Genomic DNA, 57,671 nt, shown 5'->3' with positions numbered 1-57,671 from the left:
CCTGCTGCGCTACGACGCGTCTCAATATCTGGTTAGCGCACTCGATCTGCCTTTGAGCGGACAGATCCATGACGCTGACAACGGCAGCCCTTACGTGTCGGTTTCGCTGGTCCTTGATCCGGCTCTTCTCGCCGAGGTCGCATCGACGATGCCGGCGGTGCGTGACGCGGAATCACCAGGCAGCGGCATTGCGATCAATCCGATGACGCCCCCGCTGCGCGATACGCTGCTACGACTGCTGGCGTTGCTCGACACGCCGGCGGACATCCCGGTGCTCGCGCCGATGGCCGAACGCGAATTGCTCTATCGTCTCCTGCAAGGCCCGCAGGGGCGACTGTTGCGCCACATCGCCCGCCCGGAAGGCGCGATCGGCGGCATCCGCCGCGCGGTCGAATGGATTCGAGACCACGGCAATAGGCGGCTGCGGATCGAGGCGCTGTGCGAAGCCGCCGGCATGAGCCGCGCCAGCCTTCACCGCCACTTCGTTGCGCTGACGGGACTGAGCCCGATCCAGTATCAGAAGCAGCTACGCCTTCAGGAAGCACGTCAATTGCTGCTCGCTGGCGGCCGTAGTGCCTCCGATGTCGCCTATGCGGTCGGCTATGAAAGCGCCTCGCAATTCAGCCGCGAGTATCTGCGGCACTTCGGAGCTCCGCCTGTACGCGACGTGCGCAAGCTCAGGCAGTCGATCGACAATCAAATAATCAGTTAGACGGCCGTCAATTGGCTGGGAAGTTGTTCACACGAATCGGCCCAATCCTCTCTGGTCAAAGGTTTTGAGATGACCGTCGTGGGCCAACTTGGACGATATTCGACTCCCGTCAGCTAGAGGATAGGCGAAGAAGCGTTTGACCTCAGCTGCCCGAGTAGAGACGTGGCCGCATAGCGGGGGGGGGGCGGGACCGGCTACGCCCGGATCATGACCGCTTCCGTCTAGAACGACGACGGGCGCGTATTTGCTGAAATCATCACTCATCATCAGCGCACCAGAACAATAGCAACAAGCCTTAGCAGCTTTCTGATAAGCATCCTCGAAAGCCGGGTGCTGGCCAAGGTTGGTTTACGGTTTGCCCAATTTACCCGTGCCCTTGGCCGGTGATCAACAGCCTACAGATGCCAGCTTGACGTGCCCTTGGGTATCCACCCAAGCCGCTCTTTGCCTCCGGATGAGAACCGTCTCGGGACGACAACGAAGCGACGTCGCGTCCGCGCCAGAAGCTCGGCATGGTCGGAGCAAATGCTTCTATGGTCACCGCAATCGTTCATGCAACGCCGGCCCGCAGGACAACATGGCTTAACGGTTATATCGCTCTCGGTCTTCGGCCACAGGTCGGCGCTGTCGCAATCGGTTTCAATTGACGGGAGACGCAACAGGCTGCCAAAACTCACATGGAGCGAGGTTGTTTAAAGTCGATGCCGATGAGGTAGGCCACTGCGGTGTTGTCTGCAGTGAAATGTACCGATTCATCGAACCCTATATCGACGAGAGCATCAAACGCGCCAGCTTGCAACGGCCGATCTCCGATAGCGCACTGGGCTCGCTCCGTAAAAACGATGATTGAAACATCATGCTTGCCGGTGACGGTTTTGACGGTCGCCAAATCCAGACGTTTCATCACATGGGTCGCGTGATCGCGCAGCGTCATGATGTTGAGATCAGTTGTTTCCCCGCCATCATTGACGGCCTCGACAATAGCCTCTCCCAAGAAACTGAAAGGCGTCCCAAGCGCTACAAGTTTCGGGCTTGGGTTTCCGTCAACGATCAATTGTACGGTATTGCCTTTCAGCGCGACGATTGATCTGTCGATGCCAGGAAACACGGAGAAAGGGCCTGAACCCTTGATCGTGGCGAGGCTGACCCGCCACAGGAATTGCGCGCCATCCACAGTCGATGGTTCCAGCGCCACCTCATGGGTGACGCCGAGGCCATTTTTCCATGGCATTGTTTTGTGTTCCCTGGCGCGCAAAAGTCTCATTGTGCTGCCTCAGTTTCCAAGAATACCCGGCAAACGAAGGCCCTTTTCCTTGGCGCAATCCAGCGCGATGTCATAACCGGCATCGGCATGGCGCATGACGCCGGTTGCCGGGTCGTTCCACAGCACGCGCTCAAGACGTTTGGCAGCATCATCAGAGCCATCAGCGCAGATTACAACGCCGGAGTGCTGCGAAAAGCCCATGCCAACGCCACCGCCGTGGTGCAAGGAAACCCAAGTTGCACCGGAGGCCGTGTTGAGAAGGGCATTGAGCAGTGGCCAGTCAGACACGGCGTCCGAACCATCTTTCATGGCTTCGGTTTCGCGGTTTGGAGACGCGACCGAGCCGCTGTCGAGATGGTCACGGCCGATCACGACCGGCGCCTTCAACTCACCGTTTTTGACCATTTCGTTGAAGGCGAGAGCCAGGCGGTGTCGATCACCCAGACCAACCCAGCAAATACGCGCCGGCAGGCCCTGGAAGGCTATGCGTTCGCGTGCCATGTCCAGCCAATTGTGCAGGTGTTTGTTGTCTGGCAGCAGTTCCTTGACCTTGGCATCCGTCTTGTAGATGTCTTCCGGATCGCCGGAAAGAGCGGCCCAGCGGAAGGGGCCAATGCCACGGCAAAACAGCGGACGAATATAGGCCGGAACGAAGCCCGGGAAAGCAAAGGCGTTTTCGAGACCTTCCTCCTTGGCCATCTGGCGAATATTGTTGCCGTAGTCGAGTGTCGGAACGCCCATGTTCCAGAAATCCACCATGGCCTGAACCTGAACCTTCATGGAGGCGCGAGCCGCAGCTTCGACGGCTTTGGGGTCACTTTCCTGTTTTTCGCGCCATTCGGCGACGGTCCAACCGGATGGCAGATATCCATGAACCGGATCATGTGCCGAGGTCTGGTCCGTGACAACATCAGGGCGAATGCCGCGCTTCACGAGTTCCGGGAAGATATCAGCGGCATTGCCAACAAGACCCACGGACTTTGCTTCACCTGCCTTCGTCCACTGTTCGATCAGGGCCAGTGCTTCGTCCAGCGTGTGCGCTTTTGCGTCGACATAACGGGTGCGCAGGCGGAAATCGATGCGGGTTTCATCGCATTCGACGGCAAGGCAGCATGCGCCTGCCATGACAGCGGCGAGAGGCTGAGCACCACCCATGCCGCCAAGACCACCGGTCAGGATCCATTTGCCGGTCAGGTTGCCGTTGAAGTGCTGGCGACCCGCTTCAACAAAGGTTTCGTAGGTTCCCTGAACAATACCCTGCGTGCCGATGTAAATCCACGAACCGGCAGTCATCTGGCCGTACATGGCCAGACCCTTGCGGTCGAGTTCGTTGAAATGTTCCCAGGTTGCCCAATGTGGAACGAGGTTGGAATTGGCAATCAAGACACGTGGCGCATCCTTGTGGGTGCGGAAAACACCCACCGGCTTGCCAGACTGTACCATCAAGGTTTCGTCTTCGTTGAGGTCTTTTAATGTGGCGACGATACGGTCGAAATCTTCCCAGGTGCGGGCTGCACGGCCAATGCCACCGTAGACCACTAGCTCATGCGGACGCTCGGCTACATCGGGATCCAAGTTGTTCATCAGCATGCGCAGAGGCGCTTCCGTCATCCAGCTTTTGGCGTTCAGCTCAGTACCCTGCGGGGCGCGGATTTCGCGTTCGTTATGGCGTGGGTTTGTCATGTTTTATCCCCTTATCGTTTGCTGGCGAGCGCAAATTGCTCCATGCGCGTCAGAATGGTTTTGAGATGTGTGCGAAGCTGGCCGGCCTTGTTGTCGTCATAGGCAAAGGGCGGTGCTTCTGTGATGAGGTGGGTGGATTGCGCCAGTTCCATTTGAATGGCGTGTACTCCGGTCTGTGGCTGGCCGTAATGACGGGTTGTCCAACCGCCCTTGAAACGACCATTCAGGATGCTGGTGTAACCTTCGGCGTCTCCGGTCACCTCAACCGCGATCCTCTCAATGGCTGGATCACAGGTCTTGCCGAGATCGGTACCGATGTTGAAGTCCGGCAGCTTGCCCTCGAATAGAAACGGAATATGCGAGCGAATGGAGTGGCAGTCATAGAGAATGGCGATGCCGTGAATGGATTTTACCCGCTCGATTTCGGCCGCAAGCGCGGCATGATAGGGTGCGTGGAATGTCTGCAATCGGTACGCCATATCGGCTTCAGTTGGTTCACATCCGTCCTTCCAGATCGGTTTACCGTCAAAATCCGTGTCCGGAACAAGCCCGGTGGTGTTCTGGCCGGGGTAAAGGCTGGTGCCGGAGGGATCACGGTTTGCATCGATGACATAACGATGGAAGGTAGCGCGCACTGACGTCGCATCTTCCAGCAGATCGCGATAGAGGTCATGAATATGCCAATCGGTATCAGCCAGGATCTTGCCGTTGTCATTCAGACGGTCATGGATATCTGCCGGAACTTCGGTGCCGGTGTGTGGCAGACCGAGAATGATCGGTGAGGTCCCCTGGCGAAGCTCGAAAACCGGCATGTTTAAGCCTCCAGCTTCGGCAGAATACCGTCGGAAATCGCGGCGACCAATGCGCCGGATGCGACGAGGTCGGAGGCGTGCTTGAGATCCGGCGCCATGTAACGATCGTCCTCCAGAGAAGGGATGATGGCGCGAAGCACGTTGATTGCCTTTTGCAGTTCCGGGCTGGTTTTCAGCGGACCGCGAAGCTCGACGCCCTGGACAGCCGAAAGTGCCTCAATGCCGAGAATGGCGAAGAGATTTTCGGTCATGGGGAGAAGACGGCGCGCACCGTGGCATGCCATGGAAACATGGTCTTCCTGATTGGCAGAGGTCGGTGTGGAATCCACGGATGCCGGATGCGACATCTGTTTGTTTTCGCTCATCAGTGCTGCCGAGGTAACTTCAGCAATCATAAGGCCGGAGTTCAATCCGGGCTTTTTGGACAGGAAGGCGGGCAGGCCATAAGAAAGCGCTGGGTCCACCAGCAACGCGATGCGGCGCTGGGCAATGGCACCGATTTCGCAGATCGCCAGGGCCGTCTGATCGGCTGCGAAGGCAACGGGTTCTGCGTGGAAGTTACCGCCGGACACCACCGAATTGTCAGAGAGAACCAGCGGATTGTCGGTTACCGCATTGGCTTCGATTTCCAGTGTGCGGGCAACCTGTCGCAACAGGTCAAGGCACGCACCATCGACCTGCGGCTGGCAACGAATGCAATAAGGGTCCTGTACGCGTTCGTCGCCTTCGATGTGGCTGACGCGAATTTCTGAGCCTTCGAGCAGCTGACGCAGGGCAGCACCGGCATCGATTTGGCCCTTGTGGCCGCGCAAGGTGTGAATATCGGGATGGAAAGGCGCGGACGATCCCATCGCCGCGTCCGTCGACAATGCGCCAGTGACAAGCGCTACTTGTGCAGCGCGGTGAGCACGGAACAGGCCAGCCAGCGCGAGCGCAGTGGAGGTCTGTGTGCCATTGATCAGTGCCAGGCCTTCTTTCGCGGCCAGTACGACAGGTGTCAGACCTGCCTTTGACAAAGCCTGTGCTGCAGGAAGTGCATTGCCTTCATAGAAGGCTTCGCCTTCGCCCATCATTACGGCTGCCATATGCGCTAGGGGTGCCAAATCGCCGGAGGCTCCGACCGAACCCTTCTCGGGAATGACCGGAGTAACGCCTTTCTCCAGCATGTCTTCGATCAGGCGGATCAGGTCCAGCCTTACACCGGATGCACCACGGCCGAGTGAAATCAGTTTCAGCGCCATGATAAGGCGAACAACATTTTCCGGCAGTGGAGCGCCGACGCCGCAGCAGTGCGACAGGATCAGATTGCGCTGCAGGGTCGCGACATCGGCGGCATCGATCTTGATCGAGGCCAATTTTCCGAAGCCGGTGTTGATGCCATACACTGGTGCATTGCCAGCTGCGATTTCGGCGATGCGGTTTGCCGCTTTTTCGATGGCAGCATCAAAGCTGCGGTCGAGGACGACATTTTCATTTTGCCAGTAAATTCGGGCAAGATCGGCAAGCGGCACTGAGCCGGGATGAAGTGTAATGGTCATGAATGACCTCCCATAAATGAAGGCGAGAGAGCGCTGACATCGCCGGCGAATACGCGGGCATGCAGTGGATTGAACCCTATGCGGTAAACCAGTTCCGCGGGTTCGTTGATGTTCCAGATAGCAAGATCTGTGCGTTTGCCGGTCTCGATGGTGCCGATCTCGGCAAGGCGGCCAAGTGCGCGCGCAGCTTCGCGGGTGATGCCGGCAATGCACTCATTCACTGTCATGCCAAAGAGTGTGGCCGCCATGTTCATGGTCAGCAGCAACGAGGTCAGCGGAGAGGTGCCGGGATTGTTGTCTGTGGCCAAAGCGATTTTGGTGCCGTGTTTGCGGAACAGATCAACCGGCGGCTTGCGGGTTTCCCGGATGTAATAAAACGCGCCCGGCAACAGGACGGCAACCGTTCCAGCCTTTGCCATGGCAGCCGCGCCTGCATCGCTTGTATATTCGAGATGGTCGGCTGAAAGCGCACCGAATTCGGCGGCAAGGGCCGCTCCCGACAGATCGGAAAGCTGGTCTGCATGCAGCTTTACCGGCAGGCCAAGTTCCAATGCGCTGTTAAAAACCACACGCATTTCCTCAGGCGAAAAAGCGATGCCTTCACAAAAGCCGTCGACAGCATCTACCAGCCCTTCAGCATGGGCTTTGTGCAGAGCTGGCAGGACAACATCCTGAATGAAGTCGACGTTTCTGCCCTTGTATTCTGCCGGCGTAGCATGCGCGCCGAGGAAGGTCGTGTTGACCGAGACTTCGCGGGCTTTCGCCATCGTGCGGGCAACCCGCAACATCTTCAGTTCATCTTCGACTGTCAGGCCGTAGCCGGACTTGATCTCGACCGTGGTGACGCCTTCGGCCAGCAGTGTGTCCAGACGTGGAAGGCTCTGGGCAATCAGATCATCTTCACTTGCCAACCTTACCTGCGATACAGATGACACGATGCCGCCGCCAGCGCGGGCTATTTCTTCATAAGTTGCACCGTTCAGGCGCATCTCGAATTCGCGGGCGCGATTGCCAGCGTGCACCAGATGGGTATGGCAATCGATGAGGCCGGGCGAAATCCAGCGACCTTCGCAATCGATGGTGTGTGTTCCGGCCGGAGCGCTGATCTCTTCAATGGGTGCTACCTGAAGGATAACACCGTTCTCAATCAGGATCGCACCGTTTTCAATGATACCGAGATCGGAACGGTCGGATTGCATCGTCATCAGACGAGCATTTGTCAGAAGCGTTTTCATGGAAGTCTCTCCGGCTCAATGACCGATGTGTTGCCAATCACCGCAGACAGGGTTGCAACATCGGTATTCAGAGGGCGGTCGTCATGGTAGGCCGCAATATGCGTACGGATCAGCTCGTACACCTGGCCGGTCTTCACAGCCTTGGCAGCAAGCTTCGGCTGCACGTCATAGGCTTGTGCGGCGGCCAGCAGTTCGATTGCCAGCACGGTCTGCAGGTTTGAAACGATCGAAAGGGCCTTGTCCGCCGCCGGTGTCGCATGGGTGAGGATATCTTCCTGCAATGCAGAGGTGATCCCACCATCAAGACTTGCCGGGGCTGCAAGACGACGGTTTTCCGCAACCAGTGCTGCGGCCGTATATTGAATGATCATGTAGCCGGAGAACACGCCGCCTTCGGCCGCCAGAAAGGCAGGCAACCCGCTGACAAGCGGATTAACGAGGCGGTCGATCCGCCGCTCGGAGACCGCGGCCAGTTCAGCCGCTGCGGTTGCCAAACTGTCCATCGCCAGACCAAGTGCGGCACCCACAGCATGGGCCTGTGAATGGACCAGCGGGTTGTTGGCGCTGCCGGTGACGACTGGATTGTCGGTGACGCTTTCCAGTTCCTGATTGACGACAACGCCAGCGTTTACGAAGGCGTCTCTGACGGCTCCGTGTATTTGCGGCACGGCGCGCAGGCTCAACGGGTCTTGCGTACGGCTGCCAGCGGACTGCGCCAGAAGTTCACTTCCTGCCAGCCAGTGACGCAGTGTTTTGCCAACCTGCTGAAGTCCTTGCGACTTGCGCAAGGCAAGCGGCTCTGCTGCAAACGGATCGGACTGACTGCCAAGATTTTCATAGGTCATGGCGGCGCTGACATCCGCCCAGTCGAGCAGACCTTCCAGCCGCGACAAAGCAAGGCTGGCCAGACCGGTTGCGCAAGGCGTGCCGTTGACGAGGCTCAAGCCTTCTTTTGCCTGAAGTGTCAGGGTCGAAAGACCCGCCTGTTTCAGAGCCTCTGCTCCAGAGATGACGTTTCCTTCAAAAACGGCTGTGCCTTCACCAATCAGCACCGTTCCAATCGCGGCTGCATGGGTGAGGTATCCTACAGAACCGCCCAACGGAATGACCGGCAATATGTTGGCATTCAAAAGTGTGAGCAAAGCTTTGACGGTGTCTGGATGAATGCCGGAAAAGCCGTGCGCAAAATTGGCAATCTGTGCGGCCATAATGGCACGTGTCGGTGCCTGTCCTAGTGCTGGGCCAACACCACAGGAATGACTGAGCAGGATATTGCGTGACAATGCCTGCTGTTTGTCCCTGTCGATGATGACATCACACAATGCACCAACACCGGTGTTGATGCCGTATCCACGAATACCGCGCTCCACCAATGCATCGACAATGTCGCGTGCATTAGAAATTCGCTGCCATGCCGCTTGCGACAACTGCAGTTCGGCTCCATTGGCAATCGCACCGATGTTGCGCCAGGTCAGCGGGCCGTCGAGGATGATGGTCTCAGGCATGGGGTGTCACTCCCGCACGTCGTTGAACGAACCGTGCGACATAGTCATTGGCCGGATTGTTGAGAATCTCATGCGGCGTTCCGACCTGAACCAGCTTTCCATCCTTGAGAATGGCGATTTCGGCGCCAATGCGCAGCGCCTCATCCAGATCATGGGTAATAAAGATGATGGTCTTGGAGAGGTTCTTTTCCAGCTGCAGCAACTGATCCTGCATATCGCTGCGGATCAGCGGGTCGAGCGCAGAAAATGCCTCGTCCATCAGGATCACGTCGGTGTCTGCGGCAAGGGCTCGCGCCAGTCCGACACGTTGTTTCATGCCGCCAGACAGCTGATGCGGGAACTTGTTCTCGTAACCTGAGAGGCCAACCATCTCGATCCATTTCATGCCGATCGGATTGGCGTCTGCCTTGCTGAGGCCCCGCACGCGCTGGCCGTAGGTGACGTTCTGCAACACGGTGCGATGCGGCATCAAGCCGAAGTTCTGAAACACCATGCTGACGCGGCGTGTGCGGAATTCACGCAGGTCACGGGCGGAAAGATCGAGCACATTATTGCCGTCAAAAATGATCTCACCGCTGGTCGGTTCGATCAGCCTGTTGATGTGGCGAACAAGTGTTGATTTTCCTGAGCCGGAAAGCCCCATGATCACAAAAATCCGTCCGCCGCCGATCTTAAGGCTGATGTCGTTCAGGCCAACACTGCATCCTGTCCGCGAAAGGATTTCGGATTTTTCAACGCCTTCACGCGCCAGTGCCAACGCAGCCTTGGAGTTCCCGCCAAAAATCTTGAAAACGTTTTTGATTTCGATGTCAGTCATTGTGGCCGTCCTTTTGTCTGGATTGACCAAGGCTCTGGGTGATCCGGTCGAGCACGATGGCGAGAATGACGATACCAATGCCAGCTTCCAGACCCTTGCCGACGTCCAGTGTCTGGATGCCGTTGAGAACCTGTTCGCCAAGGCCGCGTGCACCGATCATCGAGGCGACGACAACCATGGAAAGCGCCATCATGATTGTCTGGTTCAGACCGGCCATGATGGTGGGGGTTGCCAGTGGAAGCTCCACACCGAACAGGATTTGTCGTGGGCTACCGCCAAAGGCTGTCGCAGCTTCAACCACTTCACTGTCAACCTGACGAATGCCGAGGTCGGTGAGGCGGATCAGTGGCGGAACCGCGTAAATGATGGTGGCGAGAACGGCGGGTACCTTGCCGAGACCAAACAGCATGATGGCCGGGATAAGATAAACGAAACTCGGCATGGTCTGCATGACGTCGAGAACAGGAAGGGTGATGCGCCGCATGATGCTGCTTTTGGCCAGCCAGATGCCCAGGGGCACGCCGATGGCAACCGAAATGACCGTTGAAATCAGCATCAGTGCCAGGGTCTGCATCGTCAGATCCCAGAGACCGAGAGCACCGACCACCATCAGCAATATTCCGACCATGGCGACCAGAGAAACCTTGCGGCTTGCAAACCAGGCAAGCGCCATGAAGGCAATCAGGACTGCCCACCATGGTAAACCGCGCAAAATCCATTCGAAGAATAGAATGGCTTGCAGGATGGTTTGTGAAATTGCTTTGAATACAAAGCCGTAATTCACAACAAGGTTTTGTACGAACTCGTTTATCGGCCCGCGAATGGAAATGTGTAAGGCATCAGGAAACATCGCTTAAGCCCTCGGTATGGGAGACGGAAGAAAAGAACAGGGGCAGGGAATGTGCAAGGTTGCGGCAAACGCTGTTGGTTCGCCGACCCCGCACATTCCCGTTCTGTTTAGTTGAGGGAGGCTTCGATCTTTGCCTTGGCTTCAGGTGAAACCCAACCACCCCATACGTCGCCCTTCGTCTTCAGGAAACGTGCCGCTGCAGCCGGAGCGTCAGCCTTTTCGTCGACCATATAGGCAAGGCTTGCATTGACTTCGTCCAGTGGGAAGGTTGCCTTTTCGAGGATGCTGACGATTTCAGGCGCTTCTTCCGCAAATGTGCTGTTGATACCGTAAGCGACTTCAACAGCCGGGAATGCACAACCGGCTTCACGCTTGCCGCTGGCGCTGGTCAGCTCTTTCCAGCATTCTGCATCATAGGTTGGCTCTTCCAGCTGAACGAGCTTGAACTTGCCCATGATTGCGGTCGGGTTCCAGTAGTAAAACAGGACTGGTTCGCCCTGAAGGTAAGCGGAGCTGATGCCTGCATCGAGTGCCGTGCCTGTGCCTGGGCGGAAGTTCACGTAGGTTTCACCCAGCTTGTAGGCTTCAAGCTTTGCGGTGTTGACGCCTTCACATGTCCAACCCGATGGGCAGTTCAGGAAACGACCCTTGGATGGTTCTTCCGGGTCCTTGAACAGTTCAACAATTTCGGGATTGGAAAGCTGGTCGACACTTTTCAGATCAGGCGCCTTGGCTTCGATGCCACGGCTTGCATCGCCCTTAACGAGATATTCTGGCACGAACCAGCCTTCGGATGCGCCGACAAATGTCTTGCCGATCGACTTGACCTTGCCAGCTGCAGAGGCTGCATTCCAGACGTCAGAACGGCCAATCCACTCTTCGGCGAAAATCTGCACATCGTTGTTTGCTGTTGCCTGTTCGAGCGTCACGGAGTTACCGGGAATGGAGTCGACCTTGCAGTCATAACCCTTTTCGAGAATGGTCTTCATCACCTCGGTAATGAACGAGCCGCTTTCCCAGTCAATACCCGCAAAGGTAACGGTTTTGCCGTCGCCGCAATAGGATGCCTGGGCCGAACCGACAGAACCGCCAAGGATCATGGCCGCGGCTGCAATTGTATATTTCAATTTGTCATTCAACATTATGTTCCCCTTTTTTGATGAATGTCAGTGACGTTAAAAATGCAGTCTAATGTTGCCGCTTGAGAGCAGCATGAAATGCGCGATCGATCTCCTCCTGACGGATGTGACGACCGTCCTGAACAACCCATTGTCCGGCAACCATGACGTCCCGAACGGCTTTTGACCCAAGGGCAAAAAGCCAGCGGTCCAGAATTTTTGTCGATGGCGCGGTGGCGATAAAGGCTTCAACCTCACTCAAAACCACCAGATCAGCAGACGCGCCGATGCTAAGCCCGTGCTTTGGTTGGCCCGCTGCCTGTGCGCCGCCTGCCAATGCGCCCTTGAACAGTGTCTCGCCAACAGACGTGCCGCTACCAGCTGTTATTCTGTTGCGTCTCTGGTCTCGCAACCTCTGGCCATATTCGAGCAGGCGCAGTTCTTCGCTGACGCTGGTGGCGACATGGCTGTCCGTTCCAATACCAAAACGGCCATTGGCACCAAGAAAATCGGTGGCGGGGAATATGCCGTCGCCCAAATTGGCTTCGGTTTCCGGGCAAAGACCGGCAACCGCGCCGCTGCCTGCAAGACGCGACGTCTCTTCCGCTGTCATGTGGGTCGCGTGAATGGCACACCAGCGTTCATCGACAGGCATTTCATCGAGCAGCCATTGCACCGGTCTGCGACCGCTCCACGCCAGGCAGTCGTCCACTTCCTTCTGCTGTTCGGCAACATGGATATGGATCGGGCCACCGGTTTGTTCGGCGCTGAGAATGGTGTGCATTTCATCCGGCGTGGCAGCGCGCAGGGAGTGAATTGCCAGCCCCAGATTGATCGCCGTGCCCGCTCGCTCTTTCTCCAGACGTTCAAGAAGCGTCAGAAAACGATCTACTGAATGAATGAAGGGGCGCTGACCATCGCCGGGAGCGGTGCCGCCAAAACCAGCATGGGCGTAAAAGACCGGAAGATGTGTGAGGCCAATGCCGGATTGCTTTGCAGCATTAAAAATGCGCAGCGACATTTCCGCCGGATCGTCATATGCTGTGCCATCTGCCTGATGGTGCAGGTAATGAAATTCTACGATGTGGCCGAAACCGCCTTTGAGAAGTTCACTATACAACTTTGCGGCAACAGCTTGCATGTCTTCCGGGGAAAGCTGGCCAACAAGCCGATACATAGCGTCACGCCATGTCCAGAAACTATCCTCGGATGAACTGGAAACTTCGGCAAGACCAGCCATGGCACGCTGAAAGGCGTGTGAATGTAGATTTGCAATTGCCGGCGCAACCGGGCCTTTTGCCTGCTCTTCAGCATTGGTTTGCGTGGTTTCAGCCTGAATGTCGGTTATTGTGCCATCATGGTCGATGGAAAGCGTGACATTGTTTGCCCAGCCGTCAGCCAGAAAAGCACGTTTGCAGAAAAGAGTTCTTGTCGATGCCATCGTCGCGCCTCAAGTTGTATATGGAACATTGCAGCTTTTCAGATGACAATCAAGCGGGATATTGAAATAATGGGCTTAAATTTCGGCTGCATATTTTGTATGCAGATGAGGACTGTAACAAGGATGCCATTGTATGCCGCAGGCTGAAGTCGAGGCTATCGTCAAGGATGCCAGCGCACGCGAGGCGCCGCTATACGAGCGTATGAAAGCCCAGATAAAGGCACGTATCGAATCGGGCGAGTGGCCGGTTAACTCGCGTATTCCTTCGGAAAATGAGCTGGTTGACGTTTTGGGTGTCAGTCGCATGACCGCCAACCGGGCGCTGCGGGAGTTGGCCAGTGAAGGCGTGATTGTGCGGGTTCAGGGGCGCGGATCGTTTGTTGCGCCGAAAAAGCGCAGTGCCAAATTTATGGGCGTTCGCAACATTGCCGATGAAATTGCCGAGCGGGGAGCAACACATCGCGCCGAATTGATTCTCGCGCAGAGAGAACCTTGTGGGCCGGAATTGGCTGAAGCACTGGAGATCAAGGTTGGAAATATCGCCTTCCACACCATCATCGCGCATCATGAAGATGATGTGCCGATCCAGATCGAGGACCGCTTCGTTAATCCCGATGTTGCACCTGACTATCTCGATCAGGATTTTACGGTAGTCACACCGAACGCTTTCCTGACGCGGGTCGCACCGATCATTCGCACGGAGCAATTCATCGAAGCGGTGTTGCCGCAGCCATGGGAATGCAAGCTTCTTTCGGTGGCGCGTTCAGAACCGTGCCTTCTGGTTCGTCGCCGGACATGGTCGGGAAATCAGGTGGCCTCGTCCGTGAGACTTCTTTACCCCGGCTCGCGGTATCGACTTCAAAGTTCTTTTTAAAATTTCTGGTTGAGCAAAGGTAGATCGGTCGGTCGGTTGGCTTTTCGAGAATCACCGAAGAGGCTGATCGGGTAGACGTTCACTGCCGCTGCTCACCCGATGGACTAGAAGTCATCTACTGAAAAGATGTTCTAAAATAATCGTATTTTTCAGGTCGCCATGGCTTGCGAAGCCGCGTCAACGATGAGATCAACCACTCCAGAAGAGAAAATATATCTCATAAACCGCGAAGTTATATCATGCCAAATCAGAAAAATTTCCCCGTTCCGCAAGCTCACTCCCGACGCCAGTTCCTGGGCCTATCCGCCACGGCGCTCGCCGCGGCTGGATTTGGGTTGACGTCTTCCGGGCTTTTCATTCCGTCTGCCGCACGGGCGCAGGACGCAGGCCCACGCAAGGGTGGCCATCTCGTCATAGCGATGCACTCCGCTTCGAGTTCCGATCACCTTGATCCGGCATCCTACACCATGGCCTATATGTATACCGTGGGCTTCCAGCTTTTTAATACGCTCTTGGAGCTTGGGCCGGATGGAAAACTGACGAGCGCTTTGGTAGAGACCTGGGAACCTGCTAATCCGGACGCTAGCAAATGGGTATTCCGTTTGCGGCGAGGCGTGACGTTCCACAATGGCAAGGAATTAACCGCCAAGGACGTCGTTTACTCACTCAATCATCATCGGGGTGAGGACACTAAGTCGGGTGGTAAGGGTGTGCTGCTGGCTGTAAGCGATATTGTGGCATCGGACACCTATGAGATTACAGTTACTCTGACAGCCGGCAATGTAGACTTCCCGTCTGCGTTTCTTGACTACCATCTGGGGATTGGCCCTGAGGGAGAGGATTTCGACAAGGGTATCGGGACCGGTGCATTTGTTCTTGAGGATTTCCAACCGGGTGTGCGCGCGCTGACGCGACGTAATCCGAACTACTGGCACCCGGACCGGGCCAACGTTGATTCCGTTGAAACAATTGCGATGGATGACGCAACCGCGCGCGCTGCCGCCCTGATGAGCGGTCAGGCACATATCATCAATGCCGTCGAGCCTCGTATTGTCAGCCGTTTGACAACCCGGCCAGACATCCAGATTCTTCGCACGCCTGAGAACTCGATGTATTGCTTCCCGATGCGCACAGACTCGGAGCTTCTTAAGAACAATGACCTCCGTCTTGCCCTGAAATATGCGATTGACCGAGAGGAGCTCCAGAAAAGCCTGCTCGTAGGCACAGGCGCGATTGGTAACGACCATCCTATTCCGTCTTGGAACCCGCTTTATTCAAAGGATGTGCCACAGCGTGCATATGATCCGGAGAAGGCGTCTTTCCATCTGAAAAAGTCCGGTTTCTCTGGCTCCATCCCGCTCAGCGTTTCTGATAATGGCTTCACCGGTTCAGCCGATGCTGCGCAACTGTATCAGGCTTCCGCCGCGAAGGCTGGCATTACGATCGATGTCGAGCGTGTGCCATCGGACGGTTACTGGGATGAGGTCTGGCTGAAAAAGCCATTTGTTGCATCCAATTGGTCCGTGAGGCCGACAGCCGACGCTATGCTTTCCATGCTGCTTCAGAGCGATGCGCCCTGGAATGAAACAGGTTGGAAGAACGAGACCTTCGATAAATTGCTGGCGACATCGCGCGTTGAGCTCGACGAGACAAAACGCAAGCAGATCTACCATGATATGCAGGTCCTGATCGTTGAAGAGGGTGGCGAGTTGATCCCTGTCTTCACCGACAATCTCGCCGCGGCAAACGGCAAGGTGAAGGGATATGTTTCCATTCCCGGTGGCGGCGACATGAGTGGCTATCGCCTTGCGGAAAAGGTCTGGCTCGAAGAATAAGCCTTATTTTCCTTCAAGACATGGAAATGGCAGCGATGACCATATAGACGGTTTATCGCTGCCATTTCGTTATAACTTGCAGGCGGAAAAAATGCCAAATCTTGCAAGACCTGACACCGGACTGTGATGACACAAAAGCCAATACAGACAGCGCAACGCGCTCAGATCGCCCAGTTTACATTGCGACAGGCTGCGGCGCGCATCTGGCAAAGCAGCGGATTGCTGTCGATGATTGTCCGCCGGCTACTTTTGGGGATTTTGCTGCTTTGGGCGACGTCTGTCGTAATATTTGCGGGAACGCAGATATTGCCCGGTGATGTCGCGACAGCAATGCTTGGTCAGCAAGCGACGCCGCAGGCGGTGGAGAGCATCCGTAAAGAGCTTGGCTTGGAGAGGCCTGCTATCCAGCGCTATAGCGAATGGCTGGGGAATGCTGTTCAGGGTGACCTCGGACGTAGCTATTCAAACAGACAGGATATCGCAAAAAGCATCGCGCCTCGCTTAAGCAATACGTTGTATCTGGCTTCTGTCTCTGCGCTGTTTGCCATTCCATTGGCGCTTATACTCGGCATCATTTCCGTACTGTATGCGGGGCGGGCTGTAGACAGAACGATTGCAGTGGCAACTCTTGGGACGATTTCGCTGCCAGAGTTTTTCGTCGCCTACATATTGATCGCTTATCTGGCGGTCTCGCTTGGGCTTTTGCCGTCGAGTGCCTTGGTGACATCATCGATGAGTGGCTGGCAACGGTTGGTTGCGGTATCGCTTCCCTGTATGACGCTGGTGATTGCTGTGACAGGGCACATGGCGAGAATGACACGTGCCTCTCTGATGGCTGTTATGTCTTCACCTTATATCGAGACTGCGCAGTTAAAAGGCTTGCCGCGGTGGCAAATTCTTTTGAAACATGCCTTGCCCAACGCCTTGTCGCCCGTGGTCAACGTCATTGCATTGAACCTGGCATATCTCGTCGTCGGTGTCGTCGTTGTCGAGGTTATTTTCGTTTATCCAGGCATGGGACAATACATGGTCGACCACGTCGCCAAACGTGACGTCCCCGTAGTGCAAGCATGCGGCCTTATCTTTGCTGCCGTTTATATCGGACTGAATATCATTGTCGATGTGATGGTCATGCTCACCAATCCAAGATTAAGGCATCCGCGATGAGACAAAGGACAACTTCACGTCTTCTCGCGGTCATCGGCTTTGGCGGCGTCGCATTCTTTCTTTTCATTGCGGTTTTCGCAAACGTCATTGCGCCGCATCCCATATCGGAAATTGTTGGCGGCGTATGGGAAGGCCCGTCGACGCAGGCTCTTCTTGGTACAGACAACATAGGTCGAGATCTTTTGTCCCGGGTTATCTGGGGAACCAGACTGACCTTATCCATCGCGGGGGCAGCAACCATTCTTGCGTTTGCATTCGGCGTGCCGTTGGGCTTCCTGGCCGCCCTCTCGGGTGGGTGGCGGGATCAGGTGTTATCGCGCACAAATGATCTGCTGATGGCGATACCGACGCTTATTTTCGCTCTGGTGGTTCTGGCTGTGTTGCCCAAGAATGTGTTTGTGTTGATCTCTGTAATGGCTGTGCTGGAGGCCACGCGCGTGTTCCGGGTCAGCCGCGCAATTGCCTCTGACCTTGTTGTGCTAGACTATGTAGAGATTGCGCGCCTGCGCGGTGAAAGCAAAGTGTGGATCATCTTTAACGAGATACTTCCCAACGCTATTTCTCCTTTGTTGGCAGAGTTGGGCCTACGTTTCGTCTTCGCCATCCTGTTCTTATCGACGCTGTCATTTCTCGGCCTTGGTGTTCAGCCCCCGGTGGCTGATTGGGGAAGTCTGGTCAAAGAAAACAAGGATGGTTTGATGTTCGGCGTGTTTGCGGCGCTCATCCCGGGCGCCACCATCGCGATATTGGCTATCAGCATCAACTTCATTGTTGACTGGATTGGGCAGCGCAAGCGCGGCGTAATGAGAGGCGTCAAAAAGGATGACTGAAATCGCGCTTGAAATTACCGATCTTGAAATCAGATCGGCTGAAGGCATTGTTGTCGACCGCATAGGTTTGCGTCTTCAGAAGGGGCGCGTTCTTGGCCTGATCGGTGAATCCGGTGCTGGCAAATCCACCATCGGTCTTGCGGCACTCGGCTATGTTCGAAATGGTCTTCATATCACCAGTGGGCATATTCTTCTCGACGGAAAAGACATTCTCGCTGCGGGAAAAGGACAAGAATTGCGCGGTTGCAAGGTCACATATGTGGCCCAATCGGCTGCTGCGGCCTTTAATCCTGCCCACAAACTGATCGACCAAGTCATTGAGGCCACCGTCTGGCACGGCGTGATGAAAAAGCCGGACGCACGCAAACGGGCCATCGAACTCTTCGCAATGCTGGGTCTTCCCGATCCCGATCGTTTTGGTGAACGATATCCCCATCAGGCATCCGGTGGTCAACTCCAGCGCGCAATGACTGCTATGGCCCTTTGCCCGAAACCCGACTTGATCGTCTTCGACGAGCCGACGACCGCCCTTGATGTCACGACACAGATTGAAGTGCTTATCGCCATAAAAAACGCGATTGCGACGACTGGAACGGCTGCGCTTTACATCTCCCATGACCTTGCTGTCGTTGCGCAAGTTGCAGACGAGATGATGGTTCTTCGTCATGGGCGCGTGGTTGAAGCGGGGCCAGCGGCGCACCTCCTTGAAGCACCTCAACAGGACTATACAAAACGACTATTGGGGGCCAGGCAGAACGAAACAGAGGAGCGATCATCAGCCACTGCTCTTCTTTCTGTGAAGAACGTATTTGCGGCCTATGACCCTTCAGTCCCTGTACTGAGTGATGTTTCTCTAGATGTCGAAAAAGGGCGTACAACGGCGATTGTCGGGGAATCGGGTTCGGGCAAGTCGACGCTTGCTCGGGTGGTCAGCGGCCTATTGAGTGCGGCGGGTGAGATTCATTTCGAAGGGGTTCAACTCGCATCTCGCGTTGATGACCGCCCGAAGGAAGTGTTACGCAACATACAGATGATCAGTCAGCTTCCAGATTTGGCACTTAATCCGAACCGGACAGTTGCTGATATCATTGGTCGGCCGCTTAAATTCTATTTTGGTATGCGGGGCAAAGAACGCCGCAAGGCTGTTGAAGAATTGCTCGAGCTTGTCGAGTTGTCACCAACTCTTCAGACCCGTTATCCGACAGACCTTTCGGGCGGACAAAAGCAGCGGGTTTGTATTGCTCGCGCTTTGGCTGCACGCCCCAAACTCATGCTGTGTGACGAACCAACCTCCGCACTTGATCCACTGGTGGCAGAGGGAATTCTCGATTTGCTGCGGCGTGTGCAGGCTGAAAACGGCACGTCATATCTGTTTGTAACCCATGATTTGGCAATTGTGCGCGCAATCGCCGATAAGGTCGCGGTGATGCATAAGGGACGGGTGGTCCGTTACGGACAGAAGGCAGATGTGCTGAGCCCGCCATTTGACGATTATACCGGCAAACTTCTCGCATCCGTTCCCCAAATGGCCACGGGGTGGCTCGATAGCGTCGTTGCTTCACGGCAGAGCCTCTAGAAATTTTGATACTGAAAGGGGCAATTCGCCATGAGCAAGAAGACAATTATTCTGGACGGAGGCATGGGTCGTGAGCTGGAACGTGTTGGCGCACCATTCCGGCAGCCGGAGTGGTCGGCACTGGCACTTATCGAAGGGCCTGAATATGTTCGTAAAGTCCATGACGAATATATTGAAGCCGGCGCGGACGTTATCACGACCAACAGCTATGCCGTTGTTCCTTTTCATATCGGCGAAGATCGCTTTGCCAAAGAGGGGCGTACGCTTGCCGCCCTTTCTGGCACGCTGGCGCGTGAAGCCGCCGATGCCGCGCCGCGCAGTGTGAGGGTTGCTGGTTCGTTACCACCTGTCTTTGGCTCCTACCAGCCTGAACTTTTTGATCCGGCGCGTGCCGGTGAGCTTCTCGGAGTACTGGTGGAGGCACTTGAGCCATCGGTGGACTTGTGGCTCACGGAAACGCAGAGCAGTCTTATCGAGGTAAAGGCGGCACATCAGGCCATTCGGCACACAGGCAAGCCGCTCTGGATTTCCTATACATTGCGCGACGATGTCTCTTCCGAAGAAATGGGAGATGCGCAGCTCAGGTCTGGCGAAACAGTTGCGGACGGCGCCCGCCTTGCCGCAGAACTCGGTGCGGAAGCACTTCTCTTCAACTGCGCCATGCCAGAGGTCATGGATGCTGCCATTGCGGCCGCAAGCAAGGTCTTTTCGGATCTGGGCAAGGACATCCCTGTCGGAGTTTACGCCAATGCGTTCCCGTCACAGCAGGGTGATGAAGAAGCAAACGCAACGGTGACAGAAGTTCGTGCTGATCTCGATCCAGAATCTTACGGCAAATGGGCGAAGCGTTGGGTCAATAACGGTGCCTCGATCATTGGCGGCTGCTGCGGCATCGGCACCAACCACATTCATGCTCTTTCAACACGGTATCTTTGCAATTAAAGCAAACGTATAACTGGAGGGCGGCCTATCTGGCCGCCCCTTATTCTCTTAAGACAAGATACGCGCAGCGGTCAGTGACAACGCCACGACGCCGTTGGCGATGCACCGTTCATCCGGCTGGTAATCCGAGTTGTGCAGCTTGTCATGGCGGCCCTCCTGAGACGCTCCGATGCCAAGCTGGAATGATGGTACCTTTTCCGCGACCAGAGCGAAGTCTTCGGAACCCAGGCTGGCTTGGCGCTTGAACATCACATCGCCGTATCGCTCGTGGATGGCGGCTGTTGTAGCCTCGATCAAAAATGGGTCCGACACCATCGATGGGACGCCGCGCACGTAATTGACCTCTGCTTTGACACGCATAGAGGCTTCCAACCCCGCGCATATACGGCGCACGGCCGCCTCAATGACATCCCGGGTGCCTGGATCCTGGCAGCGAACCGTCCCCATGATCATTACTGAATCTGGAATGATATTGTGGGTGTTGCCGCCATGAATAGCACCGACGGTCAAAACCGCGGTGTGCATGGGATCAACCTCACGCGAAACAATGGTCTGCAGCTGAAGTACAAGCTGAGCGGTAGCGACAATCGGGTCAACGGCATGATGAGGGCGTGCTGCATGGCCGGATTGTGCGTGCACTGTTATTTCAAACTCGTCAGACGAGCCATTGGCAATGCCTTCAACAAAACTGAAGGTGCCGGTTGGTTCATCCGGATGATTGTGGAAACCAAGGGCCAAGTCGACACCATCAAGGATGCCGTCGGCAATCATGGCACGCGCGCCACTTTCCTGCGTTTCTTCTGCCGGCTGGAACATCAGTTTTACATTGCCTGCAAGATGCGGCGCGATTGTTTTCAATACGCTGCCGATGCCAATCAAGGTTGCAGTATGCAGATCGTGGCCGCAGGCGTGCATCTTGCCGTCGTAGACGCTGGCAAAGGGTAGGCCGGTCTGCTCTTCAATCGGCAAGGCATCCATGTCCGCACGTATAACAAGGGTCTTGCCAGGGCGACCACCTTTGATAAATCCGACGACACCGGTTCGTCCCACGCCTGTTTGATGCTCGATGCCAAGGCGTTCAAGCTCTTGCGCCACGACGTCGGCCGTACGTGTAACGTCAAAGCCCGTTTCTGGATGTGCGTGGATATCCCGACGTATCTCGATCAACTGCGGCTCGATTTGGTCTGTGAGGTCCTGAACGACGGATACGAGGTCGTTAATCCGGGCAACATCAGGGGGCGAGACTTTCGTCATGGTCTTTCCAATCAGGCTATGGCGACGTTATCGACAACGTCGGTTTTGTAAGCCCTCGCCATATCAGGATTTTTTCTCTCTAGACAGAGTTTGGCGTGTAAGTTTCTCTTCAAAAATATTGCTGAGGGTTATGCGTTGAGGCGCGCTTTCGCGCGCCTCCATTATTGTCGTTCCATTTTTAGCCAAACATGCTCAGCGATTTTGTTGTCTCAGACGTGCTCTGGGGCTTGTCGTCCTGTTCTTCCGCATGTTTGTGCTGCACAAGTGCGCGGTTTCCGGTGAGCTTGCGAACAAGCACGTAGAAAACCGGTGTCATGAAGATACCGAAGAACGTCACGCCGATCATCCCCGAGAACACCGCAACGCCCATGGCAGCGCGCATCTCAGCACCTGCGCCAGTGGAGATGACCAGAGGCACCACGCCCATGATGAAGGCCAGCGATGTCATCAAAATAGGACGCAGGCGCAGACGGCTGGCTTCGATCGCCGCAGCAACCGGTTTTTTGCCCTCAAACTCAAGTTCCCGGGCAAATTCCACGATCAGGATCGCATTCTTTGCCGATAGTCCCACCAGAACGATTAATCCTATCTGGGTGAAGATGTTGTTGTCTCCACCAGTCAGCCAGACGCCTGTCAATGCAGCCAGTACACCCATGGGTACGATCATGATGATCGCCAGTGGAAGTGTCAGACTTTCATATTGTGCGGCCAGCACCAGATAGACCAACAAAAGTGCCAGCGGGAAGACGAGGAAACCGGAACTTCCTGCCAGGATTTGCTGGTAGGTGAGGTCAGTCCATTCGTAGTCAATGCCTGAAGGCAGTGTTTCAGCGGCAATACGTTCAATCGCGGCCTGTGCTTCACCAGATGAGAAGCCTGGGGCTGGACCACCATTGATATCGGCCGAGAGGAAGCCGTTATAACGGTTTGTACGTTCCGGACCGGTTGTGGCATCCACCTTCAGCAGCGCTGACAGGGGGATCATTTCGCCGCTTGCCGAGCGTACCTTCAGCTGGCCGATATCCTCGGACTGCGAGCGGAACTTGGCATCAGCCTGCACACGCACGCTGTAAGTACGGCCAAACGCGTTGAAGTCGTTGACGTAGAGTGAGCCCAGATAGATCTGCAGGGTTTCGAAAACGTCAGTGACTGAGACGCCAAGCTGTTCTGCCTTGGCACGGTCTAAGTCTGCGTAAAGCTGCGGCACATTGATCTGGTAGCTTGAGAACAAACCAGCCAGTTCCGGAGCCTGATAGGCCTTTGCAAGAAATGCCTTGTTAGCTTCATCAAGTGCCTGGTAACCGAAGCCGGCCCGGTCTTCGAGTTGCAGTTTGAAGCCACCTGTTGTGCCAAGGCCGTTGACCGGTGGTGGCGGGAACATGGCGATAAATGCATCCTGGATTGCTCCGAATTTCTGGTTGAGCGACATGGCGATCGCACCGCCGGAAAGATCGGCCGTCTTGCGCTCCTCAAACGGGCTCAAGGCAACAAACACTACGCCTGCATTCGAGCTGTTGGTAAAGCCGTTGATCGACAAGCCGGGGAAGGCAATAGCGTGTTCGACGCCTGGCTGTGCCAAGGCAATCTCACTCATGCGCTTGATGACGTCTTCGGTGCGGTCGAGGCTGGCAGCGTCAGGCAGCTGGGCAAAGCCAATCAGATACTGCTTGTCCTGTGCGGGCACGAAGCCACCGGGCACGGCATTGAAGATGCCGTAGGTTGCACCGGCCAGCGCCATGTAGACAAACATGACGACGCTCTTGCGTGACAGCAAGCCACCGACGCTGCGACCGTAACCATTGGACGCAGCACCAAAGCCACGGTTGAACAGGCGGAAGAATCCACCGAACACCTTGTCCATGCCACGTGTCAGCCAGTCTTTTGGAGCGTGGTGCCCCTTAAGCAGCAAGGCAGCCAGAGCTGGAGACAGTGTCAGAGAGTTGATAGCCGAGATAACCGTTGAAATAGCGATGGTCAGTGCGAACTGGCGATAGAACTGGCCAGAAAGACCGGAGATAAACGCCAGTGGCACAAACACGGCAACGAGAACCAGTGCAATCGCAATGATCGGACCGGAGACTTCCTTCATGGCGCGGTAGGTTGCCTCGCGTGGAGACAGCCCGTTTTCAATGTTGCGTTCGACGTTTTCGACCACAACGATGGCATCGTCCACCACAATGCCGATTGCTAGCACAAGCCCGAACAGACTGAGTGCGTTAATCGAGAAGCCAAAGACATACATGACCGCAAAAGTGCCGATGATTGAAACCGGAACGGCAATCAGCGGGATGATCGAGGCGCGCCATGTCTGCAGGAACAGGATGACGACAACCACCACAAGCGCAACGGCTTCCAGCAGCGTATCAATAACCTTGTCGATGGATGAGCGGACGAACTGTGTGGTGTCGTAGACGATTTCGTACTTCACGCCGTCAGGCATCGCCTTTTGCAGTTCTGTCATGGTGGCAGAAACGCTGTCGGAAATGGCAATGGCGTTGGAGCCTGGAGCCTGGAAAACCGGAATGGCAACGGCAGATTCACCGTCCAGCAATGAGCGCAGTGAATAGTCAGAAGCGCCGAGTTCAACGCGAGCAACATCCCGCAGACGGGTGATCGCACCGTTTGAGCCGCTCTTGACGATGATGTTGCCAAATTCTTCCGGCGTGCTCAGACGGCCCTGTGCATTGACATTGAGCTGCATGTCGATGCCAGACAGGTTGGGTGAAGCGCCGATAATACCAGCAGCAGCCTGTACGTTCTGTGAACGGATGGCATTGGTGATGTCGGCGGCGGCAAGACCATGTTCTGCTGCCTTTTGCGGGTCGAGCCAGATGCGCATGGAATAATCGCCCGCGCCGAAGATCTGTACCTGACCAACACCTTCGATGCGTGCCAGCCGGTCCTTGATGTTCAAAACGGCATAGTTGCGCAGGTACGTCAGGTCGTAACGATCACCTGGCGAAACCAGGTGGATCACCATCATCAGATCGGGAGAGCTTTTGACGGTTGTTACGCCAAGGCTGCGTACCTCTGAAGGCAAGCGGGGTTCAGCTTGCGAAACACGGTTCTGCACCAACTGTTGTGCCTTGTCGGGATCGGTGCCTAGCTTGAAGGTGACTGTCAGTGTCATCACGCCGTCAGACGTGGCCTGGCTGGACATGTACAGCATGTCTTCGACGCCGTTGATCTGTTCTTCAAGCGGTGTTGCCACCGTTTCGGCAATGACCTTGGGATTGGCGCCAGGGTAGGTGGCGCGCACGACGATCGATGGTGGCACGACTTCCGGATATTCGGAAATTGGCAGAGCGCGCATACCAAGCAGGCCCGCAACCACGATCAGTACCGACAGAACGGCGGCGAAGACCGGTCGATCGACAAAAAATCTGGAGATGTTCATAACAAAGTCCTCTCCGGTTAAATTCTGGATACAGAGAGCCGTTTCGGTGGCACCGGACCACCAAATGGCGAATTTTTGGGATGATTGGGTGAGGCGGGTCAGGCCCGCCTTTGCCCTTTGGTCATTGTGATGCTGCGACGGTCTCTTCGGCCTGTGGCGCAATGGTGGCGCCGGGGCGGATACGCTGCAGGCCATTCACGACGATCGTGTCACCGGCGGAAAGACCGCTTTCGATGATGCGTGCGCCTTCGGCTGCCCCACCCGGCTTGACCTGGCGGTAGCTGACCTTGTTTTCACCGTCGACAATGAAGACGAACTTCTTGTCCTGATCTGTTCCGATGGCGCGGTCGCTGATGACGATATGGTTTTCAGCCTTTGGCTGACCCATGCGAACACGAACGAACTGGCCGGGGATCAGGCGACCATCGGGATTGTCGAAGATGGCGCGCACACCAATCGTGCCACTGGCTGCATCGACCTGGTTATCAACGAGGTGCAGTGTACCCTTGATCGGTGTTCCTTCATCGGCGAGCGTACCGGCCTCGACAGGGATTTGTTCAAGCGCAGGGATTGCCGAGGCGGAAACAGGCAGTTGCGACAGCGCCTTTGCGACCATTTCTTCGCTGGCATTAAAGCTGGCGTAGATCGGATCGACTGACACCAGTGTGGTCAAGGCCGGTGCAGCAGAACCGGCAGCAACCAGGTTGCCAACGGTGATTTCAAGTTTGCCGACCTTGCCGGAAACCGGTGCGCGGATTTCAGTGTAACCAAGGTCAATTTGCGCTGTCGTCAATGCGGCACGGGCGGCGCGCAGTTGCGCTTCCGCTTCGGCGAATGCGCCCTGACGCTGGTCCATGTCACTTTGTGAAATGGTGCGATTATCCGACAGTCTGCGACCACGTTCGAGTTCCGTACGAGCCAGACCAATCTTTGCCTCGGCTGCTGCAACCTGTGCTTCGGCGCCCGCCAGAGTGGCCTGAAATGGTGCCGGATCGATTGTGAAGAGGGCATCGCCTGCCTTGACGAGGGCACCTTCACGGAAATGAACCGATTGGACCTGACCGGCGACGCGTGAGCGTATCTGCACACGTTCTACCGCTTCCAAACGTCCGGAAAATTCTTCCCAACGCATGACATCACGGCTTTGTACCGTCGCCACTGTCACTGGAATCGCAGGTCCTTCAGCAGGTGTCGAGGCCGCCGTTGCATTGGTCTGCGTGCTCATTTCAAAAAGTAAAGCTGCGGCTGCAACGGACACAGCAAGGCTTATGCCGGCACCCGTCAGGGCCCAGCGCTTGTTTTTCAGCGTCATGGGTTTCTCCTTGGCCCTGCGTCAGGGCCGATCAGTGATATGAAAATGGTGTTTTAATGTTTCAGTTCTGCAATAAAGTCGTTGAATTCGGTACAGACGGTTGGCAACCACTGACCTCCTCCTCCGCGATAAAGTTCCGTCCAGCCTTCGCCAGCGGGGAATACATGTTGTCTTACAAAAGTGCCCGCGTCACGCAGCCTGTCGGCATAATTGACGGTCTCATCACGTAGCGGGTCGTCCTCGGCAGTGAACACCAGCGCTGGCGCGACCTTGCTGAGCCGTGTGCATTGGCAAGGGGCAGCATAAGGATGGAAAAAGCCACATGCCTTTGCCAGATAGTGACTCCACCCGTCAGCCCAGCGTTGTCGCATCCCTATGCTGTCGGCATTGCGGAATGACGCTGTTGCCATCATCGGATCAATCATAGGAGAGAGCAGGATCTGTCCTGTCAGTTCTCCGGGCATGCGGTCGCGTGCCTTGAGCGCTAGTCCTGCGGCGACATTGCCGCCGGCCTCTTCACCAGCCACAAACAGCTGAGACTTTGCACCGCCATATTGTTTCCGGTGGTTGTAGAGACAGTTCAATGCCTCGAATGCGCAATCAATGGCCTGAGGAAATTCATTGTTCGACGGTGTAATATAATCCGCCTCGACAACGATAGCACCCGTTTCGGCCAAAGCTCTCGCGACAGGCAGTTCCGGACATTGGCCGCTCTGTTCCTGAAACGAACCGCCTCGCAGATACAGGATCAGGGGCGGCGTGCGTGAGACAGTCTCATTTTGATAAAGACGCACAGAGAGACAGGGGGTATCAGCCCCTCCGATCTCAATGTTTTTCCAATACGTCTTCATCGTGTTTTGTCCGGGTTGGGGCAGTGACTCGCTCGCCACTTGCCATAAATCATGAAATGCATATTATTGTTCGGATAAAATCGATCAAGCATGCATAATTGAAAACACTATTCCAAAAATCGGAACAATAGAGCGAAAATGAAAGGATGTCGGCGTGGATCAGTTGTCGGCGATGCGTGTATTTGTGCGAGTTGTTGAAACCGGCAACTTTTCCCGTGCTGCGGATTCGCTTAATATGCCGAAAACCACTGTCACGAACATGGTGCAGGGTTTGGAAGCGCATCTCCGTACAACGCTGTTGAACCGCACGACGCGACGGGTAATGCTGACGACGGATGGTGCCCTCTATTATGAACGCGCCATTCAGATCATCTCGGAAATTGACGAACTCGACGGCAGCCTTTCCAATGCGCAGGTCCAACCCTCCGGGCGGCTGCGCGTCGAAATGGCAGGGGCCTTTGCCGACCTTGTGGTTATTCCCAACGTCTGCTCCTTTCACGAGAAATACCCGCTGATCAAGTTGGATCTGGGTGTCGGCGACCGATTGGTGGACTACATCGCCGAAAACGTCGATTGCGCTTTGCGGGTCGGTACGCCGCGAGACCAGTCGCTGATCGCGCGCAAGGTTTCAGAACTGAGGTTGGCCTCTTACGTTGCACCACGCTATCTGGAAAAATTCGGATTGCCGCAGCACCCGCAAGAGCTTGAAGATAAACATTTTTGTATCGGCTATCTGAACGCGGTGTCCGGGCAGATCATGACCATGGATTTCGAAAAAGACGGCCAGAAACTTGATATTGCGCCCAACTACATCATGTCCGTCAATGACAGCAGAACCTATCTCAATGCCGCGGTTGCTGGAATGGGTGTGGCGCAGCTTGCACCCTTCATGGCCGATGAGGCCGTAAAGCGCGGTGAGCTTTTACCTGTCTTGTCCGATTGGGAACATGAAAGCTTGCCGATTTATATCGTCTATCCACAAACACGACATGTGACGAACAAGGTAAGGGTATTCGTCGACTGGCTGGCACGGCTGATGCACAATCTTGATGTGAGGACTTCAGCCTGATCGCCGTGTCTCAGGCACGCTCGCCATTTTCTGCATAAATGCGGGCATAAGCCGCGAGAATAAAACGTTCGGCCTGGAGAAGATATTTCTCAAGGCTTTCAGCTGCGGTGGCCGCGGCTCCGCGCTCCAATTGGCTAAGGATCGTCTGATTCTGGTCGATATAGGGTCCGTGCAGATACTCAGGATCACGCAGCAAGCCAAAGACCAGCCGCAGCTCCAGCGATATCTGGCCGTAAAATGCGGTCAGGCGCGGGCTGTCTGCCAATTGCACGATTGCTGAGTGAAAAGCGATGTCGGCGCTACCGACACCTAGCCATTCACCTGCTTCACGGTGGCGTTTTGCGGTTTCGACGGCTTCGCGCATGACTGAAACGCTGGGGTGGCGCGGATGGGCATGCGCCAATGCCGGGCACTCGATAAAACGTCTGACGCGGTAAATGTCGATAATTGTCGCCATGCTGGGTGTTGACACGAATACGCCGCGGTTGGCTTCGTACCGCAACAGGCCTTCTTTGGTCAGCAGTCTGAAAACCTCGCGCAGGGTGTTGCGCGACACCTGCAGCTCCTCGCCCAGTGCGATTTCCGAAAGATGGCTGCCGGGTGGCAGGGTGCCGGATACAACGCGTTCGCGTATGCGGGAAGCGGTGGTTTCCGCAAGTGTTTGCACCTGCTCTGTCGAGGCCGCCGTTGTGCTCACGGATTTCGCCTTCTTCATCTGCGTTCCCAACATGTTGGTATCTTTCTGCGCTTCAGGACAGGGTCGGCTATGACGCCAACTATATTGGTGAAGCGCGCGCAATCTATGCGCCGCGGTGCGAGGCTTCAAGCGAGATAAGTGCTATAGTGGCTTCCAAAACAAGAAAAAATAACCTGCAACACAAAATAAGTGCTTATTTTATGTGCATAATTTAATTTTTTGTAGGCTGATAATGAAAGATTGTTCAACAGTATAGACATGATTGTTGCCCTTTGCTAGGTTTTGCTGACGGTTGACCCCGCACATGGTCGGCTTTTTGCCATTCTCCGCTCTCGATGGGTTATTGATGCTGACATTCGATCTGAACAGCGATCTCGGTGAAAGTTTTGGTCCCTGGGCGATGGGAGATGACGTGGCGATGCTGGACATTGTCAGCAGCGCCAATGTCGCCTGCGGTTTCCATGCCGGTGATCCCGCTGGAATTCTGCGGACGTTGCAACAGGCGAAAGTCAAAGGCGTCGTGATCGGCGCTCACGTCGGTTACCGCGACCTCGCAGGTTTTGGTCGACGCAATATGGACCCAACAAGCGAAGAACTGGTTGGTGATGTCATTTATCAGATTGGTGCGTTGAAGGGCCTTGCGACCGCCGCTGGCGCCCGCGTCGATTATGTGAAGCCGCATGGGGCGCTCTATAATACGATTGCCTTTGATGAACGTCAGGCGGCTGATGTGATCAAGGCAATTCTCAGTGTTGATCCTGAACTTGTGTTGATGGCGCTTGCCGGCTCGCCCTTGATCGAGCAGGCGCGTGTCGCGGGCCTTCGCGTTGTCGCGGAAGCTTTTGCCGACCGTGCCTATACGGCCGATGGAAAGCTTGTGTCGCGCCGCGAAAAAGGTGCCGTCCTGCATGATCCTGACGTGGTTGCGCAACGCATGTTGCGACTGGTGCGTGAGGGTGTTGTTCAGTCCATCACTGGAACTGACGCACGGATCGAGGCGCAGTCGATTTGCGTGCATGGCGATAGCCCGGATGCAGTCTCGATGGCAGCCCGCCTGCGTGCCGTGTTTGCGGCAGAAGGCGTATCCATCCGGTCCTTCGTCGCGCAAGGGCGCCCGTGATATGACGCTCGCAGTCCCTTCTTCTGCTGTTGCCGTGCCGTCGTTACGGGTATTGCCGTTGCGCCCTGGTGCGTTGTTGTTGGAGTTGGTGGGGCTGGAAGAAACACTGTCGCTCTACGACGCCTTCCAGCAGTCACCTGTGGCAGGTGTTCTGGAAATCGTGCCGGCTGCGCGGACCCTGATGATCGCTTACGATCCACTCAGCCTCGATCAGGCCGAGTTGCTGCAAGCCGTTGCTGCACGGTTGGGCAAAAAGCGCAGTGTTGGAGTAACCGAAACCGTAGACATCCCCGTTCATTATGACGGCGAAGATATTGCCGATGTTGCCGAACTACTGGGATGTTCCACGTCCGAAGTTGTCAGGCGCCACACTGAAGCGGAGTATACGGTCGCCTTTACCGGTTTTGCGCCGGGTTTTGCCTATCTTTCCGCGCCGGGTGCAGAGCTTGCCGTTCCCCGTCGCAAGTCACCCCGCACAGTCGTGCCCGCTGGTTCCGTCGGCCTTGCCGGTGAATTCAGCGGTGTTTACCCCAAGGCTAGCCCTGGTGGCTGGCAGTTGATTGGTAGAACACCACTGGCGATGTTCGATCTTGCCCGTGACCCCGCAACGCTTTTGCGTCCTGGCCTGCGTGTTCGTTTCCACGACATTGCTCGCTCCAGCATGCACGCGGTTGAAAAGACAGCGGTTGTTGCGAAGCCTCGCGCAGGTGTTCCGTCCGATATCGGAAACGGTATCGAAATCTTGAGTTCCGGTCTGCCGGTTCTGATGCAAGATTTGGGGCGGGCCCATATGGCAGCGCAGGGCGTCAGCCTGTCCGGAGCACTTGATCACGGAAATTTCAAGCTCGCAAACCGCATCGTTGGCAATCGTCCCGGTACACCGGCACTGGAAATCGCACCGGCTGGATTTTCCTTCAAGGCGATTGGACGCGGTGTCGTGGCCTTTACGGGCGCACCGGCTGCTACGTCTGTGACCAGTGCCAACGGCGATGTTGCCAGCGTCGATTTCAATACGCCCATTGCGTTGGATGATGGCGACGTGGTTGCTCTTCAGTCTCCGCTAAGTGGTACGCGCTCTTATCTTGCCATGCGTGGCGGCTTTGTGGTTGAGCCTGTGCTGGGCAGTGTGGCAACCGATACCCTAGCGCAGATTGGTGCTGTGGCACTTGGTGCCGGTACACAGCTGGCCGTTAATTCTGAAAACGTAAAAAAACCTGTGCTGCCGGGTGAGCAACCTGCTTTTGCCATGCCGAAAGCCGACGAGATCGTGACGCTGGATATTTATCTGGGGCCACGCACTGACTGGTTTACCAATGAGGCGGTGGAAAGTTTCCTTTCGCAGAGCTGGCGGGTGACACCACAATCCAGCCGCGTCGGAATCCGTCTGTCGGGCGAACCGCTTGAGCGGCTAGACCGCAATGAATTGCCCAGCGAGGCAACACTGCGCGGTGCCTTGCAGGTGCCTGCCAGCGGGCAGCCGGTGCTTTTCCTGTCGGATCATCCCCTCACGGGCGGTTATCCCGTCATAGCCAATGTCGCGGCTCATCACCTTGATCTGGCAGGTCAGATACCTGTTGGCGCTCATATCCGTTTTAATGCCCTGAATGCTTTTACGCATATCGATTTCGTTGCGAGTGATCCCCAATGAAAAAAGTCCTGATTGCCAATCGCGGTGAAATTGCTGTTCGCGTCATTCGTGCCTGCAGGGATTACGGTCTTCGCTCGGTGGCTGTTTATGCCGATGCGGATGCTGATGCCTGTTTCGTCAAAAAAGCCGATGAAGCCTATGCGCTGAAAGGTGTGACGGCCGCCGAGACCTATCTCGATATCGCTAAGCTGATTGATGTCGCAAAGCGTAGCGGTGCCGATGCCGTACACCCGGGCTATGGTTTCCTCTCGGAGCGTTCCGAATTTGCCCGCGCAGTTATCGATGCGGGCCTGATCTGGATCGGCCCCGATCCTGAGGTCATCGACGTGCTTGGCGACAAGCTTTCGGCGCGCCGTATCGCACAAAGTGTGGGTGCGCCGCTGGTTGCCGGCAGTGATGGTGCAATTGAAACGGCGTCTGAGGCGCTTGCTTTTGCCAAACAACATGGCGTTCCAATTGCCATCAAGGCTGCCCATGGCGGCGGCGGACGCGGTCTGAAAATCGCTCGCAATCTGGACGAAGTTGAAGAACTGTTTGAGTCCGCGACGCGGGAGGCGCTGGCGGCGTTTGGCCGTGGTGAGTGTTTCATCGAACGCTTTCTGGACAAGCCGCGCCATATCGAGGCGCAAATTCTTGCCGATCGTAGCGGCAATGTGGTCGTCGTCGGCACACGCGATTGTTCGTTGCAGCGCCGGAACCAGAAGCTGGTCGAGGAAGCGCCTGCACCGTTCCTTTCCGATGTGCAACGTCAGGCCATCCATAACGCTGCCCGGGATATCTGTGCGGAGGCAGGTTACACCGGTGCCGGAACCGTGGAGTTCCTGCTGAGCGTCGACGGTGTCATTTCTTTCCTTGAGGTGAATACCCGCCTTCAGGTGGAACATCCGGTTACCGAAGAAACAACCGGAATTGATCTTGTCATCGAGCAGTTCCGCATTGCCGAAGGCAAAACGCTGTCGTTTACACAGACACCGGAACCACGTGGTCACGCCATCGAGTTCCGTATCAACGTGGAAGATCCAGGTCGTGGCTTCTTGCCATCAGCCGGTCATATCACCCGGTTTGAAGCGCCTGCCGGTCCCGGTGTCCGTCTGGACAGCGGCGTGAACAATGGATGCGATGTGCCGCCGATGTTCGATTCCCTTGTGGCGAAACTCATCGTCTGGGGCAGGGATCGTGAGCAGGCAATTCGGCGTGCCCGTCGCGCACTTGGTGAGTTCGTCATCGAAGGTGTGCCCTCGACCCTGCCGTTCCATCGTGCAGTCATGCAGGACAATGATTTTGCGGGCGCCGACTTTAAGGTTCATACTCGCTGGATCGAGACTGATTTCGCAGCTGTGCTTGAACAGGCTGCACGCCCGGCACAACAGGGCAAGGCGGCCCTGCTGCGCGGTGTTGCCGAGATTGACGGCAAGCATGTCGAGATTGGCCTGCCAGAGAGTTTCTTGCGACTTTTCGGGCAGGCTCACATGACACCGGCAGACGCCAAAACGGATGCTGCGGCAGATGAAAACGCATTGCGTGCGCCACTCGCCGGAATGCTTGCCCACTGGCGCATTGAAAACGGTGCAGAAGTCGAAAAAGGCCAGGTTGTTGCGATGATGGATGCCATGAAAATGGAAACGGCCATCTCTGCACATCGTTCTGGCGTCATCACGCTGCTCGCCGAAGCCGGTACATTCCAGCAGGCGGCAAATGTCATTGCGCGCATCGACCCGATTGAAACGGGTGCATCTTCCCATAACGCCGGACAGGCCAAGCCGGAGACAAAGGCATGACCAATTCCCCGAACGCTCAGCGACCGCTGCTTGCAGTCAACAACTTAAGTGTCAGCTTTGGTGGACGCCGGGTCGTGGACGACCTTTCATTCAAGGTGGAAGCGGGCCGCACGGTGGCTGTCGTGGGTGAGTCCGGCTCCGGAAAATCCGTAACCTCTTTGTCGACCATGCGATTGGCCGACATGATGGGTGCGAAGTTCGACACCGGCAGCATTCTGTTTGACGACAGGGATCTGCTGAAACTGACCCAGAAGGAAATGCGCTCCATCCGTGGCAAGGAAATTGCCATGATCTTCCAGGAGCCGATGACCTCCCTGAACCCGGTTTTCACCATCGGTGATCAGGTATGCGAAGTGCTGATTCTGCACGAAAAGATCGGCAAGGTTGAAGCACGCAAAAAAGCCCAGGAACTGCTGGAAATGGTGCGCCTGCCGGATGCCGGAGAGCTTCTGGACCGTTATCCGCACCAGCTGTCCGGTGGCATGCGCCAGCGTGTGATGATTGCCATTGCATTGGCCTGTCGTCCCCGGCTGTTGATCGCCGATGAACCAACGACGGCGCTAGACGTGACCATTCAGGCGCAAATCCTCAACATCATGCGAGACCTGCAGCAGAAGCTCGGCATGGGCATGATCTTCATTACCCACGACATGGGTGTTGTCGCCGAAATGGCAGACGATGTTGTTGTGATGTGGAAGGGCAAGAAGGTTGAAGAAGGCCCGGTCGCCGAGATTTTCGCCAACCCCAAGCACCCTTATACACGCTCCCTGCTGTCGGCTGTGCCACGTCTTGGTAGCATGACAGGGGAAGAGTTCCCGATCCGCAAGCCATTGACTGTGCTTGAGGACGGTGAACCAAAGACAGTTGGCGAGGAACGTGTTCAGAACACGGTTCGCCAAGAAGGTGAGCCTCTGCTGTCGGTGCGGGACCTGTTTGTACGTTTCGATATCAAAAAGAACTGGTACGGCAAGGTGACCCACCGCTGCAGTGCCGTTTCGAAAGTATCCTTTGATATCCGTCCGGGTGAAACACTGGCGCTTGTCGGTGAATCTGGCTCCGGGAAATCGACAATCGGACGTACGATCCAGCAGCTGCAAGCATCCCGTGCTGGCGAAATCTCGTTTGCCGGAAAACGCTACAGCGATATGTCGGCGGCCGAGCGTTTCTCCATGCGTCAGAAGGTGCAGTACATCTTTCAGGACCCGTTCGCCTCACTCGATCCACGCAAGACCGTGGGCTTTTCGATCGCCGAGCCGATCAATACCCATGGTTTGATCCTGGGCACCAAAGAGGTGCGTCGCCGGGTTGATGAGTTACTGGAGCGCGTCGGTCTCGATAGCTCATTCGCCAGCCGTTATCCGCACGAGTTTTCCGGCGGTCAGCGTCAGCGTGTCTGCATTGCCCGTGCACTGGCATCCGATCCGCAACTGATTATCGCCGATGAGGCGCTTTCGGCTCTCGATGTGTCCATTCAGGCGCAGATCATCAATCTGTTCATGGACCTTCAGGCAGAGCGCGGGTTGGCCTATCTGTTCATCAGCCATGACATGGCAGTGGTGGAGAAAATGAGCCACCGCGTTGCCGTGCTTTATCTCGGCCAGATCATGGAAATGGGTAGCCGCCAGCAAGTGTTTGAAACGCCTGCGCATGACTACACCCGCCGTCTCCTGTCGGCTGTGCCGGTTGCCGATCCGACGCGAGCCCGCAATACGGCGCTGCTGGAAGGCGAAATCCCAAGTCCTATCCGTGCTGTGGGCAACGAACCAAAAATTCTCGAACGTGAGGAAATAAACCCGGGTCACTTCGTAGCAAAAAGTGCCTGAAAATAGCGATTAATCGCGTATCACTAAAAGGAAGAGGTACATGAAAATAATCAAATGGGGAATAAGTGCTACTTTCATGGCGCTGGCTCTTGCTTCCGCACAGCCAGCCGCTGCCGCTGGGAAACTGACGGTTTCCTTGCAACAGGATCCGGGAAGCTGGGACCCGATCGACACCTTTCTGGTGGCGTGGGCTTCCGTTTCTACCAACATTTTCGATGGTCTGACTTACCGTGGTCCTGACCTTAAAGTTGTTCCGGGACTTGCTGAATCCTGGGAAGAGCTGAATGACGGCAAACTACTGCGCTTCAAGCTGCGCCAGAATGTCAAATTCCATAACGGTGAAGACTTCAATGCTGCTGCCGTCAAGTTCACCTTTGACCGTCTTCTGGGAGATGAAGGCGCCAAGGGTCCACAGCGTTCCAACTACACCGTTATCGAAAGCGTTGATGTTATCGACGACTACACGGTTGAGATGAAACTCAAGTCGCCGGACCCAGTGCTGCTGACCAAGCTGGCCGGTTATGGCGCGATGATCGTTCCGCCAAAATACATTCAGGAAAAGGGTGAAGACAATTTCAACGTCAACCCGGTCGGTACCGGCGCGTTCAAGTTCTCGTCCTATGCTCCGAAGGTTGATATCAAGCTGGAAGCCAACCCGGACTACTGGGGTGGTGCACCGAAGATCTCCGAGCTTGAGTACCGCTTTATCGCCGAGCCAGCCACAGCCGTTGCCGAACTTCAGGCCGGTCGTGTCGACATCGTTATTCCGCCAACCATTCCGATTGGCATGATCCCTGTCATCACCGGCGATTCCAAGCTGGAGATTGTCAGCGTTCCCGGCCCAACAGTAGATGCGCTGCGTTTCAACACCCGTGATGGCATCACTGCAGATCCGCGTGTTCGCAAGGCCATCATCATGGCTGTCGATCGTTCCACCATCGTCCAGTCCATTCTGGCTGGTCAGGCATCGGAGATCGCAAGCTTCCAGAGCGCTCTGTCCTTCGGTCATGATCCAGAACTGGAGCCGCTGCCTTACGATCCTGCCGGTGCAAAGAAGCTCCTTGCTGACGCTGGCGTCAAGGCTGGAACGCCTTTGCAGATCGACGTTCGCGGTGCAGATTCCACGATGAATGAAGTGGTACAGGTTATTGCCAGCTATCTTCAGCAGGTAGGCCTGAACGCAACCATCAAGCCTTACGAAACAAATGTGCTGGTCAACGACATCATCCCGCAGGGCAAAACCGGTGCGATGTTCCAGCAGAAGTGGGGCGGCTGGACATTCGACTTCGATAACACGGCCTATGCCATGTACCACTCGGGTGAAAAGTGGAACCCGTATGAAAAGGACGAGACGCTGGACAAGCTGCTGGAATCGCAGCGTCCGCTGACCGACCGTGCAGAGCGTGAAAAGATCCTTCGCGAAGTTGGCCAGTATGTTGCCGACAAGGCACTTGAACTGCCGCTCTACAACTCCAACGCCATCTTCGGCATCAACAAGCGCGTGAAGGGCTTTGTCGCTCCTCCTGACAACCGCTTGAAGCTGAACGAGGTAACCGTCGAGTAATCCGACGAAACGGCGCCGTCTGCCTGACGGGCGGCGCCTCTGACTTGCGAAGGGAAAAAACGTGGCCGGTTTCCTCATCAAACGATTGTTGCAGGCGCTTTTTGTCGTCATTGCCATTACGCTTCTTGTGTCTTTTGCCGTGCGCCTGACTGGCGACCCGGCCCTGATGATGTTTCAGGGCGGCGGCGGAAGCATGACGGAAGATGATCTGGCGCGTATACGTGAAGCACTGGGCACTGACCGGCCGTTCTTCGTGCAATATGTGAGCTTCCTTAAAGGGCTGGTCACATTCGACCTCGGACGCAGCTTTACCGGCGGCACCTCCGTTTCCCGTCTTGTTGGCGATGCGCTTCCGGCTACGTTGCTGCTCGCCTTTATCTCGATGTTCGTGTCGATCGCCCTTTCCATTCCGCTCGGCATCAAGGCTGCAACGTCGCGTGGCAAGGCTGCCGATCAGGCCATTCGCATCTTCTCGCTGATTGGTCTTTCCTTCCCGAATTTCTGGCTGGCGACTATGTTGGTGCTGTTGTTTGCCATAACGCTTGGCTGGTTGCCGCCAAGCGGCATGGTTGGCATGTCCAGCTACGTCATGCCCGCATTGACCATGGGCGTCATCCTGACCGCGACCAATGTTCGTCTTGTGCGCACAGCCATGCTGGACACGTTGCAGTCGCAATATGTGATGGTTGCCCGTGCCAAGGGCTTAAGTGAAAGCAAGGTGCTCTACAAACATGCGCTGCGCAATTGCGCCATTCCGCTCATTACCTATTTCGGCCTGCAGTTCGGCGGCCTCCTCGGCGGTATCGTGGTCATTGAACGTGTCTTCAACTGGCCGGGCCTGGGCACGCTTGCTTTTGATGCGGTCGCCGCGCGCGACTATCCTGTGCTGCAGGGTGTCATCACCGTTCTTTCCCTGCTGATTGTCGGCATTAACCTGCTGGTCGATATTGCCTATGGGCTGGTCGATCCGCGCATTCGCACGGAGTAATCGCTGATGGCTGCCAATTCCTCACGCGCTTCCCGCTTTGCAAGTCTTGAATTTGTGCTTGGCGCTTGCCTGACCGTTGTTATCTGCCTTGCAGTGCTATTTTCCGATTTCCTGTTCCCCGGCGGAGCAGAAAAGATCGATCTTATGGCCCGTCTGGCAAAGCCCTTTGCCAACGCTGCACATCCCTTTGGCACTGATCCACTTGGACGTGATGTGCTGGCGCGCGTTGTTGCAGGCGGTAAGATTTCGCTGCTTGTCGGCTTTTCGTCTGTTCTCGGTGCCGTCGTGTTTGGCGTCGTGGTCGGACTGGTTGCCGGTTATTACCGTGGCTTCTGGGACATGCTGGTCATGCGCTTTGCCGACCTGCAGCTTGCTATGCCGTTCATCCTGTTGGCGATCACCTTCATTGCCATCGTTGGTGGCAGCCTGACCAACACCATCATTCTGCTGATCGTATCGCAATGGGTGCAGTATGCCCGTCTGGTGCGTGGTTCGGTGCTGACATTGCGTGAGCGCGAATTCATTCTGTCGGCGCGCGCGATTGGTGTCAAAGACTGGCGCATCATCTTCCAGCATCTTCTGCCGAACCTGATTGGTCCGGTAATCGTGTTGATGACCTTGAACGTTGCCAACAATATTCTGCTGGAAAGCAGCCTGACATTCCTGGGCCTTGGCGTTGATCCGACAATCCCGAGCTGGGGTGGCATGCTGGCAGACGGCCGTACCTACCTGCAAACGGCCTGGTGGGTCAGCGTCTTCCCCGGTCTGGCCATTCTGTTGACCGTTCTTGGCCTAAACCTTCTGGGTGACTGGCTGCGTGACAGTCTCGACCCGACCGGCCGCACTTCGAGGTAAATTGCCATGACAATTCTATTCGACCGCCGTTTGACGCGCACGCTTGATACTTTGCTTGCAGACGCGTTGCCCGGAAGCACATTACAGGCCTGGACTTTCGATGACCGGGCGAGCCGCCGTACAGCTGAGCGCGCTTTTGCTGAAAAAGGTGTTACGGCGCGGCTGCGTAGCGCCTACAAGCCGCTTCTTTATGCTTTTTTGGAAGAGATTAATCTCGACGGCGTTGAAAGCATCGAGGTGTTTTATCCCGTGCATCCCAATGCACCGGAAAACAGGTTTCGTCTCGAGGCCTATCCCCTTGCAGAAATGGTCGGAGCGCGCGCGATAAGCTTCACCGCTCGCAAGGACGCGAACCTGCATTATGACGTTGTCCTGCAGCGAACGGGTCGGACAGAGACCATCAAGGTCTTTGCTCCCAATCGTGTGCATGTCGATGCGGCGGACGAAACCAATCTGTCTCCAACCGGCTGGGTGCAGCGTGACGACGAGCCAGGTGTGCGATTGGAAACCGATTATGAATCGCTGTTTGCCTCTGCAATCGATGCTGTTGCCACTTACGACTGGGGCATGGATGAGCCTTATTTCGAAGAGCTCAATATTCGTGTTGCATTTCCTGCCGACGATGAACGGATTGCGGTTGGCGACGAGGCGATAAGCCTGCGTGAAGCGCTGCACGAAGATTTCTACTTTTCGCTTCTGGAATTTTTCCAGAAAAAGTCCGGGCGACCCATTGGCGATCGCGGCTTGAAACCGGGCCAGATCGTGCCTGAGATCGTCAGGGACGGAAATGCCGTCTCGGTCTGCGTTTCTGTGCGCCCGCTGACGACCGGCTACCTTGATGGTGAGGTCCAGGATCTCGATACGGCGACACGCCCGCTAGCCACGCAGCAGATCGTTACCGCACTTTCCGAGGTGGGTGGCGACGCCTTCGAGGCGCGTTCCAGAGCAGGACGTGTGCTGCATGCCCGTTATGTCAATGGTACCGACGCTGCAGTGATGATCAGCGGTGGTCAACATCCTAATGAAACCACTGGCATTTGCGGCGCTGTCAGGGCCGCAAAACAGCTCGTGCAACGGCCGGGCGCACATTTTACGATTTCTCCGCTGGAGAACCCGGACGGTTACGCACTACACCAGCGACTTTGTGTCGATAACCCGCGCCATATGCATCATGCTGCCCGCTACACGGCACTTGGTGACGATCTCGAGTATCGTACCGAAGAAACCGCAGCTGGCCATCTCAACGAAAAGCAAATCCGCTTTGATGCGCAGCAATTGAGCGGCGCATTGCTGCACGTCAATCTGCACGGTTACCCCTCCCATGAATGGACGCGTCCGCTTTCGGGTTATGTGCCGCGCAATTTTGCGATGTGGACGTTGCCGAAGGGCTTTTTCCTAGTGGCGCGTTACCACGCCGGTTGGGAACCGCAGGCCGAACGTCTGCTGGACCGTGTCACACGGCACCTCAGTGCAATACCGGGCCTTCTGGCCTATAATGAGCGGCAGGTTGCGCTCTATGAAATTCATGCAGGAGAAACCGGTTTCCGTGTCATCAATGGTTTCCCGTGCCTGGCATCGGTTGATGATCGCCACACAGTGCCAATGACGCTGATTACCGAGTATCCCGATGAAACCATCTATGGTGATGACTTCATTGCCGGTCATACCGCGCAGATGGAAACGGTACTTTCGGCCTATGAGGCCTGGCAGGATATCGCCGCGACATCCTGAACAGCCACGACCGCTTTATAAAATAAGGGCGACCTCATACGACAAGATGAGGTCGCCCTTTCTTTTTTTGAGAGCGCTTGCTGCCGGTTTAAGCCGGGTGTTGCTGTACGCTTAGTCCGCCGTCGACGGTCAGGCATGTGGCATTCATGAACGGGCACTCGTCCGAAATCATGAACACCGCCGCCATGGCGATTTCTTCTGGCGTGGCGATGCGGCCCGTCGGGTGCAGTTTCATGGTTTCTGCCTTTGCGGCTTCCGGATCCGGGAAACTGTTCCAGTAGTCGATGACTTTCTGGGTCGAGACATAACCGGGTGCCAGCGCGTTGACGCGCACATTTTGCCCCGCATATTCAAGACCGAGCGACTTCGTCAGTCCAAGCAGCGCGTGCTTGGCCAGTGGGTACGGGAATGTGTGCGGAATAATGGTGAAGGCATGGGTCGAAGCTATGTTGAGGATAACGCCGCCACCTGTTGCGATCATATCTGGCAAAACTGCACGGCAGCAATTCCAGGCGCCCTTGAGATTGATATCAAAGCAACGCGCCCATTCTTCATCGGTGGTCGACAGCGGGTCGGAAAACACGTTGACGCCGGCATTGTTCACCAATGCGTTGAGTGTTCCAATTTCGTCCTTTGCATAGGCTACGGCCTCAGCCATTGCGACAGCATTGGAAATGTCGCCAGTGCGGTAGGCGATCTTGTTGCCGGACTGTTTCAAACGTTGTGCGGTTTCAGCCAGCAGATCGCCATCCAGATCAACCAGCAGCAGATCTGCACCCTCGCGCGCAAATGCTTCCGCAATAGCAAGGCCGATACCTTGGGCGGCACCCGTGATCATGATGCGTTTGCCGTTTAATCTGCTAGTCATTTGATGATTTCCTGAACTGGATGCTGAAACCCGACTGAAGTTTTTGGCCGCTTTCAAGGAGGACCAAACCTCCCAAATCAGCCAAATGATGACCATTGGGAAGATGTGTCATCGGCTCGAAACAAAAGAAGTCGCGGCGTTCGGTTGGTGTGTAAAACATAACGACGTCGTTGTTGGGCGTTGCCTCAAGGTCTGCGCTAATGCCGAGTTCCGGCCAGAAGATTTCAGCGCGGCCGTCCCATCCCGAAAACGCATTGTTGGTAAAACGGGCGGGCAGGGTGGTACCGTCAGCAAGACTGATATCCGCAGGAATAGCAGCGACCGGTCCCGGTAGATGCCCTTGGCGTTCTGTCCAGAAGGTCTGGATTGCCGCCTTTACCGTAACAGCTTCGGTGCGCGCAAAAAACGGATGAAAACCAAGGCCAAATGGCATTGGCTTGGCCGCATGGTTCTGCACTGACAGGTCCATTGTCAGGCGCCCTTGGGAGACCGAGATCTTTTGAAGTGCGACATAGTCATACGGCGTTATATCATTGGCGAAATGACGCAGCGACAGTTCTATCGTCTGTGAGTTGCTGACGACGATTGTCCAGTCTTCCAGCCAGCCATCGCCGTGCACATAGAGTGGATCGTTGCTGTTCGGCTGAAAGCAATAGACCTCATCTCCAACATTGAAGCTGTTGAATTCTACCCGATTGCCAAATGGCACGAGAGGAAAACATGCAGCCCGTCTGTCTGGTCCGCCAGCCGCCACAAAGACAGGTGTTCCTTCAAAAAAGGCGGCGCTTACGCTACCGCCCTTTGTTGAAACCCGTACGTCCAGCTGTCCGTCGTGGAGATGATGTCCCGTCTGGTCTGTCACTGGCGGCGACCGGCTGCAGAGGAGCGCAGATTGTCGAGCAACACGGCCAACAACAAGATCAGGCCACGCACCACATATTGGTAGAAGGCCTGAATGTTCAGGAGGTTCATGACGTTTTCGGCAATACCCATGATAAGGACACCAACGATAACGCCGCTAATCGCCGCACGACCACCTGCCAGGGACACGCCCCCGAGAACACAAGCCGAGATAACCGACAGTTCAAGGCCGGTTGCGGCATTGGGCTGACCGGAGGTAATTCTTGATGCAAGCAGTACACCGGCGACGGCGCAGACCAGACCCTGCAACATGAAAATCCAGACACGCATGTTGACGACGTTGACGCCGGCAAGACGCGAGGCTTCCGGGTTGCCGCCGATTGCCAGTGTGTTCTTGCCAAAAACCGTACGATTCAGCAGAAAGCCGAAGGCAATAAACATTGCCGCCATGACCCAGATCGGTGTGGGAATGCCCAGGAATTTGGACAATGCCAGCTGGTAAAAGCTCGGATCATTAATGCCCACGGCGCGACCATCCGACGCGATTAGCGCAAAACCACGGACGATCTGCATGGTCGCAAGCGTGGTGATCAGCGCATTGATGCGGAATTTCGCAATCACTAACCCATTGATGAGGCCAACGGCGCCACCGCAAAGCAGCGCGGCGATCAGTCCGAGGACGATGGAGCCGGTGGCGTTGGAGGCCATGACTGCCACCATGCCTGAAAAGGCAACAGTTGAGCCGACCGAGAGGTCAAAGTCACGTGAAGCCAGGCAGAACATCATGGTGCAGGCAACGATGCCGATCGTCACGACGGATTGCAGCAGACCGAGCATGTTGCGCTCGGTCAGGAAGTTCGGAACGGTCAACGACACGATCACGAAAGCGATGGCAAAAAGAACGACGAGCCCCTGTTCGCCGAGAAGGAGTTTTTTCAGAGAGGTCATCGTGCTTGTACCTGTTGAGTTGGAAGTTCGCTGGCGTTGGACACATCAGGCAGTGCCGCCGCCAATATGCGGTGTTCGTTGAAGTCTGGCCGTTCCACATCGACTGCGACACGACCTTCACACATCACTAGGATGCGGTCGGAAATGCCCATGATCTCCGGCAATTCACTGGAAATGACGACAATCGCCATGCCCTGAGCGGCCAGCTCATAGAGAATTTCATAAATTTCGGCCTTGGCGCCGACATCAATACCGCGCGTTGGTTCATCGATAATCAGTACTTTGACGCCCTGTTCGGAAAGCCAGCGTGCCAGGATGACCTTCTGCTGATTGCCGCCCGACAGGTTGATGATGTCCTGCTGGCGCGATGGGGTACGAACACGCAATTTTGCGATGAAGGTCTCGGCCAGTTCCGCTTCTTTTTTCGGCTTCAACACGCCAAATGGCGAGAAATGGCGTCGCGAGGAAATTGAAATGTTTTCCTCGATGTTGCGGCCCTGAATAATGCCGTCGAACTTGCGGTCTTCAGGGCAAAGAACAATGCCGGCCCGTATCGAGTGGGGAGGGCTGTCAGCCGCGACGGCTTGTCCGTCGACGGTGACTTTACCTTGTGAGCGGGTGTCTGCGCCGTAAACAAGGCGCGACATTTCACTGCGGCCGGCACCAATCAGACCGAAGAAACCAAGGATTTCTCCCTGACGCACGGAGAAACTGATCGGTATGGGTAACTTGTGGCCACTGAGATCTTTGACGTCAAGGCGAACCTCGCCTTTTGGACGGTCACGCCAGCCCCAGATGTTCTTGATTTCGCGACCAACCATCTCTGAAATGATCTGCTCGCGTGTGACATCTGCAATATGAGGGTGATGTGCGGCAAGTTTGCCGTCACGCAGCACCGTCATGCTGTCGCAGAGGCGGAAAATCTCATCCAGTCGATGGGACACGTAAAGGATGACGATGCCCTGAGATTTGAGCTTCTCAATCAGTGCAAACAGGATCTCGCTTTCACGGGACGAGAGCGATGAGGTGGGTTCATCGAGCGCTATGACGCGTGCATCCGCCATGATCGCCTTGGCAATCTCAACCATCTGGCGCGCGCCAATCGATAACGAAGCAACCTTGTCGGAGGGGTCGATATCGATGCCGATTTCGACGAGCTTCTGTTTGACGACGCTGATCATTTCACGGCGGTTGATAACACCAGCCTTGCCCGGAAACCGGCCAAGCCAGAGGTTTTCCGCCACTGTCAGCTCAGGAACGAGTTGCAGTTCCTGATGGATGACGATGACGCCAGCATCAAATGCATCACGCACCGATCGATAATTTTGAACGACACCATCGATAAGGATTTGCCCCTCATCAGCCGCCTGATCGCCCGACAGAATACGGATGAGGGTCGATTTTCCCGCTCCGTTTTCACCCATAAGGCCGTGCACGCAGCCCTTGCGCACGCCGAGAGAAATGTCAGCGAGCGCCTGCACGCCGGGATATCCTTTGGATATCGACCTGAATTCCAGAAAATCTTGCATAGTGCACTCCGACAGGAAATCCGGCCGCCTTAAGCGGCCGGTCATTGCTTTTCGGATCAGTGGTTATTCAATGCCGAGGTCGGCACGAACTGCCTCGTAGTTATCACGCAGTGCGACCTGACCAGCCGTCAGAATAAGCTTTTCCGGCTGTTTGTCGTTGGCAATCCACTCATACATATTGAGAGCGGTTTCATAACCGTGGCGCTTCGGAGAAATGATGACGGTACCGAAGAAACCGGTCGCGTCAGCCTTCTTGAACTCGTTGATGGCAGATTCTGCGCCGCCGATGCCAACACCGATCATGTTGTCAGCCGTAATGCCAACGCTTTCCGTCGCGCGGACCGCACCGAGGACGGCTTCGTCATTCAGGCCGACGGCGACCCACTTCTTGATCTTGGCGTTCTTGTTGAGAACGACGGTTGCTGCGTTGAGAGCGGCTTCCGTATCAGTTTTTGCCTGCGGCGCATCAAAGATGTTGGCCTCTGGGAAACCGGCAGCTTTCAGGGCGTCAAGCGCACCGTTTACGCGGTCAACTGCCGTTGGCAGCTGATCGTAGGAGACACGGATTGCGCCCACTTCGTTCATGTCCCAGCCACGCTTCTTGATTTCATCAACGATTGTCTGGCCAGCGGCCTCGCCGATTTTTGCGGCAGAAATGCCCATATGTGGCACATCTTCGATAGGGCTGCCATCTGCATTTACCAGGCGGTCATCAACCGTCATGATCTTGAGGTCGTTGGCTGCGGCCTTTGCAACGATGCCGGGGCCGAGCTTCACGTCGGGGGTGCAGATGATGAAGCCCTGCGCGCCCTGTGCGCCTAGGTTGTCGATGGCGGATTGTACCTTTTCACCATCTTCAGCGCCAATCTTGACAAGGGTAAAACCCTTTTCCTTGGCGGCGATGTCAGCGAATTTCCATTCGTCCTGAAACCATGGCTCTTCCGGCTGCTTGACGATAAAGCCGATCTTGACGTCGGCGGCGAATGCGGAGGTCGCGGCGAATACGGCGACAGTGCCAGCCAGAATGGCTGTTTTAACAAAGCCCATTGTCTCTCTCCCTAGGTGACTGCCTTTGCAGTGTTTGTTGTTTAGTTTCTTTCATCATATTCGTCAATTGCATTTGTATGATGAATAAAAAGTCAGTATATGACATATAGCGGTCGTGATATGCGACACGGCATCGCCATGTGAGTGAAACTGCGATAAGGATCGCGACATGTGGCGAAGCAAGCGGGAGGTTAAGAGTGGCGTTGCAAGAACGGCAGGAACAGGCTGTGCCAGCCAATGGTGCCGGGAGCGTCAAACGCCCTCGTGTCCAGAAAAATGTAACGCGAGCGATTGCGACTGATATCTTTGCCGATGTGTTTCCCGCAGGAAGCATGCTGCCCACAGAAAATGAGCTGTGCACGCAATATTCCGTCAGCCGGACAGTGATCCGGGAGTCTTTGAAGATTCTCGAATCCAAAGGCCTGGTACGTGGACGTTCCCGTATCGGCACGCAGGTCTGCGTCAAGGAAGACTGGAACATTCTCGATCAGCAGGTTCTGGAGTGGATCGGTCCGCGCATTTTTGAACTGGATCTTTTGCAATGCGTGCTCGATGCCCGCCGGGCAATCGAGCCGTTTGCTGCGGAACTTGCCGCGCAACGCGCCAACATGCAGGAGATTGCCGAGATAGAGCAGGCTTGGCAGCAGATGCGTGATTCTGAAGGCGATGTGGAAAAATTCACGCAGGCGGATGTTGCCTTCCATGCCGCTTTGCTCAAAGCCAGTCACAATCAGGTTTTCATGCAGCTCTCGAGCATTATCAGCGCCGCGCTGGAGTTTTCCCTGCACGCCTCCAACGAGGCGGTGGATACCCGGGTCGAGGCGCTGGATGTGCACTATCAGCTTGTTGAAGCGTTACGTTTGCGGGATGCGAATGCGGCACGGACATGCGCCAACCATATGCTCGAAATTGCAGCGCGCGATCTTGCAATCGCTGTGCGCAAACATCCCGATCACTGTCCCGTCTGATCGCGGATTTCCCTTCCGGATTTTATTGCTAGATGAGTGAAGCTTCATGAAAATTACGAAACTGACGACCTACATTGTCCCTCCGCGCTGGATGTTCCTGAAGATTGAAACGGATGAGGGAATTGTCGGGTGGGGTGAGCCGGTTGTCGAAGGCCGTGCGCTGACCGTTGAAGCAGCCGTGCATGAACTGGCAGATTATCTCGTTGGCAAGGATCCAATGATGATCGAAGACCACTGGCAGGTCATGTACCGCGGTGGTTTCTATCGTGGTGGCGCCATTCATATGAGTGCGCTTGCCGGTATCGATCAGGCGCTTTGGGACATCAAGGGCAAGGCGCTGGGCCAGCCCATACACGCTTTGCTGGGTGGACAGGTCCGTGATCGGATCAAGGTGTATTCCTGGATCGGCGGTGACCGGCCGAGCGATGTGGCCAACAATGCCCGTGATGTGGTTGCCCGTGGTTTCAAGGCAATCAAGCTCAATGGCTGCGAGGAAATGCAGATCGTTGATACCTGGGAAAAGGTTGAAAAGGCCGTTGAAACCATCGCGATCATTCGCGAGGCCGTAGGCCCGCATATCGGCATTGGCGTTGATTTCCATGGCCGTGTGCATCGGCCGATGGCCAAGGTCCTGGCCAAGGAATTGCAGCCCTATAACTTGCTTTTCATTGAAGAGCCGGTGCTGTCTGAAAACCGTGAAGCGCTGAAGGAAATCGCCAACCATTGCTCGACGCCGATTGCGCTTGGTGAACGTCTCTATTCACGTTGGGACTTCAAGTCTGTTCTGTCGGACGGCTATGTTGATATTTTACAGCCGGATCTATCCCATGCCGGCGGCATTACCGAGTGCCGCAAGATTGCAACCATGGCCGAAGCCTATGACGTGGCGCTTGCTCCGCATTGCCCGCTTGGTCCAATTGCTCTTGCTGCCTGCTTGCAGGTTGATGCCGTGAGCTACAATGCCTTCATTCAGGAACAGAGCCTCGGCATTCACTACAACAAGTCCAACGATATCCTTGATTACATCTCCAACAAGGACGTGTTCCAGTATGCCGATGGTTTTGTTGGCATTCCGCAGGGACCTGGCCTCGGTATTGAGGTTGATGAAGCCTATGTGATTGAGCGCGCCAAGGAAGGGCACCGCTGGCGCAACCCGGTCTGGCGCCATGAAGATGGCAGCGTCGCCGAGTGGTAATGCTGCGACAGGTGTGATGACCCAAGCACACAGAAACAAACGCCGTGACATATCCCTGTCACGGCGTTTTCTCGTTGTCTATTTACGGCCGTTATTTGCTGCGGCGGATACGCCTAGTCGACGCCACAATCGCCTTTTTAGATGCAGAAAACCGCGGAATTTTTCGACGGTTTTCCTCAACATCAGACTTGCGGCAGGATCAGATCATTCTGCTGCAAGCTGCTTAGGGCTCAGGCGCAGCGCTGCAGCGCGGCGGTGACCTTCAAGCTGTTCTGTCGCGCTCTGGCGAACAGCAGCAGGAGCAACCGCAGCAACGCCACGTTCATCAAGCCACTGGTGGGTGGCAATCTTCACGTAGGAGCCAACCCAAAGGCCTCCAGTATAACGACCCGCGGCCATGGTTGGCAGCGTGTGGTTGGTGCCGCAGCACTTGTCAGAGTATACAACGCTTGCAAGTTCACCGATGAAGATAGAGCCGTAGTTGCGCAGCTTTTTCGCTGTCGCCTTCGCGTCGCGCGTGTGAACCTGAAGGTGCTCAGTTGCGATGTAATCGGAATAGGCGATCATCGTTTCCTCGTCCTCTACGAGGGTAACTTCGCCGTAGTCCCTCCACGCGACGCCGGCCACAGCCGCCGTAGACAGTGTTTCGAGCTGCTTCTCGACTTCCTTTATAGTCTCTTCCGCGATCTCACGGCTGGTCGTTACGAGGCCAACACGCGTGCGCACATCGTGCTCGGCCTGGGCCAGCATATCGGTTGCAAGTGTTGCCGGGTTGGCAGTTTCATCGGCGACGATGAAGATTTCACTTGGACCCGCCAACTGGTCAATACCAACTTGGCCGAAGACCTGACGCTTGGCCTCGTTTACAAATGCATTGCCCGGACCGACGATTTTGTCGACGGCAGGAATGGTCTCGGTCCCGTAAGCCATTGCTGCAATAGCCTGTGCACCGCCCACGCGGAAGATACGATCTGCGCCAGCGAGGTGGCAGCCAGCGATCATTGCAGGATGCGCATTTGGCGGCAGGCAAGCAATAACCTGGTCACAACCAGCGACCTTCGCTGGGACAATCGTCATGACTGGTGCCGAAAGAAGCGGATAGCGTCCACCTGGCACATAGCAACCGACGATCTCAATCGGAATAACGCGGTGCCCCAAGTGCAGGCCCGGCAGGCTCTCGATTTCAAGCGGCAGAATCGTGCCGAGCTGAGCCTCTGCGAAGCGGCGGACGTTTGCAATGGCAAACTCGGTATCTTCGCGTGTCTGTGGGTCGAGATCAGCAACAGCCTTCTGCTTCTCTTCCTCTGTAACTTCAAATTTCGCGACGTCGGCTTTGTCGAAGGTGAGCGAGTATTCACGAACCGCTGCGTCGCCACGCTCGCGGACGTTCGCGATAATGTCCTTCACCGTTTTTTCGACGGGAGCCGTATCGGAGACAGCGTCTCGCGTAGGTTCTTTAATCTTGATAAATTTGCCTTCCAGCGCATTGAGACGCGACGTCATCGAAACCTCCTATGTGGGATGATTGACGTGAGCATCTTCCAAGGTGAGCTTTCCGGCAATTGCCCCTAAACCACTTGTTCATTATATTCACCACATTGAAGAGTGTTTGCCGGTGCTGGGTATCTCACCAGGGCTTGGGGTGTCATGGTCGTCCGCATACAGAACCAGAAGGGCCTGACTGATGCCTAAAATTGGGAGTAAGCTTCGAGAGCTCCGGCGCCGCCGAGACTTGGGAGTTAGGGAACTGGCAGCGCGCTCGGGCATATCGCATTCGACGATTTCCCTTATCGAGCGTGACCGGATGAGCCCGTCAATAGATACGCTTGGTGCGGTTCTGGATGCACTTGGTACGACACTTCCGGGTTTTTTCTCTGATCTCCAATCCAGTCTGCCGTATTCACCCTTCTACTCGTCCGCAGACCTCGTGGAGATTGGAAAGGTTGATACAATTTCATATCGCGTTATCGGACTGGACCATCCCAACCGGCAACTCCTGATGTTGCATGAGCGCTACGCGCCTGGTGCAGACACTGGCGAGGAATTCACTCACGCGGCCCAGGAAGCGGGAATGGTACTGTCGGGAATGGTTGAGATCACTGTGGGCAACGTTAAAAAGGTCCTGAAGCCTGGGGATGGATATTATTTTGATAGCAGGCTTCCCCATCGATTCCGCAATGTAGACGAAGGGCCTAGCGAAATCCTGAGCGCGATTACACCACCGACTTACTGATGTTCAAACCTACAGAAGGGTGGTGAGTATAGTGAACAAGGTGGTTAACCCCGCTTTTCAAAGTTTGGAAACGTGCTTTCCTATTGGCCGGTCGATAACACAAAGGGGAGCGTCCGATGAAAATCTTTAAAGCTACAATCATTGCATCCACCATCCTGATGGCAGGCAGTTTGAGTGCGCAGGCACGCGATCTGACAGTCGTGTCTTGGGGTGGAAACTTTCAGGATGCTCAGCGTAAAATCTTCTCCGAACCCTATGCAGCCGAAACTGGTAAGCCGGTTCTCGACGAAAGTTGGGATGGTGGCTACGGCGTTTTGCAGGCCAAGGTCAAGGCTGGCGTTCCCAACTGGGATGTCGTCGAAGTCGAGGCTGAAGAATTGGCGCTGGGTTGCGCCGACGGCATCTATGAAAAAATCGATTGGGAAAAACTTGGCGGTAAGGACGCCTACCTTCCTGCGGCGGTCAGTGACTGCGGCGTTGGCAACATCGTATGGTCGACTGGCCTTTCTTATGACGGAGAAAAGCTAAAGGAAGGCCCGAAGACTTGGGCAGACTTCTGGGATACGCAGAAGTTCCCTGGCAAGCGCGGCTTCCGTAAGGGTCCGAAATACGCCCTCGAGTTCGCTCTGATGGCAGATGGTGTACCTGCCAAAGAGGTCTACGACGTTCTCAGTGGTGAAGGTGGTGTTGATCGCGCATTTAAAAAGCTCGACGAATTGAAGGCCGACATCATTTGGTGGGATGCAGGCGCTCAGCCGCTGCAGCTCCTGTCGTCGGGACAAGTGGTCATGACCACGGCCTATAATGGCCGTATCAGCGGTATCAACCGCTCGGAAGGCAAGAAGTTCGGCTTTGTGTTCCCGGGTAGTATCTACGCCATCGACAGCTGGGTTATTTTGAAAGACAGCCCGAACAAGGACGCGGGCATGGATTTCATTAGCTATGCGAGCAAGGCTGAAAATCAGGCCAAGCTGCCCGAGTATATTGCTTATGGTCTGCCAAACCTGGGAGCGACCAAGTTGGTCCCTCAGCAGTTCCAAGAAGAACTTCCGACGACTGAAGCAAACATTAGTGACGCAATCCCGCTTGATGTAGACTTTTGGACCGACAACGCGGAGGAGCTGACGCAACGCTTCAACGCCTGGCTCGCGCAGTAAGCGCCAGCCTTTTCATGTCCTGATATCCGTTGCCTGGAAAAGGGCAGCGGACCTTCCCTCATCAGAGAGGAGGGAGGTTGCGTTATCCAATACGAGTATAGGTTATGATGAGCGACGCGTTTATAAATTTCGACAAAGTCAGCAAAGCGTTCGGCATCATGACTGTTGTTGATAATCTAGACTTGTCTATCGGCAAGGGTGAGTTCGTCAGCATGCTTGGGCCTTCCGGGTCTGGAAAGACGACGCTTCTCATGATGCTGGCAGGGTTTGAGAGCCCGACTAGCGGTTCGATCTCAGTTGCTGGTAAGCGCGTCGATTCCCTTCCTCCCCATAAGAGAAATATGGGTGTCGTTTTTCAGAACTATGCACTCTTCCCCCACATGACCGTTGCTGAGAATGTGGCGTTTCCGCTGAAAATGCGTGGTGCCTCCAGGAGTGAGATTGTTGAACGGGTGACAAAGGCGCTCGACATGGTTCAGCTTGGGGCGTTTCAGGAACGTAAGCCCATACAACTGTCCGGTGGGCAACAGCAGCGCGTTGCTTTGGCCCGCGCATTGGTTTTCGAACCAGAAGTCGTCTTAATGGATGAGCCATTGGGGGCTCTCGACAAAAAGCTTCGCGAGCAGATGCAAATGGACATTCGCGATCTTCATCACCGCTTGGGTCTCACCATTGTCTTCGTCACACATGACCAGACAGAAGCCCTGACAATGTCGGATCGTATCGCGATTTTCAATCATGGAAAAATTGAACAAATCGGAGGTCCGTCGGAAATATACGACAGGCCAAGAACTCAGTTCGTCGCTGAGTTTATTGGAGAAACAAATCTACTCTCTGGAAAGGTGACGTCTTCATCTAACGGCCTTCTTGACGTTTCGTTGGAAGGCAGTCAGCCGATAAGGATAGCTTCTACCGCAACGTATGAGCCTGGAAAACACGTTAAGGTATCGGTCCGCCCGGAACGGATTGAACTCGGCACGGTCGGTGAGGGCCAAAACGAGCTCAAGGTGAGAGTGACTGACATTGTCTACCACGGAGACCATCTTCAAGTGGAGGTCAATGCTGGTGGTCGGAGGCTTGTCGTCAAAGCCAATCGAAAGGCCGTGGCTCCAGAGATTGGGCAAGACATTGCTGCGTCGTTCAGCCCCGAACAATGTTGGATCGTCACATGACGCAAACATCGTGGCTCTCCAAACAAACCAAGTCGTTCGCTCTCATTGCGCCACTCGCAATTTTTCTAGTTTTCTTCTTCGTGGCGCCTCTCTTCACGATGATGAAGTCCGCTGTTTCTGATCCGGTCGCGTCAAATGCTCTTCCTACGGTTTCAGAGGCATTGGAAGGTTGGGATCGGTCATCGACACCGTCTTCAGAGGCACAAGCGGCGCTGGCCGCTGATATACGTAATATCAGTGATGATCAGTTATTCGGTGATCTCGTCCGTCGACTGAACAGTGCTAAGTCCGGTTTCCGCACTCTGATGACCAAGACACGTAACGCTGTTGCGGAGAACCAGACGGTCGCCGACCTTGTGTCCGTTGACACGCGGTGGAGCGACCCGGCGTTCTGGATCGCAGTTCAAGACGCGGCGAGCGCCTCCCTTACAGACAGAAACCTGCTGGCAGCTGTCGATCTGCAACGAGACGCCAGCGGCAACATTGCGAACGCTCCGGAGGGTACCTCGGCCAATCGCACTACGCTGATCCGTACATTGATCATGGCAGGCATCGTGACAATCTGCTGTATCGCTGTGGGCTTGCCGTTCGCGATGGTTGCTGCATCAACGACCGGGTGGAAACGCCAACTGCTTCTGGGAGCTGTACTTCTTCCACTCTGGACTTCATTGCTGGTGCGCACTGCCGCTTGGTACATTATTCTTCAGGACAACGGTCTCATCAACTTGACGCTTCAAACGCTTGGATTGACGAGCGGGCCTGTTCCTCTGATCTTCAACCGGCTCGGCGTCGTTATTGCGATGACTCATGTGCTCCTACCTTTCATGGTCCTACCAATTTTTAGCGTTCTTATCGGTATTCCCAAAAATCTTATGCCAGCGGCAGCCTCATTAGGCGCTTCACCTATCCGCGCATTCCTGTTGGTTTTACTTCCGCTCAGCCTTCGCGGTGTCGTATCAGGCGCGCTGCTCGTCTTCATGAGTGCTCTCGGCTATTACATCACGCCTGCGCTTATCGGTGGAGCGCAAGATCAGATGATAAGCTCGGTTATCGCCTATTATGCGACTGGTGCGGCAAACTGGGGGATGGCTGGCGCTCTCGGTATCGTTCTGTTGGCAGCAACGATGATCCTCTATATTGTGTACCTTCGTCTTTCCTCCGAGGAGGCGCGCACATGAAAACGCTTACCGCCAGCAAAGCCGTATTCGGATCGGCCGTAATTTTCTTCCTTATGGCACCGCTGTTCGCAATTCTTCCGCTCGCTTTTACAGACAGCATTTTTCTCAACTATCCCATCCCTGGGTTTTCATTCAGGTGGTTCCACGAGTTGTTCACGGCTGACGCGTGGCGTCGGTCCATAATCAACAGTCTTTTGATCGGAAGCGGAACGACTATTTTAGCGACCATCATGGGAACTGTTGCAGCTCTTGGATTGCGAGGAAAATCGGTTTCGCTGCTGTTTAGCTTCTTTCGGACGTTGTTCCTCCTGCCAATGGTTGTTCCGGCAGTCGTGCTTGGGGTGGGTATGCAATTGATGTTTGCTCAGTATGGTCTCGCCAACACATATGTTGGCGTTATCATCGCGCACACTGTTATTGCTATCCCATTCGTAGTGGTCAACGTTACTGCGGCACTGCAAGGGATTGATCGACGGCTTGAGAATGCCGCAGCAAGCCTTGGCGCATCGCCACTTGTCGTCCTTCAGAAAGTGACCTTGCCGCTTGCCATGCCGGGTATTGTGTCGGGTGCTGTTTTCGCCTTCGCCACATCCCTGGACGAAGTTGTTCTAACGCTGTTCGTTGCGGGGCCCAATCAGCGCACTGTTGCCCGCCAGATGTTTTCGACAATCAGGGAAAACATCAGCCCTGCAATTGCGGCTGCAGCATTGCTGTTCATTGTGGGAACCGTGCTAATAGCGGGACTGGTCCTTTTGGCTCAGAAAAAGAGCCCGCGGGCGTAAAGACAAGTCACCTGCGCTGCCGTCATTGCGTTAGTGACGCAATAAATCACACTTTGTAGTGCAAGAGGACGTTCCAAAGCCCTCGAAAGGACGGGTTCCGTTTGCGAAGGGTTGGCCTTTATCGTTACCCGGCTATTCTCACTTTTACGGGTGTCAAGGCAGGCGGCAATGATTTCGTCGTCTGTCGTTCTGTGTTGATCAGCAACCTTAGAAAACAGCCGACTTCAAACGTGGTTGATAGCGACCCAAAGAGAAACTTCGCGACTTTCCCTTTGGGCCGTTTTCTCATGTATTGGGCTGAGATTGCTGTTCGGAATACTTTAGTGGTGTGCCGTGGTCGATGAATGCCTCGATGCGCTCACGCCACGGCTTGATGTCCAGCTTCTGCTCTTCGATCCATTTCGGATTGTAGTAAGTCGCGGAGTAACGGTCTCCGCTATCGCAGATCAGGGATACCAGTGATCCGTCTTTGCCTTGGCGCATCATTTCGCTGGCAATGCACAAAAGACCGAAGAAGTTTGTGCCGGTTGAGCCACCAACACGACGGAAAAGCCGGTCAGAAAGAACGTGCGCGGCAGCAATCGAAGCGACATCTGGTACGCGGATCATATGGTCGATCACGCCGGGTACGAAGGAAGGCTCGACGCGTGGTCGGCCAATGCCTTCAATGCGGCTTCCGGGAGCAGTTTTTTCCATGTCGCCACTTGCCCAGGCGTCATAGAAGGCAGAACCCTCAACATCGACCACCGCGAGGCGCGTTTCGAGGTTCTTGTAGCGGATAAACCGACCAATCGTTGCCGATGTCCCGCCGGTGCCAGCGCTCATCACCACCCAGTCCGGAACGGGGTGACCCTCATATTGCATCTGTTCGAACACGCTCTGGGCAATGTTGTTGTTACCGCGCCAGTCCGTTGCTCTTTCGGCATTGGTGAACTGGTCCAGATAATGGCCGCCAGATTCGGTGGCGAGTTTCTGCGCCACGGAATAGACGTCGCCAGCATGGTCTACGAAATGGCACTTGCCGCCGAAGCGCTCGATCGCCTCGACTTTTTGCGGGCTGGTGGAGCGCGGCATGACGGCGATGAAGGGGAGATCCAGCAGGTTCGCAAAATAGGCCTCTGAGACTGCGGTCGAGCCGGAAGATGCCTCAACAAGCGTTGTGCCCGGACCGATTCTGCCGTTACAAATCCCGTAAAGGAAAAGAGAGCGTGCCAGACGGTGCTTGAGACTGCCCGTCGGGTGGGTGCTTTCGTCCTTTAGGTATACGCTGATGTTTTTCAGGCCGGGAAAAATCGGTTTGACGAGGTGCGTGTCTGCAGAGCGATGTCCATCGCCCTGCAGAATATTCAATGCGCGTCGCGTCCATTCGCGGTCAGCCGCTGTTATCGGCAGTTCAAAGTGATGTTCGCAACACATGTCAGTCATGTCAGGCGTCCTTGAGGGCGATGACAGCTTCGATTTCGATCTGGGCACCCTTTGGCAGCGCCGAAACCTCGAAGGTCGCGCGGGCAGGGAAGGGCGCCTTGAAGAATTCTGCGTAGGCGGCGTTGATGTCTGCAAAGCGCGACAGGTCGCGTACCAGCACTGTTGTCTTGACGGTTCTGGAAAGATCCGTACCAGCGGCCTCTGCAATGGCTGCGAGATTGCGCAGGCACTGGCGGGTCTGTTCAACCGGGTCGTTGGACGAAAATTCACCAGTGGTCGGATCGATTGGGATCTGTCCCGAGACAAAAAGCAGTCCGTTCACGGCGATAGCTTGCGAATATGGGCCAATGGCTGCTGGTGCGGCGTCGGTGGAAACAGGCTTCATGGAAATCTCACTTATAGTTTTGTCGGACGTTGGTGTCGCAGCGGTGGTGCCACTGCGATGATTCTTACTGTGCAATATGGTGCTGCCACACTGCGGCCTGTCAACGTTATCGCATGTGAAGGCTTGTCCAAAGCCAATTGCATCACTGTCTGTCGATGATTTTTCCAGACCTGCTTTCAACGGTCCTGACGCGGTAGGAGGGTTTTTTAAAGGTTTTCCAAGGGCGTAGAGCAACCTGTCATCCAGAATAAAAAATCTGTCGTACAGATTTGACAAAATCTGATATTTCTGTCTAATTATGTCAGGCAGAATGATGAGGGCGTGCTGCGCCCAGGCTTGCATACGGGAGGAATTATGATCATCACCGACGTCGAAGTGCGCGTTTTCCAAACGACGACCCGTCGCCATTCGGATAGTGCCGGTCATGCACATCCCGGACCCGCGCATAAGGTTGAGCAGGCCATGCTCACCATTCGCACCGAGGATGGTCTGGAAGGCCACTCATTTACGGCGCCTGAAATTGTGCGCCCGCATGTCATCGAAAAATTCGTGAAAAAGGTACTGATCGGTCAGGATTACCGTGATCGTGAACGCTTGTGGCAAGACCTTGCGCACTGGCAGCGCGGCTCTGCCGCGCAGCTGACAGATCGCACTCTGGCGGTCGTGGACTGCGCATTGTGGGATCTTGCCGGCCGGGCGTTGAACACACCTGTATACAAGTTGATTGGCGGTTATCGCGACAAGGTTCTCGCCTATGGTTCCATCATGTGTGGCGATGAACTCGAGGGTGGACTGGCAACCCCCGAAGATTACGGCCGGTTTGGCGAAACGCTGGTCAAACGTGGTTACAAAGGCATCAAGCTGCACACCTGGATGCCGCCTGTAAGCTGGGCGCCTGACGTAAAAATGGACCTGAAGGCGTGCGCCGCAGTTCGCGAAGCTGTTGGTCCTGATATTCGCCTGATGATCGATGCGTTTCACTGGTATTCGCGCACCGATGCGCTGGCGCTGGGTCGCGGACTTGAAAAGCTTGGTTTCGACTGGATTGAAGAACCGATGGATGAGCAATCCATGTCATCCTACAAGTGGCTTGCCGATAATCTCGATATCCCGGTTGTCGGGCCAGAAAGTGCAGCCGGCAAACATTGGCATCGCGCCGAGTGGCTTAAGGCAGGCGCTTGCGACATTCTTAGAACGGGTGTCAACGATGTCGGTGGTATTACGCCAGCATTGAAAACCATGCATCTGGCGGAAGCATTCGGCGTTGAATGCGAAGTCCATGGCAACACTGCCATGAACCTGCATGTCGTCGCCGCGACCAAGAATTGCCGCTGGTACGAGCGTGGCCTGCTGCATCCATTCCTCGAATATGACGATGGTCACGATTACCTGAAGTCGCTGTCAGATCCGATGGATAGTGACGGTTACGTCCATGTGCCGGATCGTCCAGGCCTTGGTGAAGACATCGACTTCAACTTCATTGAGAACAACAGGGTTCGGTGATCGTATCATGAAGACGGTTCTTGCATTCGGAGACAGTCTTACATGGGGTGCCGACCCAACGACTGGCTTGCGCCATCCGGCCGATTATCGCTGGCCGGATGTGCTGGAAAAAGAACTGGGCGGACAGGCCAAGA

Annotated in this window: 49 protein-coding genes (2 of these 49 cut by a window edge); 26 read left to right on the top strand and 23 right to left on the bottom strand. The window is 55.5% G+C overall.

Annotated elements, in window-relative coordinates; translation table 11 throughout:
* On the top strand, nucleotides 1–712 hold the 3' portion of the coding sequence (locus IB237_RS14665; RefSeq protein WP_192489385.1) for an AraC family transcriptional regulator. It extends 188 nt beyond the left edge of the window; 712 of the gene's 900 nt are visible here — the last part of the coding sequence; the start codon falls outside the window, past its left edge; its stop codon occupies nucleotides 710–712.
* A 512-nt stretch (nucleotides 713–1,224) separates the two neighbouring features.
* Nucleotides 1,225–1,359 (top strand): hypothetical protein, encoded by a 135-nt coding sequence (locus tag IB237_RS26440; RefSeq protein WP_256435711.1) that lies wholly within the window; start codon nucleotides 1,225–1,227, stop codon nucleotides 1,357–1,359.
* Between the two features lie 26 nt (nucleotides 1,360–1,385).
* Here the strand turns inward: IB237_RS26440 and IB237_RS14660 are convergent, their stop codons facing one another.
* The 10 genes from IB237_RS14660 to hutF form a co-directional block, all read right to left on the bottom strand.
* Entirely contained in the window at nucleotides 1,386–1,976 is a 591-nt protein-coding gene (locus IB237_RS14660) for a HutD family protein (RefSeq protein WP_256435710.1), read from the bottom strand.
* Nucleotides 1,977–1,985: 9 nt separating this feature from the next.
* Entirely contained in the window at nucleotides 1,986–3,659 is a 1,674-nt protein-coding gene (gene hutU, locus IB237_RS14655; RefSeq protein ID WP_192489383.1) for a urocanate hydratase, read from the bottom strand.
* 11 nt (nucleotides 3,660–3,670) lie between these two features.
* On the bottom strand, nucleotides 3,671–4,471 hold the full coding sequence (gene hutG, locus IB237_RS14650; RefSeq protein WP_192489382.1) for an N-formylglutamate deformylase: 801 nt from the start codon (nucleotides 4,469–4,471) through the stop codon (nucleotides 3,671–3,673).
* 2 nt (nucleotides 4,472–4,473) lie between these two features.
* Entirely contained in the window at nucleotides 4,474–6,009 is a 1,536-nt protein-coding gene (hutH, locus tag IB237_RS14645) for a histidine ammonia-lyase (RefSeq protein WP_192489381.1), read from the bottom strand.
* Nucleotides 6,006–7,244: an imidazolonepropionase gene (gene hutI, locus IB237_RS14640; RefSeq protein WP_192489380.1), complete on the bottom strand. Its 1,239-nt coding sequence runs from the start codon at nucleotides 7,242–7,244 to the stop codon at nucleotides 6,006–6,008. The genes hutH (IB237_RS14645) and hutI overlap by 4 nt, the downstream gene beginning before the upstream one ends.
* Entirely contained in the window at nucleotides 7,241–8,749 is a 1,509-nt protein-coding gene (gene hutH, locus IB237_RS14635) for a histidine ammonia-lyase (RefSeq protein WP_192489379.1), read from the bottom strand. The genes hutI and hutH (IB237_RS14635) overlap by 4 nt, the downstream gene beginning before the upstream one ends.
* On the bottom strand, nucleotides 8,742–9,566 hold the full coding sequence (locus tag IB237_RS14630; RefSeq protein ID WP_192489378.1) for a glycine betaine/L-proline ABC transporter ATP-binding protein: 825 nt from the start codon (nucleotides 9,564–9,566) through the stop codon (nucleotides 8,742–8,744). The genes hutH (IB237_RS14635) and IB237_RS14630 overlap by 8 nt, the downstream gene beginning before the upstream one ends.
* Nucleotides 9,559–10,416, bottom strand: coding sequence for a proline/glycine betaine ABC transporter permease (locus tag IB237_RS14625; RefSeq protein ID WP_192489377.1), 858 nt, complete (start codon nucleotides 10,414–10,416; stop codon nucleotides 9,559–9,561). The genes IB237_RS14630 and IB237_RS14625 overlap by 8 nt, the downstream gene beginning before the upstream one ends.
* A 107-nt stretch (nucleotides 10,417–10,523) precedes the next feature.
* Nucleotides 10,524–11,558, bottom strand: a complete 1,035-nt coding sequence (locus tag IB237_RS14620) for an ABC transporter substrate-binding protein (RefSeq protein WP_192489376.1) — start codon at nucleotides 11,556–11,558, stop codon at nucleotides 10,524–10,526.
* 46 nt (nucleotides 11,559–11,604) lie between these two features.
* Nucleotides 11,605–12,975 carry a formimidoylglutamate deiminase gene (hutF, locus tag IB237_RS14615; protein WP_192489375.1) on the bottom strand — a complete coding sequence of 457 codons (1,371 nt, stop codon included), beginning with the start codon at nucleotides 12,973–12,975 and terminating at the stop codon, nucleotides 11,605–11,607.
* Between the two features lie 133 nt (nucleotides 12,976–13,108).
* Here hutF and hutC point away from each other — a divergent pair, with 133 nt between their 5' ends.
* The 6 genes from hutC (at nucleotide 13,109) to IB237_RS14585 (ending at nucleotide 20,199) form a co-directional block, all read left to right on the top strand.
* The gene (gene hutC / locus IB237_RS14610) at nucleotides 13,109–13,849 is read left to right on the top strand and encodes a histidine utilization repressor (RefSeq protein ID WP_192489374.1); all 741 of its coding nucleotides are present in this window, start codon (nucleotides 13,109–13,111) and stop codon (nucleotides 13,847–13,849) included.
* A gap of 239 nt (nucleotides 13,850–14,088) precedes the next feature.
* Entirely contained in the window at nucleotides 14,089–15,684 is a 1,596-nt protein-coding gene (locus IB237_RS14605) for an ABC transporter substrate-binding protein (protein WP_192489373.1), read from the top strand.
* A 228-nt stretch (nucleotides 15,685–15,912) separates the two neighbouring features.
* A complete protein-coding gene (locus IB237_RS14600) occupies nucleotides 15,913–16,851 on the top strand; it encodes an ABC transporter permease (protein WP_246787921.1) in 939 nt (312 codons plus the stop codon).
* A complete protein-coding gene (locus tag IB237_RS14595; protein ID WP_192489371.1) occupies nucleotides 16,848–17,681 on the top strand; it encodes an ABC transporter permease in 834 nt (277 codons plus the stop codon). Before IB237_RS14600 ends, IB237_RS14595 begins: the two co-directional genes overlap by 4 nt.
* On the top strand, nucleotides 17,674–19,257 hold the full coding sequence (locus IB237_RS14590; protein WP_192489370.1) for an ABC transporter ATP-binding protein: 1,584 nt from the start codon (nucleotides 17,674–17,676) through the stop codon (nucleotides 19,255–19,257). Before IB237_RS14595 ends, IB237_RS14590 begins: the two co-directional genes overlap by 8 nt.
* A 30-nt stretch (nucleotides 19,258–19,287) precedes the next feature.
* A complete protein-coding gene (locus tag IB237_RS14585; RefSeq protein WP_192489369.1) occupies nucleotides 19,288–20,199 on the top strand; it encodes a homocysteine S-methyltransferase family protein in 912 nt (303 codons plus the stop codon).
* 48 nt (nucleotides 20,200–20,247) lie between these two features.
* Here IB237_RS14585 and IB237_RS14580 read toward each other — a convergent pair whose 3' ends face one another.
* The 4 genes from IB237_RS14580 to IB237_RS14565 all read right to left on the bottom strand — a co-directional run bounded on the left by IB237_RS14580 (nucleotide 20,248) and on the right by IB237_RS14565 (nucleotide 27,013).
* Nucleotides 20,248–21,453, bottom strand: a complete 1,206-nt coding sequence (locus IB237_RS14580) for a M20 family metallopeptidase (RefSeq protein ID WP_192489368.1) — start codon at nucleotides 21,451–21,453, stop codon at nucleotides 20,248–20,250.
* A 178-nt stretch (nucleotides 21,454–21,631) separates the two neighbouring features.
* On the bottom strand, nucleotides 21,632–24,850 hold the full coding sequence (locus IB237_RS14575; RefSeq protein ID WP_192489367.1) for an efflux RND transporter permease subunit: 3,219 nt from the start codon (nucleotides 24,848–24,850) through the stop codon (nucleotides 21,632–21,634).
* A gap of 121 nt (nucleotides 24,851–24,971) precedes the next feature.
* Nucleotides 24,972–26,162: an efflux RND transporter periplasmic adaptor subunit gene (locus IB237_RS14570; RefSeq protein WP_192489366.1), complete on the bottom strand. Its 1,191-nt coding sequence runs from the start codon at nucleotides 26,160–26,162 to the stop codon at nucleotides 24,972–24,974.
* 53 nt (nucleotides 26,163–26,215) lie between these two features.
* Nucleotides 26,216–27,013, bottom strand: coding sequence for an alpha/beta hydrolase fold domain-containing protein (locus tag IB237_RS14565; protein WP_192489365.1), 798 nt, complete (start codon nucleotides 27,011–27,013; stop codon nucleotides 26,216–26,218).
* Nucleotides 27,014–27,167: 154 nt separating this feature from the next.
* Between IB237_RS14565 and IB237_RS14560 the strand changes: the two genes are divergently transcribed.
* On the top strand, nucleotides 27,168–28,082 hold the full coding sequence (locus tag IB237_RS14560) for a LysR family transcriptional regulator (protein ID WP_192489364.1): 915 nt from the start codon (nucleotides 27,168–27,170) through the stop codon (nucleotides 28,080–28,082).
* 10 nt (nucleotides 28,083–28,092) lie between these two features.
* On the opposite strand, the gene IB237_RS14555 is transcribed toward IB237_RS14560, so the two are convergent.
* On the bottom strand, nucleotides 28,093–28,812 hold the full coding sequence (locus tag IB237_RS14555; protein ID WP_371815323.1) for a GntR family transcriptional regulator: 720 nt from the start codon (nucleotides 28,810–28,812) through the stop codon (nucleotides 28,093–28,095).
* Nucleotides 28,813–29,125: 313 nt separating this feature from the next.
* Here IB237_RS14555 and IB237_RS14550 point away from each other — a divergent pair, with 313 nt between their 5' ends.
* From IB237_RS14550 to IB237_RS14515, 8 genes are all read left to right on the top strand, one after another.
* Nucleotides 29,126–29,899 carry a LamB/YcsF family protein gene (locus IB237_RS14550; protein ID WP_192489362.1) on the top strand — a complete coding sequence of 258 codons (774 nt, stop codon included), beginning with the start codon at nucleotides 29,126–29,128 and terminating at the stop codon, nucleotides 29,897–29,899.
* Between the two features lies 1 nt (nucleotide 29,900).
* Nucleotides 29,901–31,547: a 5-oxoprolinase subunit PxpB gene (gene pxpB / locus IB237_RS14545; RefSeq protein ID WP_192489361.1), complete on the top strand. Its 1,647-nt coding sequence runs from the start codon at nucleotides 29,901–29,903 to the stop codon at nucleotides 31,545–31,547.
* Nucleotides 31,544–33,325: a biotin carboxylase N-terminal domain-containing protein gene (locus tag IB237_RS14540; RefSeq protein WP_192489360.1), complete on the top strand. Its 1,782-nt coding sequence runs from the start codon at nucleotides 31,544–31,546 to the stop codon at nucleotides 33,323–33,325. The genes pxpB and IB237_RS14540 overlap by 4 nt, the downstream gene beginning before the upstream one ends.
* On the top strand, nucleotides 33,322–35,148 hold the full coding sequence (locus IB237_RS14535; protein ID WP_192489359.1) for an ABC transporter ATP-binding protein: 1,827 nt from the start codon (nucleotides 33,322–33,324) through the stop codon (nucleotides 35,146–35,148). The genes IB237_RS14540 and IB237_RS14535 overlap by 4 nt, the downstream gene beginning before the upstream one ends.
* Before the next feature lie 40 nt (nucleotides 35,149–35,188).
* Complete coding sequence (locus tag IB237_RS14530; protein WP_192489358.1) at nucleotides 35,189–36,712, top strand: ABC transporter substrate-binding protein; 1,524 nt, start codon at nucleotides 35,189–35,191, stop codon at nucleotides 36,710–36,712.
* Between the two features lie 61 nt (nucleotides 36,713–36,773).
* Nucleotides 36,774–37,700, top strand: coding sequence for an ABC transporter permease (locus tag IB237_RS14525; protein ID WP_192489357.1), 927 nt, complete (start codon nucleotides 36,774–36,776; stop codon nucleotides 37,698–37,700).
* A 6-nt stretch (nucleotides 37,701–37,706) separates the two neighbouring features.
* Nucleotides 37,707–38,555, top strand: a complete 849-nt coding sequence (locus IB237_RS14520; protein WP_192489356.1) for an ABC transporter permease — start codon at nucleotides 37,707–37,709, stop codon at nucleotides 38,553–38,555.
* 6 nt (nucleotides 38,556–38,561) lie between these two features.
* Nucleotides 38,562–40,286, top strand: a complete 1,725-nt coding sequence (locus IB237_RS14515; RefSeq protein WP_192489355.1) for a M14 family metallopeptidase — start codon at nucleotides 38,562–38,564, stop codon at nucleotides 40,284–40,286.
* Nucleotides 40,287–40,374: 88 nt separating this feature from the next.
* Here IB237_RS14515 and IB237_RS14510 read toward each other — a convergent pair whose 3' ends face one another.
* The 5 genes from IB237_RS14510 to IB237_RS14490 all read right to left on the bottom strand — a co-directional run bounded on the left by IB237_RS14510 (nucleotide 40,375) and on the right by IB237_RS14490 (nucleotide 45,539).
* On the bottom strand, nucleotides 40,375–41,154 hold the full coding sequence (locus tag IB237_RS14510) for an SDR family oxidoreductase (RefSeq protein WP_192489354.1): 780 nt from the start codon (nucleotides 41,152–41,154) through the stop codon (nucleotides 40,375–40,377).
* Complete coding sequence (locus tag IB237_RS14505) at nucleotides 41,147–42,016, bottom strand: aldose 1-epimerase (protein WP_192489353.1); 870 nt, start codon at nucleotides 42,014–42,016, stop codon at nucleotides 41,147–41,149. The genes IB237_RS14510 and IB237_RS14505 overlap by 8 nt, the downstream gene beginning before the upstream one ends.
* The gene (gene araH, locus IB237_RS14500) at nucleotides 42,013–42,963 is read right to left on the bottom strand and encodes an L-arabinose ABC transporter permease AraH (protein ID WP_192489352.1); all 951 of its coding nucleotides are present in this window, start codon (nucleotides 42,961–42,963) and stop codon (nucleotides 42,013–42,015) included. The genes IB237_RS14505 and araH overlap by 4 nt, the downstream gene beginning before the upstream one ends.
* Nucleotides 42,960–44,492 (bottom strand): L-arabinose ABC transporter ATP-binding protein AraG, encoded by a 1,533-nt coding sequence (araG, locus tag IB237_RS14495; protein WP_192489351.1) that lies wholly within the window; start codon nucleotides 44,490–44,492, stop codon nucleotides 42,960–42,962. Before araG ends, araH begins: the two co-directional genes overlap by 4 nt.
* Nucleotides 44,493–44,555: 63 nt before the next feature.
* Entirely contained in the window at nucleotides 44,556–45,539 is a 984-nt protein-coding gene (locus IB237_RS14490; RefSeq protein WP_192489350.1) for an arabinose ABC transporter substrate-binding protein, read from the bottom strand.
* 203 nt (nucleotides 45,540–45,742) lie between these two features.
* Between IB237_RS14490 and IB237_RS14485 the strand changes: the two genes are divergently transcribed.
* Both IB237_RS14485 and dgoD read left to right on the top strand, forming a co-directional pair.
* Nucleotides 45,743–46,507 (top strand): FadR/GntR family transcriptional regulator, encoded by a 765-nt coding sequence (locus tag IB237_RS14485; protein WP_192489460.1) that lies wholly within the window; start codon nucleotides 45,743–45,745, stop codon nucleotides 46,505–46,507.
* A 46-nt stretch (nucleotides 46,508–46,553) separates the two neighbouring features.
* A complete protein-coding gene (dgoD, locus tag IB237_RS14480) occupies nucleotides 46,554–47,702 on the top strand; it encodes a galactonate dehydratase (RefSeq protein ID WP_192489349.1) in 1,149 nt (382 codons plus the stop codon).
* A gap of 204 nt (nucleotides 47,703–47,906) precedes the next feature.
* On the opposite strand, the gene hisD is transcribed toward dgoD, so the two are convergent.
* The gene (hisD, locus tag IB237_RS14475) at nucleotides 47,907–49,205 is read right to left on the bottom strand and encodes a histidinol dehydrogenase (protein ID WP_192489348.1); all 1,299 of its coding nucleotides are present in this window, start codon (nucleotides 49,203–49,205) and stop codon (nucleotides 47,907–47,909) included.
* A 181-nt stretch (nucleotides 49,206–49,386) separates the two neighbouring features.
* Here hisD and IB237_RS14470 point away from each other — a divergent pair, with 181 nt between their 5' ends.
* The 5 genes from IB237_RS14470 (at nucleotide 49,387) to IB237_RS14450 (ending at nucleotide 54,224) form a co-directional block, all read left to right on the top strand.
* The gene (locus IB237_RS14470; protein ID WP_192489347.1) at nucleotides 49,387–49,935 is read left to right on the top strand and encodes a cupin domain-containing protein; all 549 of its coding nucleotides are present in this window, start codon (nucleotides 49,387–49,389) and stop codon (nucleotides 49,933–49,935) included.
* 116 nt (nucleotides 49,936–50,051) lie between these two features.
* Complete coding sequence (locus IB237_RS14465) at nucleotides 50,052–51,092, top strand: ABC transporter substrate-binding protein (protein ID WP_192489346.1); 1,041 nt, start codon at nucleotides 50,052–50,054, stop codon at nucleotides 51,090–51,092.
* Nucleotides 51,093–51,199: 107 nt separating this feature from the next.
* On the top strand, nucleotides 51,200–52,264 hold the full coding sequence (locus tag IB237_RS14460; protein ID WP_192489459.1) for an ABC transporter ATP-binding protein: 1,065 nt from the start codon (nucleotides 51,200–51,202) through the stop codon (nucleotides 52,262–52,264).
* Nucleotides 52,261–53,442, top strand: a complete 1,182-nt coding sequence (locus IB237_RS14455) for an ABC transporter permease (protein WP_192489345.1) — start codon at nucleotides 52,261–52,263, stop codon at nucleotides 53,440–53,442. The genes IB237_RS14460 and IB237_RS14455 overlap by 4 nt, the downstream gene beginning before the upstream one ends.
* Nucleotides 53,439–54,224: an ABC transporter permease gene (locus tag IB237_RS14450; RefSeq protein ID WP_192489344.1), complete on the top strand. Its 786-nt coding sequence runs from the start codon at nucleotides 53,439–53,441 to the stop codon at nucleotides 54,222–54,224. The genes IB237_RS14455 and IB237_RS14450 overlap by 4 nt, the downstream gene beginning before the upstream one ends.
* 285 nt (nucleotides 54,225–54,509) lie before the next feature.
* On the opposite strand, the gene IB237_RS14445 is transcribed toward IB237_RS14450, so the two are convergent.
* Together IB237_RS14445 and IB237_RS14440 are read right to left on the bottom strand one after the other, a co-directional pair.
* Nucleotides 54,510–55,649: a PLP-dependent cysteine synthase family protein gene (locus tag IB237_RS14445; RefSeq protein ID WP_210323945.1), complete on the bottom strand. Its 1,140-nt coding sequence runs from the start codon at nucleotides 55,647–55,649 to the stop codon at nucleotides 54,510–54,512.
* 1 nt (nucleotide 55,650) lies between these two features.
* On the bottom strand, nucleotides 55,651–56,034 hold the full coding sequence (locus IB237_RS14440) for a RidA family protein (protein ID WP_192489343.1): 384 nt from the start codon (nucleotides 56,032–56,034) through the stop codon (nucleotides 55,651–55,653).
* Nucleotides 56,035–56,388: 354 nt separating this feature from the next.
* Here IB237_RS14440 and IB237_RS14435 point away from each other — a divergent pair, with 354 nt between their 5' ends.
* Together IB237_RS14435 and IB237_RS14430 are read left to right on the top strand one after the other, a co-directional pair.
* A complete protein-coding gene (locus IB237_RS14435) occupies nucleotides 56,389–57,537 on the top strand; it encodes a mandelate racemase family protein (protein ID WP_192489342.1) in 1,149 nt (382 codons plus the stop codon).
* A 7-nt stretch (nucleotides 57,538–57,544) separates the two neighbouring features.
* Nucleotides 57,545–57,671: the 5' portion of an SGNH/GDSL hydrolase family protein gene (locus IB237_RS14430; RefSeq protein WP_192489341.1), read on the top strand. The gene runs 503 nt beyond the window's last position; only the first 127 of its 630 coding nucleotides appear in the window; the start codon lies at nucleotides 57,545–57,547; its stop codon lies beyond the right edge, outside the window.

The organism is Agrobacterium sp. AGB01, from assembly GCF_014851585.1.
Lineage (GTDB): Bacteria > Pseudomonadota > Alphaproteobacteria > Rhizobiales > Rhizobiaceae > Agrobacterium.
Note: the sequence above shows the minus strand (reverse complement) of the source record. Positions and strands in the feature narration are given on the sequence as shown.

Bases quoted from the DNA above. Each gene is read 5' to 3' on its own strand.
- dgoD (WP_192489349.1), top strand. From the start codon at position 46,554: ATGAAAATTACGAAACTGACGACCTACATTGTCCCTCCGCGCTGGATG.
- hutC (WP_192489374.1), top strand. From the start codon at position 13,109: ATGCCGCAGGCTGAAGTCGAGGCTATCGTCAAGGATGCCAGCGCACGC.
- IB237_RS14570 (WP_192489366.1), bottom strand. From the start codon at position 26,162: ATGACGCTGAAAAACAAGCGCTGGGCCCTGACGGGTGCCGGCATAAGC.
- IB237_RS14575 (WP_192489367.1), bottom strand. From the start codon at position 24,850: ATGAACATCTCCAGATTTTTTGTCGATCGACCGGTCTTCGCCGCCGTT.
- IB237_RS14585 (WP_192489369.1), top strand. From the start codon at position 19,288: ATGAGCAAGAAGACAATTATTCTGGACGGAGGCATGGGTCGTGAGCTG.
- IB237_RS14530 (WP_192489358.1), top strand. From the start codon at position 35,189: ATGAAAATAATCAAATGGGGAATAAGTGCTACTTTCATGGCGCTGGCT.
- IB237_RS14445 (WP_210323945.1), bottom strand. From the start codon at position 55,649: ATGACTGACATGTGTTGCGAACATCACTTTGAACTGCCGATAACAGCG.
- IB237_RS14600 (WP_246787921.1), top strand. From the start codon at position 15,913: ATGATTGTCCGCCGGCTACTTTTGGGGATTTTGCTGCTTTGGGCGACG.
- IB237_RS14580 (WP_192489368.1), bottom strand. From the start codon at position 21,453: ATGACGAAAGTCTCGCCCCCTGATGTTGCCCGGATTAACGACCTCGTA.
- IB237_RS14515 (WP_192489355.1), top strand. From the start codon at position 38,562: ATGACAATTCTATTCGACCGCCGTTTGACGCGCACGCTTGATACTTTG.
- hutI (WP_192489380.1), bottom strand. From the start codon at position 7,244: ATGAAAACGCTTCTGACAAATGCTCGTCTGATGACGATGCAATCCGAC.
- IB237_RS14520 (WP_192489356.1), top strand. From the start codon at position 37,707: ATGGCTGCCAATTCCTCACGCGCTTCCCGCTTTGCAAGTCTTGAATTT.
- IB237_RS14555 (WP_371815323.1), bottom strand. From the start codon at position 28,812: ATGTTGGGAACGCAGATGAAGAAGGCGAAATCCGTGAGCACAACGGCG.
- IB237_RS14540 (WP_192489360.1), top strand. From the start codon at position 31,544: ATGAAAAAAGTCCTGATTGCCAATCGCGGTGAAATTGCTGTTCGCGTC.
- araG (WP_192489351.1), bottom strand. From the start codon at position 44,492: ATGCAAGATTTTCTGGAATTCAGGTCGATATCCAAAGGATATCCCGGC.
- hutU (WP_192489383.1), bottom strand. From the start codon at position 3,659: ATGACAAACCCACGCCATAACGAACGCGAAATCCGCGCCCCGCAGGGT.
- IB237_RS14470 (WP_192489347.1), top strand. From the start codon at position 49,387: ATGCCTAAAATTGGGAGTAAGCTTCGAGAGCTCCGGCGCCGCCGAGAC.
- IB237_RS14595 (WP_192489371.1), top strand. From the start codon at position 16,848: ATGAGACAAAGGACAACTTCACGTCTTCTCGCGGTCATCGGCTTTGGC.
- IB237_RS14630 (WP_192489378.1), bottom strand. From the start codon at position 9,566: ATGACTGACATCGAAATCAAAAACGTTTTCAAGATTTTTGGCGGGAAC.
- IB237_RS14465 (WP_192489346.1), top strand. From the start codon at position 50,052: ATGAAAATCTTTAAAGCTACAATCATTGCATCCACCATCCTGATGGCA.
- IB237_RS14490 (WP_192489350.1), bottom strand. From the start codon at position 45,539: ATGGGCTTTGTTAAAACAGCCATTCTGGCTGGCACTGTCGCCGTATTC.
- hutG (WP_192489382.1), bottom strand. From the start codon at position 4,471: ATGCCGGTTTTCGAGCTTCGCCAGGGGACCTCACCGATCATTCTCGGT.
- IB237_RS14590 (WP_192489370.1), top strand. From the start codon at position 17,674: ATGACTGAAATCGCGCTTGAAATTACCGATCTTGAAATCAGATCGGCT.
- hutF (WP_192489375.1), bottom strand. From the start codon at position 12,975: ATGGCATCGACAAGAACTCTTTTCTGCAAACGTGCTTTTCTGGCTGAC.
- IB237_RS14460 (WP_192489459.1), top strand. From the start codon at position 51,200: ATGAGCGACGCGTTTATAAATTTCGACAAAGTCAGCAAAGCGTTCGGC.
- IB237_RS14565 (WP_192489365.1), bottom strand. From the start codon at position 27,013: ATGAAGACGTATTGGAAAAACATTGAGATCGGAGGGGCTGATACCCCC.
- IB237_RS14455 (WP_192489345.1), top strand. From the start codon at position 52,261: ATGACGCAAACATCGTGGCTCTCCAAACAAACCAAGTCGTTCGCTCTC.
- hutH (WP_192489379.1), bottom strand. From the start codon at position 8,749: ATGCCTGAGACCATCATCCTCGACGGCCCGCTGACCTGGCGCAACATC.
- IB237_RS14450 (WP_192489344.1), top strand. From the start codon at position 53,439: ATGAAAACGCTTACCGCCAGCAAAGCCGTATTCGGATCGGCCGTAATT.
- IB237_RS14435 (WP_192489342.1), top strand. From the start codon at position 56,389: ATGATCATCACCGACGTCGAAGTGCGCGTTTTCCAAACGACGACCCGT.
- IB237_RS14620 (WP_192489376.1), bottom strand. From the start codon at position 11,558: ATGTTGAATGACAAATTGAAATATACAATTGCAGCCGCGGCCATGATC.
- IB237_RS14625 (WP_192489377.1), bottom strand. From the start codon at position 10,416: ATGTTTCCTGATGCCTTACACATTTCCATTCGCGGGCCGATAAACGAG.
- IB237_RS14605 (WP_192489373.1), top strand. From the start codon at position 14,089: ATGCCAAATCAGAAAAATTTCCCCGTTCCGCAAGCTCACTCCCGACGC.
- IB237_RS14510 (WP_192489354.1), bottom strand. From the start codon at position 41,154: ATGACTAGCAGATTAAACGGCAAACGCATCATGATCACGGGTGCCGCC.
- IB237_RS14535 (WP_192489359.1), top strand. From the start codon at position 33,322: ATGACCAATTCCCCGAACGCTCAGCGACCGCTGCTTGCAGTCAACAAC.
- araH (WP_192489352.1), bottom strand. From the start codon at position 42,963: ATGACCTCTCTGAAAAAACTCCTTCTCGGCGAACAGGGGCTCGTCGTT.
- IB237_RS14660 (WP_256435710.1), bottom strand. From the start codon at position 1,976: ATGAGACTTTTGCGCGCCAGGGAACACAAAACAATGCCATGGAAAAAT.
- IB237_RS14440 (WP_192489343.1), bottom strand. From the start codon at position 56,034: ATGAAGCCTGTTTCCACCGACGCCGCACCAGCAGCCATTGGCCCATAT.
- IB237_RS14550 (WP_192489362.1), top strand. From the start codon at position 29,126: ATGCTGACATTCGATCTGAACAGCGATCTCGGTGAAAGTTTTGGTCCC.
- pxpB (WP_192489361.1), top strand. From the start codon at position 29,901: ATGACGCTCGCAGTCCCTTCTTCTGCTGTTGCCGTGCCGTCGTTACGG.
- hutH (WP_192489381.1), bottom strand. From the start codon at position 6,009: ATGACCATTACACTTCATCCCGGCTCAGTGCCGCTTGCCGATCTTGCC.
- hisD (WP_192489348.1), bottom strand. From the start codon at position 49,205: ATGACGTCGCGTCTCAATGCGCTGGAAGGCAAATTTATCAAGATTAAA.
- IB237_RS26440 (WP_256435711.1), top strand. From the start codon at position 1,225: ATGGTCGGAGCAAATGCTTCTATGGTCACCGCAATCGTTCATGCAACG.